The 57671-nt window shown below is 72.1% G+C and carries 46 protein-coding genes and 2 pseudogenes (1 of these 48 running past the window's edge); 29 read left to right on the top strand and 19 right to left on the bottom strand.

All coding sequences use genetic code 11. The features are described 5' to 3' along the window. Both DMB66_RS47905 and DMB66_RS47900 read left to right on the top strand, forming a co-directional pair. A protein-coding gene (locus tag DMB66_RS47905) for a TIGR03084 family metal-binding protein (protein WP_125810769.1) crosses the window boundary here: on the top strand, window positions 1-43 show its 3' end. 764 nt of this gene lie to the left of the window's left edge; 43 of the gene's 807 nt are visible here — the last part of the coding sequence; its start codon lies beyond the left edge, outside the window; its stop codon occupies window positions 41-43. 65 nt (window positions 44-108) lie between these two features. Continuing rightward, on the top strand, window positions 109-558 hold the full coding sequence (locus DMB66_RS47900) for an SCP2 sterol-binding domain-containing protein (protein WP_125810768.1): 450 nt from the start codon (window positions 109-111) through the stop codon (window positions 556-558). A gap of 1 nt (window position 559) precedes the next feature. Here the strand turns inward: DMB66_RS47900 and DMB66_RS47895 are convergent, their stop codons facing one another. After that, window positions 560-1186 (bottom strand): MerR family transcriptional regulator, encoded by a 627-nt coding sequence (locus DMB66_RS47895; RefSeq protein WP_125810767.1) that lies wholly within the window; start codon window positions 1184-1186, stop codon window positions 560-562. A gap of 243 nt (window positions 1187-1429) precedes the next feature. On the opposite strand from DMB66_RS47895, the gene DMB66_RS47890 reads away from it, so the two are divergent. Genes DMB66_RS47890 through DMB66_RS47875 form a run of 4 tightly spaced genes read left to right on the top strand, consistent with a single transcriptional unit; the run spans window position 1430 to window position 5668 of the window. After that, on the top strand, window positions 1430-2608 hold the full coding sequence (locus DMB66_RS47890) for an acyl-CoA dehydrogenase family protein (RefSeq protein WP_125810766.1): 1179 nt from the start codon (window positions 1430-1432) through the stop codon (window positions 2606-2608). Between the two features lie 29 nt (window positions 2609-2637). Then, window positions 2638-3096, top strand: a complete 459-nt coding sequence (locus DMB66_RS47885; protein ID WP_125810765.1) for an SgcJ/EcaC family oxidoreductase — start codon at window positions 2638-2640, stop codon at window positions 3094-3096. After that, window positions 3093-4520: an NAD(P)/FAD-dependent oxidoreductase gene (locus DMB66_RS47880; protein WP_233625351.1), complete on the top strand. Its 1428-nt coding sequence runs from the start codon at window positions 3093-3095 to the stop codon at window positions 4518-4520. The genes DMB66_RS47885 and DMB66_RS47880 overlap by 4 nt, the downstream gene beginning before the upstream one ends. Beyond that, window positions 4517-5668 (top strand): epoxide hydrolase family protein, encoded by a 1152-nt coding sequence (locus DMB66_RS47875; protein ID WP_125810764.1) that lies wholly within the window; start codon window positions 4517-4519, stop codon window positions 5666-5668. The genes DMB66_RS47880 and DMB66_RS47875 overlap by 4 nt, the downstream gene beginning before the upstream one ends. Before the next feature lie 19 nt (window positions 5669-5687). On the opposite strand, the gene DMB66_RS47870 is transcribed toward DMB66_RS47875, so the two are convergent. The 5 genes from DMB66_RS47870 to DMB66_RS47850 form a co-directional block, all read right to left on the bottom strand. Continuing rightward, on the bottom strand, window positions 5688-6434 hold the full coding sequence (locus DMB66_RS47870; protein WP_233625350.1) for a bifunctional 2-polyprenyl-6-hydroxyphenol methylase/3-demethylubiquinol 3-O-methyltransferase UbiG: 747 nt from the start codon (window positions 6432-6434) through the stop codon (window positions 5688-5690). Continuing rightward, a complete protein-coding gene (locus DMB66_RS47865; protein WP_125810763.1) occupies window positions 6431-7582 on the bottom strand; it encodes a DegT/DnrJ/EryC1/StrS aminotransferase family protein in 1152 nt (383 codons plus the stop codon). The genes DMB66_RS47870 and DMB66_RS47865 overlap by 4 nt, the downstream gene beginning before the upstream one ends. 1 nt (window position 7583) lies before the next feature. Beyond that, the gene (locus DMB66_RS47860) at window positions 7584-8912 is read right to left on the bottom strand and encodes a nucleotide disphospho-sugar-binding domain-containing protein (protein WP_125810762.1); all 1329 of its coding nucleotides are present in this window, start codon (window positions 8910-8912) and stop codon (window positions 7584-7586) included. 77 nt (window positions 8913-8989) lie between these two features. After that, a complete protein-coding gene (locus DMB66_RS47855) occupies window positions 8990-9361 on the bottom strand; it encodes a hypothetical protein (RefSeq protein WP_125810761.1) in 372 nt (123 codons plus the stop codon). Window positions 9362-9372: 11 nt separating this feature from the next. Continuing rightward, a complete protein-coding gene (locus DMB66_RS47850; RefSeq protein WP_125810760.1) occupies window positions 9373-11397 on the bottom strand; it encodes a peptidase S8 in 2025 nt (674 codons plus the stop codon). 186 nt (window positions 11398-11583) lie between these two features. On the opposite strand from DMB66_RS47850, the gene DMB66_RS47845 reads away from it, so the two are divergent. Beyond that, complete coding sequence (locus DMB66_RS47845) at window positions 11584-12828, top strand: class I SAM-dependent methyltransferase (protein ID WP_125810759.1); 1245 nt, start codon at window positions 11584-11586, stop codon at window positions 12826-12828. Window positions 12829-12885: 57 nt separating this feature from the next. On the opposite strand, the gene DMB66_RS47840 is transcribed toward DMB66_RS47845, so the two are convergent. Beyond that, entirely contained in the window at window positions 12886-14493 is a 1608-nt protein-coding gene (locus tag DMB66_RS47840) for an MFS transporter (protein ID WP_125810758.1), read from the bottom strand. Window positions 14494-14699: 206 nt separating this feature from the next. Here DMB66_RS47840 and DMB66_RS47835 point away from each other — a divergent pair, with 206 nt between their 5' ends. From DMB66_RS47835 to DMB66_RS47820, 4 genes are all read left to right on the top strand, one after another. Further along, the gene (locus DMB66_RS47835) at window positions 14700-17930 is read left to right on the top strand and encodes a BTAD domain-containing putative transcriptional regulator (protein ID WP_125810757.1); all 3231 of its coding nucleotides are present in this window, start codon (window positions 14700-14702) and stop codon (window positions 17928-17930) included. A 127-nt stretch (window positions 17931-18057) separates the two neighbouring features. Further along, entirely contained in the window at window positions 18058-19113 is a 1056-nt protein-coding gene (locus DMB66_RS47830) for a glucose-1-phosphate thymidylyltransferase (protein ID WP_125810756.1), read from the top strand. 147 nt (window positions 19114-19260) lie between these two features. Beyond that, on the top strand, window positions 19261-20010 hold the full coding sequence (locus tag DMB66_RS47825; protein WP_125810755.1) for a helix-turn-helix transcriptional regulator: 750 nt from the start codon (window positions 19261-19263) through the stop codon (window positions 20008-20010). Further along, window positions 20010-20540, top strand: a complete 531-nt coding sequence (locus DMB66_RS47820; protein WP_125810754.1) for an NUDIX domain-containing protein — start codon at window positions 20010-20012, stop codon at window positions 20538-20540. Before DMB66_RS47825 ends, DMB66_RS47820 begins: the two co-directional genes overlap by 1 nt. Window positions 20541-20601: 61 nt before the next feature. Here the strand turns inward: DMB66_RS47820 and DMB66_RS47815 are convergent, their stop codons facing one another. Further along, a complete protein-coding gene (locus DMB66_RS47815) occupies window positions 20602-21429 on the bottom strand; it encodes an amidohydrolase (protein WP_125810753.1) in 828 nt (275 codons plus the stop codon). Window positions 21430-21597: 168 nt separating this feature from the next. Then, window positions 21598-22053 (bottom strand): inner membrane protein YiaA, encoded by a 456-nt coding sequence (yiaA, locus tag DMB66_RS47810; protein WP_125810752.1) that lies wholly within the window; start codon window positions 22051-22053, stop codon window positions 21598-21600. A 358-nt stretch (window positions 22054-22411) separates the two neighbouring features. Between yiaA and DMB66_RS47805 the strand changes: the two genes are divergently transcribed. Next, window positions 22412-23389 (top strand): Gfo/Idh/MocA family protein, encoded by a 978-nt coding sequence (locus DMB66_RS47805; protein WP_125810751.1) that lies wholly within the window; start codon window positions 22412-22414, stop codon window positions 23387-23389. Between the two features lie 60 nt (window positions 23390-23449). On the opposite strand, the gene DMB66_RS63115 is transcribed toward DMB66_RS47805, so the two are convergent. Beyond that, entirely contained in the window at window positions 23450-23668 is a 219-nt protein-coding gene (locus DMB66_RS63115; protein ID WP_199753053.1) for a hypothetical protein, read from the bottom strand. Window positions 23669-24109: 441 nt separating this feature from the next. After that, entirely contained in the window at window positions 24110-24724 is a 615-nt protein-coding gene (locus tag DMB66_RS47795) for a hypothetical protein (RefSeq protein ID WP_125810750.1), read from the bottom strand. A 271-nt stretch (window positions 24725-24995) separates the two neighbouring features. Here DMB66_RS47795 and DMB66_RS47790 point away from each other — a divergent pair, with 271 nt between their 5' ends. After that, window positions 24996-25412: an STAS domain-containing protein gene (locus tag DMB66_RS47790; protein WP_125810749.1), complete on the top strand. Its 417-nt coding sequence runs from the start codon at window positions 24996-24998 to the stop codon at window positions 25410-25412. 80 nt (window positions 25413-25492) lie between these two features. Here the strand turns inward: DMB66_RS47790 and DMB66_RS47785 are convergent, their stop codons facing one another. The 4 genes and pseudogenes from DMB66_RS47785 to DMB66_RS47770 form a co-directional block, all read right to left on the bottom strand. Beyond that, window positions 25493-26188 carry a class I SAM-dependent methyltransferase gene (locus tag DMB66_RS47785; protein ID WP_125810748.1) on the bottom strand — a complete coding sequence of 232 codons (696 nt, stop codon included), beginning with the start codon at window positions 26186-26188 and terminating at the stop codon, window positions 25493-25495. Further along, complete coding sequence (locus DMB66_RS47780) at window positions 26185-26976, bottom strand: ABC transporter ATP-binding protein (protein ID WP_125810747.1); 792 nt, start codon at window positions 26974-26976, stop codon at window positions 26185-26187. The genes DMB66_RS47785 and DMB66_RS47780 overlap by 4 nt, the downstream gene beginning before the upstream one ends. After that, the gene (locus DMB66_RS47775) at window positions 26973-27959 is read right to left on the bottom strand and encodes an ABC transporter substrate-binding protein (protein ID WP_125810746.1); all 987 of its coding nucleotides are present in this window, start codon (window positions 27957-27959) and stop codon (window positions 26973-26975) included. The genes DMB66_RS47780 and DMB66_RS47775 overlap by 4 nt, the downstream gene beginning before the upstream one ends. 22 nt (window positions 27960-27981) lie before the next feature. Then, window positions 27982-28910, bottom strand: a pseudogene (locus tag DMB66_RS47770) (FecCD family ABC transporter permease). Window positions 28911-29240: 330 nt separating this feature from the next. On the opposite strand from DMB66_RS47770, the gene DMB66_RS47765 reads away from it, so the two are divergent. Further along, window positions 29241-30461 (top strand): SAM-dependent methyltransferase, encoded by a 1221-nt coding sequence (locus DMB66_RS47765; RefSeq protein WP_158647597.1) that lies wholly within the window; start codon window positions 29241-29243, stop codon window positions 30459-30461. Here DMB66_RS47765 and DMB66_RS47760 read toward each other — a convergent pair. Then, window positions 30426-30917 (bottom strand): SDR family NAD(P)-dependent oxidoreductase, encoded by a 492-nt coding sequence (locus DMB66_RS47760; protein ID WP_233625349.1) that lies wholly within the window; start codon window positions 30915-30917, stop codon window positions 30426-30428. The two genes, DMB66_RS47765 and DMB66_RS47760, sit on opposite strands and share 36 nt — an antisense overlap. Window positions 30918-30932: 15 nt before the next feature. Then, complete coding sequence (locus DMB66_RS47755; protein ID WP_125810744.1) at window positions 30933-31913, bottom strand: aldo/keto reductase; 981 nt, start codon at window positions 31911-31913, stop codon at window positions 30933-30935. Between the two features lie 123 nt (window positions 31914-32036). On the opposite strand from DMB66_RS47755, the gene DMB66_RS47750 reads away from it, so the two are divergent. The 3 genes from DMB66_RS47750 (at window position 32037) to DMB66_RS47740 (ending at window position 36545) form a co-directional block, all read left to right on the top strand. Beyond that, window positions 32037-32933, top strand: coding sequence for a helix-turn-helix domain-containing protein (locus DMB66_RS47750; protein ID WP_125810743.1), 897 nt, complete (start codon window positions 32037-32039; stop codon window positions 32931-32933). A 169-nt stretch (window positions 32934-33102) separates the two neighbouring features. Next, on the top strand, window positions 33103-35577 hold the full coding sequence (locus DMB66_RS47745; RefSeq protein WP_125810742.1) for a response regulator: 2475 nt from the start codon (window positions 33103-33105) through the stop codon (window positions 35575-35577). Window positions 35578-35669: 92 nt separating this feature from the next. Further along, window positions 35670-36545 carry an alpha/beta fold hydrolase gene (locus DMB66_RS47740; RefSeq protein WP_125810741.1) on the top strand — a complete coding sequence of 292 codons (876 nt, stop codon included), beginning with the start codon at window positions 35670-35672 and terminating at the stop codon, window positions 36543-36545. A 63-nt stretch (window positions 36546-36608) separates the two neighbouring features. On the opposite strand, the pseudogene DMB66_RS65435 reads toward DMB66_RS47740, so the two are convergent. Then, window positions 36609-37902, bottom strand: a pseudogene (locus tag DMB66_RS65435) (acetyl-CoA C-acetyltransferase). A gap of 51 nt (window positions 37903-37953) precedes the next feature. Here DMB66_RS65435 and DMB66_RS47730 point away from each other — a divergent pair. Both DMB66_RS47730 and DMB66_RS47725 read left to right on the top strand, forming a co-directional pair. After that, the gene (locus DMB66_RS47730) at window positions 37954-39282 is read left to right on the top strand and encodes a 3-oxoacyl-ACP reductase (RefSeq protein ID WP_125810740.1); all 1329 of its coding nucleotides are present in this window, start codon (window positions 37954-37956) and stop codon (window positions 39280-39282) included. A 5-nt stretch (window positions 39283-39287) separates the two neighbouring features. Beyond that, window positions 39288-40124, top strand: coding sequence for a MaoC/PaaZ C-terminal domain-containing protein (locus DMB66_RS47725; RefSeq protein WP_125810739.1), 837 nt, complete (start codon window positions 39288-39290; stop codon window positions 40122-40124). Window positions 40125-40134: 10 nt separating this feature from the next. Here the strand turns inward: DMB66_RS47725 and DMB66_RS47720 are convergent, their stop codons facing one another. After that, a complete protein-coding gene (locus tag DMB66_RS47720; protein WP_125810738.1) occupies window positions 40135-40764 on the bottom strand; it encodes a TetR/AcrR family transcriptional regulator in 630 nt (209 codons plus the stop codon). Between the two features lie 71 nt (window positions 40765-40835). On the opposite strand from DMB66_RS47720, the gene DMB66_RS47715 reads away from it, so the two are divergent. The 10 genes from DMB66_RS47715 to DMB66_RS47670 all read left to right on the top strand — a co-directional run. Then, the gene (locus DMB66_RS47715) at window positions 40836-42047 is read left to right on the top strand and encodes an acyl-CoA dehydrogenase family protein (protein WP_125810737.1); all 1212 of its coding nucleotides are present in this window, start codon (window positions 40836-40838) and stop codon (window positions 42045-42047) included. A 59-nt stretch (window positions 42048-42106) separates the two neighbouring features. Next, window positions 42107-43642 (top strand): AMP-binding protein, encoded by a 1536-nt coding sequence (locus tag DMB66_RS47710; protein ID WP_125810736.1) that lies wholly within the window; start codon window positions 42107-42109, stop codon window positions 43640-43642. 21 nt (window positions 43643-43663) lie between these two features. Beyond that, the gene (locus tag DMB66_RS47705; RefSeq protein WP_125810735.1) at window positions 43664-45457 is read left to right on the top strand and encodes a serine/threonine-protein kinase; all 1794 of its coding nucleotides are present in this window, start codon (window positions 43664-43666) and stop codon (window positions 45455-45457) included. A gap of 172 nt (window positions 45458-45629) precedes the next feature. Beyond that, window positions 45630-47612: a hypothetical protein gene (locus tag DMB66_RS47700; protein ID WP_125810734.1), complete on the top strand. Its 1983-nt coding sequence runs from the start codon at window positions 45630-45632 to the stop codon at window positions 47610-47612. Window positions 47613-47838: 226 nt separating this feature from the next. Beyond that, window positions 47839-49128, top strand: a complete 1290-nt coding sequence (locus tag DMB66_RS47695) for an ABC transporter substrate-binding protein (RefSeq protein WP_199753052.1) — start codon at window positions 47839-47841, stop codon at window positions 49126-49128. A gap of 61 nt (window positions 49129-49189) precedes the next feature. Continuing rightward, window positions 49190-50143 carry a carbohydrate ABC transporter permease gene (locus DMB66_RS47690; protein WP_125810732.1) on the top strand — a complete coding sequence of 318 codons (954 nt, stop codon included), beginning with the start codon at window positions 49190-49192 and terminating at the stop codon, window positions 50141-50143. Between the two features lies 1 nt (window position 50144). Beyond that, window positions 50145-51017, top strand: coding sequence for a carbohydrate ABC transporter permease (locus DMB66_RS47685; RefSeq protein WP_125810731.1), 873 nt, complete (start codon window positions 50145-50147; stop codon window positions 51015-51017). Between the two features lie 77 nt (window positions 51018-51094). Beyond that, the gene (locus DMB66_RS47680) at window positions 51095-52960 is read left to right on the top strand and encodes a phosphatase PAP2 family protein (RefSeq protein WP_125810730.1); all 1866 of its coding nucleotides are present in this window, start codon (window positions 51095-51097) and stop codon (window positions 52958-52960) included. Window positions 52961-52967: 7 nt separating this feature from the next. Then, window positions 52968-54182 (top strand): Gfo/Idh/MocA family protein, encoded by a 1215-nt coding sequence (locus tag DMB66_RS47675; protein WP_125810729.1) that lies wholly within the window; start codon window positions 52968-52970, stop codon window positions 54180-54182. 21 nt (window positions 54183-54203) lie between these two features. After that, on the top strand, window positions 54204-57671 hold a 3468-nt coding region (locus DMB66_RS47670), incomplete at its 3' end, for a glycoside hydrolase family 38 C-terminal domain-containing protein (protein WP_125810728.1).

Here is a 57671-nt window from a genome sequence, read left to right as displayed (position 1 = left end):
GGGCCGGCGTCCCGGCCAGTTCGCCGCCGCCGGCACCCGATAGCCCTCCGGCCGCCGACCGCCCGCCCGGCGGCCGGCGGTTCCACTTCTCCCCGCCAGGGAGCACTGATGACGTTCGAACAGGGATATCCGGCGACACTGGCCACCGAACAGTTCAGCCGGCTCATCAAGCAGTCCACCGCCGGCGAGCTGGCCGAGCTGATGAGCGGTGACCGCCGCCGGGTGATTCTCGACGAGGTCTTCCGGCGCATGCCCCAGGTGTTCCGCTCCGACCGGGCCGGAGAGCTGCGGGCGGTTGTGCACTGGCACATCGGCGACCGCCCGGACGGCGGCGCCGACCGGTACGAGCTGACCATCGCCGACGGTGGCTGCTCGGTGTCCGGGCAGCCGGATCGACCGCCGCAACTGACGCTGTCGATCGGCGCCGTGGACTTCCTGCGGATGGCCACCGGCAACACCCGGGCGGTCGTGCTCGCCATGACGGGCCGCCTGCGCAGCAGCGGCGACCTGGCGCTGGCCGCGAGAATGCCGCGGCTGCTCGACCCGCCCCGGGTGTGAGTCAGCCGCCGAACCGGTCGCGCGCGTGGTGCTCGTAGGCCATCCGCCGCATCGCGGTCATCATCACCTCGAACAGAATCGAGCGCACCGACGCCGCGGCGCGTTCGGCGGACGCGCCGTCCGGCGCCACCAGATCCAGCTCCGCCGGCACGTGCAGGTCGGCCGTCCGGGCGTACGCGAGGAAGAAGTCCACCTCGCACGTCGACCCGAGGTGTCTGAGCGTGGACAGCACCTCGACGAGCTGCTGACGTGACGGCGCGTCGCGGCTGACCGTCCAGCCCATCCGGTCGATCAGTTCGTCCGCGTCCGCACCCGCCGACTCGTGATGCGCGGCCAGGGCGGGCTGCGGCTCATAGGTGGTCACCGCGTGCTCGACCGCCCGGAACAGCTCGGGCAGCGGCAGCCGCTCATCGTCGATCGCGGTCAGCAGCGCCCGCACCGAGGAGAGGCTGAGCCGGGCGACCGCGGTGAGCGCGCGGATCAGGCGCAGCCGGCTCAGGTGGCGGCGGTCGTACGCCGCCTGGTTCCGCCCGGTTGGGCGGCCCGGCGGCAGCAGCCCCTCCCGAAGGTAGAACTTGACGGTGCCCACCGGAGTACCGGCCTGGCGGCTCAGGTCGGAGATGCGCATGCCCTGATTCTCCCGTCCTGGCGGAGAGGACCGTACGGAGCCGCCGGGGATCCAGGACACGCCTCTACTGTGGATGTCCTCGGAAGACGGTAGTCGAGAACAACTTCCGATGCAACACTCACTGTTACCAAACCATCACACAGCATCACCATTCGGTCCGAGCAACGTGGAAGATGCACCTCCGATCCGACGGTGGAACCGTTCAGGGCAGTGCCCTTGCCGGCAGACACCCCGGAGGACGATATGCCGACCACCGCTGTCCCGACCCGCGACGAGCTCGTCAGCCGCGCGTCGGAACTGGCACCGCTGCTGCGCAGTAACGCCGTCCAAGCCGAAACCGACAGACGGCTGACCGACGGGACGATCACCGCCCTGGCCGAGGCAGGACTGTTCCGGATGCGGGTGCCGCGACGCTACGGCGGCTACGAATCGGACACCCGGACCCTGCTCGACGTGGCGGCCGAGGTGAGCCGCGCCGACGGCGCGGCCGGCTGGACCGTCGCCGTCTACTCCATCCCCACCTGGATGGCGTGCACGTTCCCGGACACCGTCCAGGACGAGGTGTTCGCGACCCCCGACGTACGCGTCTGCGGCACGCTCAGCCCCACCGCGATGGCCACCCCGGCCGAGGGCGGCGTCGTCGTCGACGGCAAGTGGGGCTTCATCAGCGGCGCCCCGCACAGCCACTGGCAGGTGGTCATCGCCGTGCTCGCCCCGCCGGGCGAACCGTACCCGATCATGGCCCTGGTCCCGATGTCCGACCTGCTCACCGTCGACGACTGGCACACCTCGGGCCTCCGCGGCTCGGGCAGCGTCAGCACCGTCGCCAAGAACGTCTTCGTGCCGCAGCAGCGCATCCTGCCGCTGCCCGCGGTGCTGCAGGGCCAGTACGCCTCGGCAGCCAACGCCGACTCGCCGATCTACCGGGTCCCGTTGCTGCCGGTCGCGTCCGCCTCCTCGGCCGGCGCCGCCCTCGGCATGGCCAAGGGCGCCCGCGACGCGTTCCTCAAGCGCCTGCCGGAACGCAAGATCACCTACACCGCGTACGACAGTCAGCGCACCGCGCCGCTCACCCACCTGCAGGTCGCCGAGGCCACGCTGAAGATCGACGAAGCGGAGTTCCATGCCCGCCGGCTCACCGCCCTGGTCGACGCCAAGGGCACCGAGGGTTCGGGGTGGAAGCTCGAGGAACGGGTGCGGGCCCGCGCCGACCTGGGTGCCACCGTCCGCCTCGCCCGCGAGGCCACCGACATCCTCGCCGACGCCAGCGGCGGATCCTCGATCTACGACGACGTGCCGATCCAGCGCTTCCGCCGCGACCTGCAGGCGGTCAGCCTGCACGCGCTGATGCACCCCGACACCAACGACGAGCTGTACGGCCGCGTGCTGTGCGGTCTCGAGCCCAACACCCTCTACATCTGATCCCCACCCGACCGGAGAGGAACACGGACATGACCGCCAGTACCCCGACCGCCAGTACGCCGACCGCCACGGCCACCGCCGGCGACCAGGCCGCGGTGGCCGCCCTCACCCAGCGTGTCGTCGCCGCCTGGGCCTACCAGGATGCTGCCGCTTTCGCCGAGGTGTTCACCGACGACGCGACCATGGTCCTGCCCGGCGTGTACCGCAAGGGACGCGACCAGATCGAGCAGTACATGAGGGAGGCGTTCGCCGGGCCGTACAAGGGCACCCAGGTGACCGGCAAGCCCCTCGACATCCGCTTCTTCGGGCCCGGCTCCGGAGTGCTCACCACCTTCGGCGGCGTCCTGCGGCCCGGAGAGTCCGAGGTGTCCGACACCGGCGCCATCCGGGCCTGCTGGGTCGTCGTCAAGCAGGACGGCCGGTGGCGGCTCGCCGCGTACCAGAACAGCCCGGCACGAGTCCCGGGCCCGCGCGGCCCGCAGGGGTGAGCATGACCTCCGGTGTCGCCGTCGTCCTGGGCGGCAGCATGGCCGGGCTGCTCGCCGCGCGGGTCCTCGCCGAGACCTTCGACACCGTGCTGGTCGTCGATCGCGACGAGGTGCTGGGCGTCCGCGAGAGCCGGCGCGGCGCCGCGCACACCCGGCACGCGCACGGCCTGCACGCCCGCGGCCACCTGGTCATCGAGGACCTCTTCCCGGGCCTCACCACCGAACTCGCCGAAGCGGGCGTGCCCACCGGCGACCTGGGCGAGATGCGCTGGTACTTCAACGGCCGCCGGCTCAAGCCCGCACACACCGGCTTGATCTCGGTCACCGCGCCCCGGCCGGTGCTCGAGCACCACGTCCGCAACCGGGTCGCCGACCTGCCCAACGTACGGTTTCTGCAACGCCACGACGTGCTGAGTCTGGCCACCACCCCGGACCGCGGCCGGGTGACCGGGGTGCGGGTGCGCCCGCCGGCGCCCGCCGAGGCGCCGGTGACGCTCGACTGCGACCTGGTCGTGGACGCCACCGGCCGCGGTTCACGCACCCCGGCCTGGTTGGCCGAGCTGGGCTACGAGCGGCCGGCCGTCGACCGGGTGAAGGTCGGCATCGCCTACACGACCTGCCACTACCGCACCCGCCCGGAGTGGTTCGACGGTGTCCAGTCGATCAACCCGGTGGCGTCGCCGGCCCACCCGCGTGGGGCGTTCTTCGGCCAGGTCGGCCGGGATCTGTGCATCCTGTCGCTGACCGGGATCCTCGGCGACCACCCGCCCACCGACCCGCGGGGCTTCCTGGAGTTCGCCCGCACCCTGCCGGTGCCGGATGTCTACCGGGCGATCCGCGACGCCGAACCGCTCGACGCACCGGTGTCGTTCGGCTTCCCGGCCAGCACCCGCCGCCGCTACGAGCGGCTGCGCCGGTTCCCGGACGGTCTGCTGGTCATCGGCGACGCGGTGTGCAGCTTCAACCCCGTGTACGGCCAAGGGATGAGCGTCGCCGCGATCGAAGCCCTGGTCCTGCGCGAGCACCTCCGAGCCGGCCCGGCGCGGCCGCAGCGGTTCCTGACCGAGATCGCCCGGGTCATCGACGTGCCCTGGGAGATCTCGGCCGGCGGCGACCTGGACTTCCCCGCGGTCGAGGGCGAACGCACCCTGAAGGTCCGGATGGGCAACGCCTACCTCGCCCGTACTCAGTACGCCGCGACGAAGGACGCCGCGGTCACCGACCAGTACATGCGGGTCGCCGGACTGATGGACCCGCCGTCCGCCCTGATGCGCCCGACGATCATGGCCAGGGTGCTCCGGCACGCCCCGCTGCGGCCACGGCCGCCGGCATCCTGGCTCGACGGCCGGCCCGCCGCACCGCCGGAACATGTCCCGGCGGCGGCTTCGCAGCCCACGACATACCATCAGAAGGGTCGATTGTGATTCCGTTCCGCGTCGACATACCGGAAAGTGACCTGCAGGACCTGTGGAATCGGCTGTCCGCCACGCGATGGCCGCCGGACGAGAAGGGCGCCGGCTGGGAACGCGGCGTGCCCCAGGAATACCTGCGCGACCTCGTCGAGTACTGGCGAACGAAGTACGACTGGCGTGCCGCCGAGCGCCGGCTCAACCAGCACCCGCAGTTCAGCACCGAGATCGACGGCGCCCGGGTGCACTTCCTGCACGTCCGCTCCCCGGAGCCGGCTGCCCGGCCGCTGCTGCTGCTGCACGGCTGGCCCGGCTCGGTCGCCGAGTTCCTCGACGTCATCGGCCCGCTCACCGACCCGGTGGCACACGGTGGCGCCGCCGAGGACGCGTTCCATCTGGTCGTCCCGTCACTGCCCGGGCACGGCTTCTCCGGACCGGCCGGGCCGGGCTGGGACTACACCCGCATGGCGCGCGCGTTCGCCGAACTGATGGACCGGCTCGGCTACCCGGCGTTCCTGTCGCAGGGCGGCGACCACGGCGCGTTCATCTCGCTGGAGCTGGGCCGCCAGTTCCCGGAGCGGGTGCGCGGCGTGCATGTCAACATGCTGCTCACCGTGCCCAGCGGCGACCCCGCGGAGCTGGCCGCGCTCACCGAGGCGGACCTCGCCCGGCTCGGCAAGCTGGCGAGTTTCGACGCCGAGCTGTCCGGCTACATGAAACTGCAGGCCACCCGTCCCCGCACGATCGGCTATGCGCTCACCGACTCGCCGGTCGGCCAGCTCGCCTGGATCGTGGAGAAGTTCAGGGAGTGGACCGACTCGGCGCGGCAGCCGGAGGACGCCGTCGACCGCGACCTCATGCTGACCAACGTGATGATCTACTGGCTCACCGGAACCGCTGCCTCGTCCGCCCACGTCTTCTACGACGCGCGCGACTACATGCGGGCGGTGTTCACGCCCGGCGTCACGCCACCGGCGGTGCCGGTCCCGATCGGGGTGGCGGTGTTCCAGCCCGATTTCGCGCCGGTGCGGGCGCTGGCCGTGCGGGATCATCCGACGATCTCGCACTGGAGCGAGTTCCCGCACGGCGGGCATTTCGCGACGATGGAGCAGCCCGACGCGATCGTGGGCGACATCCGGGCGTTCGCGCGGTCGCTGGCCTGAGCCGGCGGGGCGGTCCCGGTCAGGCGGATGCTGCCGGGGCCACCCCGTCGCCGGCGATGCCCACGAACAATCCCCGGCCGGACTGCACATCCGGTAGGTACTCCACGGTGCAGCCGGCCCGGGCGAAGGCGTCTTCGTACTCGCCGCGTGCCCACAGCCCGAAGAGCTGCCGCTCCGAGAAGTGCCGGATTCCCGCGGCGCCGGCCACCACGTAGTGGCTCTCGACGCACGCGGCCCGGTCCAGCCTCTCGGTGCGTGACACCCGTGAGATCGTCCGGTCGGCGCCGCGGATGATGTCCGCGGCGACGTGCCCGTCGAGGAACCGCTCGGGGAAATACCACGGTTCCACGACGAGCACACCGGCCGGGTTCAGGTGCGCGGTCATCCGGGCGACCGCACGGCACATCGCCTCCACCGACGGCAGGTACGCCACGGCGGTGGACAGCGAGATCACCGCGTCGAAGCGACACCCCAGGGCGAGCTCGGCCATGTCGCCCACGTGCACGTCGACGCCGGGCAGCTTCGCCCGGGCCACACCGACCATGGCCTCCGACAGGTCGACGCCTGCCACCCGGTCGAACAGCCCGCGCAGAGCGCGCAGGTGCTCGCCGGTGCCGCAACCGACGTCGAGCAGCGACGACGCGGCGGGACGACGGGCCCGGATCAGCTGCGCCACGCCGGCTGCCTCGGCCGGGAAATCCTGGCCGCGGGTGCCGTAGACCAGGTCGTACACCTCGGCGAGGTCGGCGCCGAACACCTCGCTCACCCGGCCCGCGCCGGAACCAGCCGGCGTTCGACGGCCGTCCGCAGCGCCTCGGCGACCCGCCGGACCTCGGCGTCGGACAGGCTCTGGTGCGCCGGGAGCAGCAGGGTGGTGCGAGCCGCCTCGTCCGTGCCGGGCAGGTCGGCGCCGCCGAAGATCGGCACCCGGTGCAGCGGGGCGTACCGGAAGGTGGTGTAGATGTGCTGGCCGAGCAGTTCCTCGGCGACCGCGTCACGGACCGGCTCGGGCATCTGGACCGCGTAGAAGTAGTGAGACGTGGTGTGCCCGGCCGGCAGCGGCGCCGGCAACCGCAGGCCGCCGACGTCGTGCAGCAGGTCGTCGTAGGCCTGCGCGATCTGCCGGCGGCGCCGCACGAAGCCGGGCAGCCGGGCCAGTTGGACGCTGCCGATCGCGGCGGTCATGTCGTTGCCGATCAGCCGCCGGCCGGGCTCGTCGAGGTGCAGATCCCACCACCGGCGGGCGCCCTTGGCCGCTGTGGTGAAGGAACTGCGGTCCTGGAGCCCGTGGTAGGCGAGCCGGTTCGCGCGCCGGGCCAGGTCCGGGTCGCGGACGTACAGCATCCCGCCGTCACCGGTGGTGATGATCTTGCGGGAGTCGAAGCTCCACACGGCGAGGTCGCCGAACGAGCCCACCCGGCGCCCGTCGACCGTGGAGACCGGCGCACAGGCCGCGTCCTCGATCAGCGGGATGCCGCGGCGGCGGCACAGGTCCGCGATCGCCACGACGTCGCCGGGCGCGCCGCCGTAGTGCAGCAGCATGACGGCCTTCGTCCGAGGGCCGAGCACCCGCTCCACGTCGGACACCGTGGGGTTGAGCGTGCGCGGGTCGACGTCGCAGAACACCGGGCGGGCCCCGCCGGCGAGCACCGCGTTGGCATTGGCCACGAAGCCCTGCGACGGCACCACGACTTCGTCGCCCGGTCCCGGACCGAGCAGGTCGACGGCGAGAAACAGGCCGGACGTCGCCGAGTTGAGGAAGATCATCGACTCGGCGGGCACGCCGACGTGCGCCGCGAACTCCGCCTCGAACCGGGCCGACCGGGGGCCGTAACCGACCCAGTTCGAGGCGAACGTCTCCGCGATCGCCGCGAGTTCGGCCTGCCCGAGGTCGGGCTGGAAGACGTTGATCACGTCAGGCCACCCTCCGCTCGAGCCCGGCGACCACCTCGTGGGGATCGGGTGCCGCCAGGTAGTCGGCGCGCAGAGTGGCCGCACCGGCGGCATACGCCCGGTCGGTCAGCATCCGGGCCACCTGCTCCTGGATCGCCTGGGCCGACGGCCGGCCGATGTCGAGCACCTCACCGGCATGCCGGGCGGTCACGTGCCGGACGGTGACCGGGGACGCGGCGTGTTTGGTGGCACCCATGGCCTCGCCGTCCTCGGCCACCGCGTTGACGGCGGCCTCCGGCGAATCGGTGACGAGTTGCGGCACACCGGTCGCGGCCGCGGCCGCGAAGCTCGCGAACCCGCCGTGGTGGATCAGCGTCCGGCAGGTCGGCACGAGCTGGTTGAGCGGCAGGTAGTCGACCGCACGCACGTTGGGCGGCACCGAGTCCACCTGGGCGAGTTGCTTGGCGTTGAGCGTCGCCACCACCTCGACGTCCAGTTCCGACACCGCGTTCAGCAGGGCCGGGATGTGGTTCCAGCCGCCCTCCAGGTAGCGCCGCCACGACAGGCCCAGCGAGATGGCCACCCGCGGGCGCTCGGGGACCGGGTAGAGCCAGTCCGGCGACGGGGTCTGCTGCGAGTAGGGGATCCAGCGCACCGACTCCGTCGGGGTGTCCACCGCGAGCCGCATCGCCTCGGGGAGCGGGGTGATCGTGAACTGGCCGCGCAACAGCTCCGCGTCCAGCTCCACGCCGTGCCGCTCGGCCACCGGGGCCATGGTCTCCAGCATCGGGTCACGCGCGTCGGCGGCGGTCAGTTCGCCGGCCCGGCCGGCCATCAGGTCGATCGAGTACACCCAGTAGTCGGGGGCGGTGATGAAGCGGGCCTGTATGGCACCGGCGGCGCGGGCGGCGACCGCCGCGCCCGGGAAACAGGGATCCCACAGCACGAGGTCGGGCTTCCAGGCCCGCGCGAACTCGACCAGTTCGTCCATGACCGGCTGCGGCTGCGACGGCGACGCCCCGTACGGATGGAAGTCCCACATCGCCGGCAGCATGAACTGACTGAACGAGTCCCAGGCCTCCTGCTCGTCGGCGGCGATGCCGAGAGCCTCGGTGGTCTTGGCGACAGCGGCCCGCTCGGTCACGTACGGCCGCCCGGGGCCCATCGGCGTCGGCAACCGCGCCGCGTCGCCCAGCGGCACCGCGGTCAACCCCACCGCCGTGGTGGCGTCGGCGATGTCAGGATGCGCCGGTACGCACACCTCGTGCCCGGCGCTCTGCAACGACCAGGCCAGCGGCACGATCGGGTAGAGGTGGGACGGGTTCGGCCAGATCGGGAACATGATCCGCATCTCGGGTCTCCTTCGCTGATGAGACGAAACTCGCACGGTTTCCGCCGCGGGTGGGCTCGGTCGTCGGATCACGTCGGTCAGCAGCGGACGACGACCTGCGGGGTGCTGAGGTTGAACGCCATGTTCGGGTCGAACTGGACGGCGCTCCAGATTTGTTCGCCGCCGCCACGGCAGTGCCGGTCGATGCGGCCGGAGGTGCCGGGCATCAGCACGACCTCGGTGCTGGAGTGCCACGCCGAGCCGCGGCCGGCCTCGTGCCGGACGAGCCACAGCGTCGTCGGGGCGGCGCAGTCGTTGCGGGCCTCGGTCCAGACCCGGAACCCGTCGCGGGCCGGCGTGGCGGGCAGGGTGATGCAGGCGGCGGCCCCGCCTGCGGCGATCTTCGGCGCCGGCGCCGTGATGCCGCCGACGAGCAGCGCGATCGAGACCAGCGCGAGGGCGATCTTCATGGCAGGCCTCCTCAGCCGTGGAATCTCAGGGCGTCGTGGATGGTCTGGTCGACGGCGTTGCCGCGGTCGTCGGCGAACCGGGCGCGCAGGGCCAGGCTGTCAGCGCCGGCCGGCCGGCTGATCTCGGCGACGTAGCCGCGCGGCCCGCCGCTGCTGACCCGGGCGGGTTGCCAGGTCGCGCCGCCGTCGGCGGAGACGTCGACGGTCAGCCGGGCCGGGGCGCCGACCTCGGCCTCCGGCTGCGACTCCACCGACACCGGGACGCGCAGCACACCGGAGCCGGGCAACCGGTTCGTCTCGTCGACGGCGGGGAAGTAGCGCACCACCCACAGCGGCAGTGGCACCGGTGCGGCGCTCCCGGCTTCGGCAGTGAACGACCAGGTGACGTCGACCTTGCTGGACATCGGGAACATCGAGGCGCGTTCGGAGACATTGTGCACCCGGTACGCCGCCCGTCCCGGCGGCACGGTGACGGTGAGCTGACCGCCGGCCGAGCCGCCGAGCGACCTGCCGTCGCGGAACACCTCGGTCGACGCCCGGTCGGAACGGGAGCCGGCCCGGTGGTTCTCCTGGTCGGTGAAGAGCGGCGCGCCGAACCACAATCGGTCGCCGTGCACGGCGGCATGGTCGGGGCGGAACAGGTACGGCCCGAACACTCCGGCGTTCCAGCGGTCGGTGTAGTGGCGGCCGGCCGCGAACGCCCGGTAGTCGGAGCCCATCGCGGTGGAGTACACGTGCTCGCCGTTCAAGGTGATCTGCTCGCCGAACGAGCCGGACCACTGCGTGTCGCGGGTGTCCAGCAGGTGTGTGACGGTCGCCGGGAGGTCGTACGGCAGCAGCGCACCGGAGACCGCCGCGTAGCCGGTGGCCAGCCCGTACCAGCCCTTGGTGCCCTGCCGTCCGGGCCCCTGGGTGAGATGGCGCGACGTCAGCTGGGCCAGGTCGCGATCGGAGACGTCCCGGTCGAAGCCGGTGAAGAACCCACCGCCACGGGTGTTCAGCAGGTTGTAGGTGTACGGGGTGTTCCGGAAGTCGCCGCGCGGCCCGGGGCGGCCCCAGGTCGACGAGATGCCGGAGGTCATCTCGTCGGCGCCCACCGACGGTCCGAGCTGCGCGGTGAACAGTTTGCCGAACGTCGACGAGGTGAGCGACAACGAGTGCACCTTTCCGTCGCCGTAGTGCCGGTCGAATCCGAGGTCGACGAGGGCCGGCCGGGCGTCGCGGCGCTGCACCGTGGTGGTCACCGGCCGGGTTCTCCGCGCATCCACGGTGACCGTCAGGTCACTGTGGAGGGTCAGCGTCGGCTGCACCAGCCGGTGCCAGTTCGACTGCGCGTCGATGACGTCGCCGACCAGCGTGTACCGGCCGGCCGGCAGCTCGGCGGTGGCGACGCCGTCGCGCACGGTCAGATACTCGCGCAGCTCCGCGTCCAGGCCCAGCACCTGCGCCTCGGCGTCGGTGGCCGGCCGCCCGTCGCGTCCGATGTGCCGCACGGTCAGCGTGTGGGTCGGGGCCGGCGAACCGGCTTCGGGCGGCTGCGGCACGTCCAGTCGCAGGGCCGCGCCGGGCCCGCCGGTCAGCGAGGACGCCAGCCGTGGCCAGGACGCCGCGGCTGTCGACTTGGCCACGGCCGCGGCGGCGCCTCCGGGTAGGCGCACCGGCAGGTCCGTTCGGCTGGCGTCGTCGTACCCGGCGTCGGTCATCGCGGTGACGTCGAACAGACTCCGGTCCAGGCGGCCGGCGGCGACCAGCCCCCGGACGTCCTCGGGCACCACGTTCACCCGGCCGTCGACGCGGTCGGCGGCGAACCGCACGCCCTCCCGGCCCGGTGCCGGGTTGATCCGCACCCGCCCGGTGTCCGTGGACACACTCACCCGGTCACCGGTGACCAGCGTGACGTGCCGGTCACCGACGGAGGCCGCCGGGGCGTCCCGGGTGTCACTCGGTGGACCGTTCAGCGCCGCCAGGAAGCCCGAGGCGCCGACCAGGCCGGCGACCGAAATGACGGAGAGGGCAGAGGAACGACCCCGACGCATCGTGCTGACCTCCTGCTGACCGGGAACAACAATCCATGCGATCGTCGCCGCGTCCCGGACCGCGGCGCATCTTCCATATTGCGATCCACGGTGGATACCGGAACGGCATCTTGAAAGGTGCGGCGCCGAGCGGCGCGGAGGAACGCTGAAGCCACCTGCTGCCGATTTTCCGGAATGGTGATCGACATGACCGATGGCAACAACAAGGCCGGAACGTTCCCCTGCCGAATCTGCGGGGGAACGGTGAGGGAATGGTTCGACTTCGGTCCGCAGCCGATTTCGAACGCGTTCACGTCCGCCGATGACCCCGCGGCCCTGGTCCGCTATGACCTGGTCGTCGGCCTGTGCGACGGCTGCACGATGGTGCAGCAGCGCGAGGAATGCGCGCGGGAGGAGATGTTCCGGCCCGACTACCCTTACCGCGCATCCGGATCGGCGCTGATGTGCAAGTACTTCGAGGAAGTGGCCGAGCACCTGGTGAGCACCGAGCTGACCGGGCCCGACCCGTTCCTGGTGGAGATCGGCAGCAACGACGGCGTCATGCTGCGCACCGTCCGCTCGGCCGGGATCCGGCATCTCGGCGTCGACCCGTCCCGTGACGCCGCCGAGGTGGCCGCGGCCGAAGGGGTACGGGTCCGGGTGGATTTCTTCGAGGAGTCCACGGCCGCGTCGATCCGCGCCGACGAGGGCGCCGCGGACGTCATCTTCTCCGCGAACACGATCAGCCACATCTCGTACATCGACTCGATCCTGCGCGGGGTGGCCACTCTGCTCGCCCCGCGCGGCGTCTTCGTCTTCGAGGACCGCTACCTGGGCGACATCGTCGAGCGCTCCTGTTTCGACCAGCTCTACGACGAGCACTTCTACCTGTTCGCCGCGCGGTCCGTGCAGGCGATGCTGGCGCGGTTCGGCCTGGAACTCGTCGATGTCGAGCACCGGGACGTGCACGGTGGCACGGTCCGCTACACGGTCGCGCTGGCCGGCGCACGCACCCCCACCCCGGCGGTGGCCACCATGCTCGAGCGGGAACGCCGCCAGGGACTGGCCGAGTTCGCCACCTACGAGGCTTTCGCCACCCGGATCGACACCATCCGCGACGAGCTCGTCGCGCTGCTGACCCGGCTGCACGACGAGGGCAAGCGCGTGGTCGGCTACGGCGCCACGTCCAAGAGCGCCACCGTCACGAACTACTGCGGGATCGGACCCGAGCTCGTGCCGTTCGTCTGCGACTCCACCGCGGCCAAGCAGGGCCGCCTGGCACCCGGCTCCGGCATCCCGGTCCGGCCGCAGGAGGTCTTCAGCGACCCGTACCCCGCATACGCGCTGCTGTTCGCGTGGAACCACGCCGACGAGATCATGACCAAGGAGCACACCTTCGCCGAACGGGGTGGCCGGTGGATCCAGTACGTCCCCACCGTGCACATCTCCTGACTCCGGACGGCAGGAACCGGGGCGACCATCGGTCGCCCCGGTTCCTGCCGTCCGGAGTCACCTCCGCGCGGCGGCGTCCTCCTGCACGCCCGCCCGGGAATCCGGACCGGCTTCGGCGTCTGGCTCCGCACCGCCCGCCGGGGCGACCTCGCGCAGCAGCACCACGGCCAGGATCGCGTAGAGGACCATGGCCACGGCGGCCACCACGGCGACCACGTGCAGGCTGCCGGCGAACGCGTCGCGCGCGGCGTCGAGCAGCTGGGTGCCCAGGTCGGCGGGAACGGAGGTGGCTGCGTCGGCCGCCGCGGGCAGGCTGTCGCGGGCGCCCTCCGCGGCGGTGCCGGGGACTCCGGACGGGACCGCGTCGGTCATCCGGGACTGGTAGACGGCGGTGCTGAGGCTGCCGAGGACCGCGACACCGAAGGCGATGCCCAGCTCACCGTTGGTCTCCGACAACGCGGACGCGGCGCCGGCCTTCTCCGGCGGTGCCGACCCCACGACGAGCTGGGTGCTGAGCACCCCCAGCGGGCTGGTGCCCGCGAACGCGATCGCGTACCCGGCGACGAGCACCGGAATTCCGCCGGGGCTGTTCGCCTGGGTCAGCAGCAGCAGGCCCACGGTGGTGACGAGCAGACCGCCCGCGATGACGAACGCCGGATTGATCCTGGCCGCCAGACCCGGCGCGGCCATGTTGCCGATGATCGCCAGCACGAAGGACGGCACCAGCCACAGCCCGGCGGCCAGCGGCGACAGCCCCGCCACCTGCTGCAGGTAGATCGACACCAGCAGGGTGATGCCGCCCATCGTGGCCGACGCCAGCAGCGCGACGCCGAGCGCGGCCCGCAGCGCCCGGTTGCGGAACAGGCCGAGATCCAGCAGCGGGTGCTCGAGCCGGCGCTGGCGAACGACGAACGCCACCCCGAAGGCGATACCGGCCAGGAGCGCCACGATGGCCTTCGCACCGACACCCTCGGCGGCGATGGTCTTCACGCTGTAAACCACCGGCAGCAGCGTGGCCAGCGACAGCAGCGCGCTGAGCAGGTCCAGCCGGCCCGCCTCCGGCGCCTTGTACTCCGGCAGCAGGACCGGGCCGAGGATCAACAGCGGCAGCATGACCGGCAGCCCGATGAGGAACACCGAGCCCCACCAGAACGAGCCGAGCAACGCGCCGCCGACCACCGGGCCGATCGCCATGCCGCCCATGAAGCAGCTCATCCAGACGCCGATCGCGAGACCCTGCTGCTTCGGGTCCTTGAACATGTTGCTGATCAGCGCCAGCAGCGACGGCATCAGCGTGGCACCCGAGACGCCCAGCAGCGCACGCGCCGCGATGAGCATCTCGGGACTGGACGCGTAGGCCGCCGCCACCGACGCCGCCCCGAAGCAGGCCGCGCCGATCAGCAGCAGCTTGCGCCGCCCGATCCGGTCACCGAGCGTGCCCCAGGTGAGAAGGAACCCGGCGATCATGAAGCCGTAGATGTCCACGATCCACAACTGTTCGGTGCTGGTCGCACCGAGCGCGGCGCTCAGATGGGGTAGCGCCAGATTCAGCACGCTGATGTCGAGGGAGAGCAGGAGGGTGGGCAGGGCCAGCACGACCAGGCCGATCCATTCCCGCCGGCCGGCGCGCGGCGGCGCCTCCCCGGCCGTGACGTTCGCGTTCATAGTCGTCCTTTCGTTGCTCCGGTTGGTACCCCCGCGTCGGCACTCGTACGGGTGTGTCCCGCGCTCTGTGTCCTTCCGTGCCCGGCCGCGCCCGCGTCACACCCCAGCCTGGGCTCCGGCGCTGTCGGACCGTTGTCGGTGCGCTGTCGGCAGTGCGCCGGGGTGTCCTGGTTTCGCAGGTCACGCCGTCGCGCTACGGTTACCGGGTGTATTTCCGGATACTCGGCCCGCTGGAGGTACGGACCAGCCGGGGCACACCGGTTCCCGTACCCGAGATGAAGGTCCGGGTGCTGCTGGCCGATCTGCTGGCCCACCAGGGACGGCCGGTTCCGATCGACACGCTCGTCGCCGACCTGTGGGGTGACGAGACCCCGCGGAATCCGGTCAGCGCCCTGCAGCTGAAGGTGTCCCGGCTACGCCGCGTCCTCGATGACGCCGAACCCGGCGCGCGGGCCACCGTGGTCTCCCAGCCGCCCGGCTACCTGCTCCGCGCCGAGCCCGGCACGACCGACACCGCGGTCTTCGCCGACCTGACCGAGCGGGCGAGGGCTGCCGACGACCCCCGAAGCCGCGCCGGCCTGCTCGCCGAGGCCCTGAGCCTGTGGCGCGGGCCGGCGCTCGCCGACTTCGCCACCTGGGAGTTCGCCCGGCCGGTCACCGCCCGGCTGGAGGAGCAGCGACTGACCACCCTCGAACTGCACGCCGACGCACGGCTGCGACTGGGCGAGGGCGAGGCACTCGTCGCCGAGCTCGGTGACCTCGTCGCGCAGCACCCGTACCGGGAAGGCCTGCGGGCCCTGCACATGCGCGCCCTCTACGCCGCCGGACGGCAGAGCGAGGCTCTCGCCGCCTACCGTGAGTTGCACGCCCGCCTCGCCGGCGAGCTCGGCGTCGAGCCGGGCCCGGACGTCGTCGAGCTGCACCGGTCGATGCTGCGGCAGGACCCCGCCCTGGCTCCTGCGCCGGCACGCCATGCCAGCAACCTGTCCAACCCCCTCACCGACCTGCTCGGCCGCGGTGACGCCGCCGCCGAGGTCACCACCCGGATGGCGACCGAACGCCTGCTCACCCTGGTCGGGCCGGGTGGCGTCGGCAAGACCCGGCTGGCCGTGCACGTCGCCCGGGAACGGCTCGCGTCCTACCCCGACGGTGTGTGGATGGTCGAGCTCGCCCCGCTGGGTCGGGCCGGCGCCTCCGACGGCATCGGCGCGGTCACCACCGCGATCGGCACCGTCCTGGGCCTCCGCGAGACCGTCGCGGGCGGGCGCCCCCTGGACCCCGTCGCTCACCTGGCCCAGGCCATCGACGGCAAGCGCATGCTGCTCGTGCTGGACAACTGCGAGCATCTCATCGACGCCGTGGCCACCGTGGCACGGGCATTGCTCACCGCCTGTCCCCATCTGTGGATCCTCGCCACCAGCAGGGAAACCCTCGGCGTGGCCGGCGAGACCCTGTGGCCGGTCCCGCCGCTGGGCCTGCCGCCGGTCGGCGAGACCGACCCCGGCGTGCTGCTGCGGTACGGTGCCGTCCAGCTCTTCGTGGCCCGGGTCGCCGCCACCATCCCCGGCTTCCACCTCGACGCCGGCAACGCCGCCGACGTCGCCGTCCTCTGCCGCCGGCTCGACGGCATCGCCCTCGCCCTGGAACTTGCTGCCACCAAGGTGCGCGCGCTGGGCGTCAAGGCCATGGTGGAACGACTCGACGACCGGTTCCGCCTGCTCGCCGCCGGCCACCGGGGCACCTCACCGCGCCAGCAGACCCTCCGCGGCATGATCGACTGGAGCTGGGACCTGCTCGGCGAGCCGGACCGACTTGTGCTGCGCCGGCTCGCGTTGCACGCCGACGGTTGCACCCTCGAGGCCGCCGAGGCCACCTGCTCAGGCGGCGAGGGCGATGTCCTCGACCCGCTCACCCGGCTGGTCGACCGGTGCATGGTGTTCACCAGCGACAGTCCCGCCGGTCCGCGCTACCGGCTGATGGAATCGGTCGCCGAGTACTGCCTCGGCCGCATCCGCGAGGAGGACGACCTCGACGCTGCCCGCCGCCGCTACCTCGACTACTACCGCGGCCTCGCCGAACGCGCCGACGGCCACCTGCACGGCGCCGACCAGGAACATTGGCTCGCCCTCCTCGACGCCGAGAGCGCCAACCTGCGCGCGGCCCACGAGCACGCGGTGCGGGACGGCCTCGTCGACGACGCGCTGGGCCTGGCCAACGCGCTCACCTGGTATTGGTTCCTGCGCGGACGGCTGCGGGACGGACTGGACCGGCTCGACGCCGCACTGGCCATGCCCGGCCCGATGATGACCGCGGCCCGCGCCCGCGCCGCGGTGTGGCGGGCCGGCTTCGCCATAGTCGCCGGCGAGCACGCCGAAGCCATCGACGCCGGCGGCAAAGCCCTCGAACTGTACGAAGGGCTCGGCGACCCGCTCGGCTACGCCCGGGCCCAGTGGTTCCTCGGCTTCGTGCAGGCCGACTTCGGCGACCTCGCCACCAGCGCCGACCTGGTGCGCCACGCTCTCGACGACTTCCGCCGCTGCGACGACCGGTGGGGCGAGGCCGCCGCCCTCAGCACGCTCGCCAAGGATGGCATGGTCCGCGGCGACCTCACCGCCCTGCGGGAGCACGGCGAACGCAGCGCCGCCCTCTTCCGCGACCTCGGCGACCGGTGGGGTGAGCTGCAGGCCACCGATTCCCTGGCCACCCTCGCCGAGATCCGCGGCGACCACGAGCGGGCCGCCCGGATGCACCGCGACGGCCTGCGCATCGCCGAACGCCTCGGCCTGTGGCCGGAGGCCTCCAGCCGGCTGTCCTGGCTCGGCCGCATCGCGATGCTGCGCGGCGACTACTCCGAGGCTCGCGACCTTCACGAACGCGCCCGCCTGCTCGCCGTCGAACAGGGCTGGAAACCGGGCGAGGTCTTCGCCGAGATGGGACTGGGCATCACCGCCCGCCGGGCCGGCCGCCGCGACGACGCGCGGCGGCACCTGCACGCCGTGCTGGGCTGGCTGCCCCGCCGCGACTACGACCGCGCCCACACCCTGCCGCTCGCCCTCGTCCTGCCCGAGTTGGGTTTCCTCGCCGAACAGGACGGCGACGCCGCGGCCGCGCAGGCCCTGCATCTGGAAGCCCTGAGCGTGGCCCGCCACCTGCGCGACGATCCGCGCGGCGCGGTGCTCGCCGTGGAGGGCCTCGCCGCCGCACAGGCCCTCGCCGGCCGTCACCGCCTCGCCGCCCGACTGCTCGGCTCGGCCGCCGCCCGCCGCGCCCAGGCCCCGGCGCCGCTGTCGGCCGCCGAGCAGGCCGATGTCGACCGCGTGGCCGCGGCCGCCACCGCCGCCCTCGGCGCAGCGGAGTTCGCCGCCGAGCACGAGCGCGGCGCGCCGATGACCGCCGACGACTGCATCGACCTGGTGCTGGAGAGCCGCGCATTCTGAGAGAAACACCGTCGCGGGACGCCGGTACCATGGGATTTGCCATTCAATTCCGTCGCATTTCATCTCCGTCGCATTTCATCCGAGTCGGACTCCGTCCGGCAATTCCGCCTCGACCGGAGCGAGAAAGATGAAGGCACTGGTACTTTCCGGGGGCTCGGGAACACGACTACGACCCCTCAGCCATTCGCTTCCCAAACAATTGCTGCCGATCGCCGGAAGGCCCATCCTGGAGCACGCCCTGGACGGTATCCGGCGGCTTGGGATCACCGACATCGGCATCATCGTCGGCACGCCCGGCTCCGAGATCGAGGACGCCATCGGCTCCGGCGCGCGGTTCGGCGCGCGGATCACGTACGTCGTCCAGGACGAGCCCGCCGGCCTGGCCCACGCCGTCCGCGTCGCCCGGCCGTTCCTGGGCGACGACGACTTCGTCATGTACCTCGGCGACAACGTGCTGGCCGGCGGCCTCGACGAGATCGCCGGCGACTTCGCCCGCTGGCGGCCCGCCGCCCAGCTCGCCGCCTACCGGGTCCCCGACCCGTGGAATTTCGGCGTTGTCGAACTCGACGCCGACCATCGGGTCGTCCGACTCTGCGAGAAGCCCGCCGAACCGCGCAGCGACCTGGCCCTCATCGGGGTCTACTTCTTCACCGCCGCCGTCCACCGGGCGGTCGACGCGATCCGGCCCAGCGCCCGCGGCGAACTGGAGATCACCGACGCGGTGCAGTGGATGCTCGACCGCGGCGACCCGGTCCGGGTCAGGGAGCACACCGGCTACTGGCGGGACGCCGGGAAACCGGAGGACGTGCTCGAGTGCAACCGGCAGTTGCTCGGCGAACTGCCGTCCCGGATCGTCGGTACGGTCGACGCGGCCAGCCGGCTCGGCTCGCGGGTCGTGGTGGAGCCCGGCGCCCGGGTGCTGCGCTGCTCCGTCGAAGGACCCGCCATCATCGGGGCGGGCAGCGTCGTCGAGGACAGCTGGATCGGGCCGTACACGGCCATCGGACGCGACTGCACCGTCCGCGACAGCCGGGTCACCGACTCCATCCTGCTCGACCACGTCACCGTCGTCGGCGTCCACGGCTTGCACGGCTCCCTGGTCGGCCGGCGCGCCCAGGTCGCCGGCGCCGCCCAGCACCGGCTGCTGGTCGGCGACGACACCTCCATCGAGGTAGCCGCCTGAAGATGCCGGCACCACCGTAATGGAAAGCAGTGCTTGCCACTTCTCCGCAATTCTCGATATCTCCGCCGCTCGGCGCTCCGGCTAGTCTCGGCAATCAGTACGTGTCGATGAAACCGCTCCTACCCCACGTGGAAAGAGGGGAACACGATGCACAACAGCACCGAGAAGGCCGTCGAACGAGCGATCGACACCATGCGTATCGACATGTCGCAGCAACTGACCGTCGACGACATGGCCCGGGCCGCGATGTTCAGCAAGTTCCATTTCACGAGGGTCTTCCAGCGCGTCACCGGGGTCTCCCCCGGCCGATTCCTCTCGGCGATGCGACTCCAGGCCGCCAAGCGTCTGCTCGTCACCACCTCACTGAACGTCACCGACATCAGCATGCAGGTCGGTTACAACAGCGTCGGCACGTTCAGCACCCGCTTCTCCAAGAGCGTCGGCCTCTCCCCCACCGAGTTCCGCCGCACCGGCGGCTACGCGCCCCGGATTCCCACCAGCGCTCCGCCCACACCCGGCCGGACCCGTATCGCGGGCGGGATCTCCGCACCCGCGATATCCGACCGCCACACCATCTTCCTCGGGCTCTTCCCCCAGCCCATCCCGGAAGGCGCTCCGATCCGCTGCGCGGTGCTGCCCGAACCGGGCACCTTCCGCTTCGACGACGTCCCCGACGGCACCTGGTATCTGCTCTGCCATGCCATGGCCGGCGACGCCCTCGCCCTCGAACAGGATGACATCATGTGCGCCACTGTCGGCCCGATCCATAGCGACGGCAAGGGCGACGTGCTGCGCAACGTACCGCTCAAACGGGTCTCCAAGGCCGACCCGCCGGTGTTGCTCGCCCTCCTGGACACCCGCAAGGCCGCTCTTGACCGCCTCGCCGCGAGCGCCTGATGCGTTGGACCGTGCACAGCGAACGAAGCCTCTACCAGGACCGGTGGGTGCATCTCCGCAGCGCCGACGTGGAGCTGCCGAACGGCGATCGCCTGGACCACCGGCTGATCCACACCGCGGCGCCCGGCGCCGGCCTGCTTGTGATCGACGACGGCAGGGCCCTGCTCATCTGGCGGCACCGGTTCATCACCGACACCTACGGGTGGGAGATTCCCACCGGCATGATCGAGCCCGGCGAGGAACCGGCAGCGGCAGCGGTGCGGGAGGCCGAGGAGGAGACCGGCTGGCGTGCTGTCGGGCCGGTCGAACCGCTGCTGTACACCCAGCCGTTTCCCGGGCTGATGGCCTGCGAGGACCACTTGTTCCGCGCGGCCGGGGCCACCTACCTCGGACCGCCGGCGGACGACTTCGAGAGTGACAGAGTGGACTGGGTCCCGTTGGCCGAGGTGCCGACGCTGATCAGGAAGCGGCACATCAGTGCCGGAAGCACCCTCAACGCCCTGCTCTTGGTCCTCGCGCTCCGGAACTGACCCGGAACGGCGGTCGGGTGTCCCCGCCCCCGGCCGTCAACCGAGCTCGCGGCGGTGATCGTCACCTGAGCTCCAGGTGGTAGGTGCGGACGGCGTTGGTGCCGAACACGTCGGGCCGGACGCCGCCGAGCAGGTCGGCCAGGACGTCCTTGATCTGGGTGTAGCTGCCGGCCACCTCCAGGACCGGCCAGTCCGAGCCGAACATGAGCCGGCCGGTGCCGAACAGGTCGACCGCGGTGGCGACGTACGGCGCGAGGTCGGCGGGCGTCCACGCCGCCCAGTCCGCCTCGGCGACCAGCCCGGAGAGCTTGGCCACGACGTTCGGCAGCGCGGCGACCGGCGTGATCAGCTCACGCCACCGGTCCAGCGCGCCGGCCGCGATCGCCGGCTTGCCCAGATGGTCGAGGACGAACGTGGACCCCGGGAGCGCGGCGGCGGCGCGGGCCAGCGACGGCAACTGGGCGGCACGGATCACGACCTCGTTGACCAGCCCGGCCGCCGCGACCGCCGCCAGCCCGGCCCGCACGTCGGCACGGTCCAGGTGCCCGTCGTCGTAGGCCTGGACCTGGTCGCGGATGCCGACCAGCAGGTCGCCGCCGGGGCCGGCCCGGTGCGCGGCGATCGTGTCGGCCAGCGCGGGGTCGGTCAGCGCGGCCCAGCCGACCACGCCGGCGATCTCCGGGGTGTCCCGGGCGATCCGCAGGAACTCGGTGGTCTCACCGTCATCGCCGCGGCCCGCCTCGACGAGGATCGTGCGGTCGACGCCGGCGCCGCGGATCGCCGCGCGCAGGTCGGCGACGGTGTAGTCGCGCCGGATCCGGGCCAGGGCGGGGTCCTGCAACCACGCGTAGCCGGCCGTCCACAGATGCTGGTGGGCGTCGATGATCATCGGCTGTGTGTCGCCGCCACCGGAGCTCCTCTCACCTTCGTAGATCCTATCGGAACTCCCCTGGACGTGTACGTCTCCGGGACGCTGCGCGCCGCGGTCCTCGAGCACCCCGCTCTCCCCGGGCCCGGAGAGCGCCACCTCGTTGCCTTCGACGAGTGACCGACCAGGTCACCCACCCATCGGGTACGGCAGGGGCGTCGGCGCGGGGTGCACGGGCATCCGGTCCTGCATGGCGTCCCGCACGTTCTTCTGCACCGCGACCGCGGCGAACAGCGTCATGGCGAACGCGAGACCGTAGAAGCCCTTCTCGCTGAGCAGCATCCCGCTGTTCCACAGGCCGACCACGAGCATCACCACCGCGGTACCGACCACCGACCACGACAGCCCCAGGTACAACGCCGACACCGGCAGCCCCTCGGCCCGGTCCCGCACCGACTTCTGCAGGGACACGGCGGCGAACAGGCCCAGGACGATGACCGCGGCGAAGAAGCCCTTCTCGCTCTTGGTCATCTCGGCGTTCCACAGCCCCACCGCGAACGAGACGATGCCGAGAACCAGCGCCGCCCAGGAGGCGCCGACGAAAGCGGCGGTGGGCTTGACCGAGGACGACGGGTGGTTCGCCATGACCTTCTCCAGAGGGGTTGAGCTGCGCGGACACCATGCCGGCGCGGTAGAGACAGCCTGCACCCCCGCGCACCGATCACCGTGAGTAGCGATACTCACCCGCGCTGGGTAATGCCGTCTGGCCGGCGGCACCGTGTTGATCTTGCCGCGTCCGGTGCCGCGCGTCGTGAGGGCGTGCGGGTGGCGCTTAGCGCTGTTCTTGCTCGGTTTCGGTGTCGGGTTGTTTCGGTGTCTGATTGCCCATCACCGTCGGAGATTCATGGAAATACGTCATGCCTGGTTGACGGTCGGGCTCGACAGATGTTGCATCCACCACGTCAGGCGCGATATCCGTACGCTGCCGGCAAGGAGGCCAGTCATGAGAATCGGTGTGCTCGGTGCCGCCCGGATCACCCCGACCGCGTTGATCAGGCCGGCCCGGATGCTCGACGGCGTCGAGGTTGCCGCCGTCGCCGCCCGGGACCGCCGCCGGGCCGAGGCGTTCGCCGCCCGCTGGGGCGTGCCCGCCGTGCACGACTCGTACGCCGATCTGCTGGCCGACCCGTCGCTGGACGCCGTCTACGTTCCGCTGCCCAACGGCCTGCACGCGCGATGGACCCAAGCCGCCGTCGAGGCCGGCAAGCACGTGCTGTGCGAGAAACCGTTCACCGCGAACGCGACACAGGCACGCCAGGTGGCGGCCGCCGCCGAGGCCTCCGGCCTGGTGGTCATGGAGGCGTTCCACTACCGCTACCATCCGGTCGCCCGGCGGATGGCCGAGCTGGTCCACGGCGGCGACCTGGGCCGCATCCAGCGGGTGGAGACGGCGATGTGCTTCCCGCTGCCCGTCTTCTCCGACATCCGGTACGACTTCGGCCTCGCCGGCGGCGCGCTGATGGACGCCGGCTGCTACGCCGTGCATTGCCTGCGCCTGCTCACCGCCGGCGAGCCGACCGTGACCACCGCGAAGGCCCTGACCCTCAAGCGGGACCGCCGCGTCGACCGGGCGATGACCGCACAGTTCAGCCTCCCCGGCGGCGCGACCGGGCACATCCACGCCTCGATGTGGTCCTCGACCCTGCTGCGCGCCCGGGCGAAGGTCGTCGGCGACCGCGGCACGATGACCGTCACCAACCCCATCGCACCGCAATACTGGTCCCGCTTCACCGTGGACATCGGCGGCCGGCGCCGGCGCGAGCACTTCGACAGCCAAACCACCTACGTCCACCAACTGCGCGCCTTCGCCGCCGCCGTCCGGGGGGAACCCACCAACCTCACCCCACCGTCGGACTCGATCGCCACCATGTCGCTCATCGACGACATCTACACCGCGGCCGTTCTCCCCCTGCGCACCTGACCGCGGGAAGCCACCCGGCCGGCACGTTCGAGGGCCCGCGCCCCGACGCCGACGTCAAACTCAGCGGGACCATGCGCCCCGGCGGGCGGCATCCCGGACGAAGTCGGTGAAGTCGCGCGGTGCCCGACCGAGGACCTGCCGTACGTCGTCGGTCATCGTGCCGAGACCACCGGACCGGACGACGGCGTACAGGTCGATGCTCAGCTGGATCCACTGCTCGGGCACTCCCTGAGCACGCTGCTCCTCGGCCCCGGTCACCAGAATCGTCTCGTCGCTCATACCTCCCAGCGAACCAGCCGCCGGTTGCCACCACCATGTCGTGCGCACTCGCGGCCATATCGATTCGTCCAGCCCCGGCAGCCCCGCCAGGACCGCCGTGTTCCCGTCGTTGAGGCGGCGGTTCTCCGCGTAGGTCCGGGCCCGGATCCGGACCAGCGCCGCCGCCAGGGGTACGCCGGGCCGGAGGCCGCCGCCTTGCACAGCCGCTGGCGCGCCCCCACGACGCCGTCCGGGGGCTGCCGCCGCGGCGGGCTGGCGTGGTGGTGAGGTGGTCGATCCAGAAGCGTGCCGGAAGACGTCCACGCGGCTTCGGGAGATCCGTTCGCTCGCGGAAGCCGGTCTCAGTTCATGAGGCGAGAGCCGGTCTCAGTTCATGAAGCGGGAGCCGGTCTCAGTTCATGAAGCGGAAGCCGGTCTCAGTTCATGAAGCGGAAGCCGGTCTCAGTTCATGAACAGGTGCGGGGCGAGCGCGACGGCGATGAATCGGATCGATCGCCCGGCGAGGCAGACGACACCGAACGTGGCGGCCGACATGGGGGTGCCGGCGGCGTAGACACTGGTCACCAGCAGGGGCGGGATGCCGAGGAGCGCGCTCAGGAAGACGGTCGGCGCCGCGACGACGGGTCGGTCCAGCAGGATGATCAGCCGTTTGGACGCGGCGCTCACGGACCGGGCGGCGGCCCTCGACCAGCGCCCGAGCGCCGGTGGCACGGCGCGGCTCAAAGCCGCGGTCATCCGTTCGCGGGCCACCGCGACGCGCCGCCGAGTGCGCGCCCAGGCGCGGCCCAGCCGCGAACCCTCGGCCGGCCCGGCTCCGGTCGGACCGGTGCGCTGTCGCAGAGATCGCCTGAGCCGGCTCGACCGGATGACGCCGCGCGCGGCCAGGAAGGTCACCAGCTTGCCGGCCGTCTGGCCCAGCCCGGCCGCGATGCCCAGGGCCACCGGATCGGCGCCGGTCGTCGTGATCGCTGCGACCAGGTAAGCCTCGATCGGTATGGCCGGAACGACCGCGGACAGGGCCGCGACCGCGGCGGTGGTCACGACGGCCGCGATCATCTGATCCGCGGATCCCGGGCGTCGCCCTGACGCTCATCGCGACCCATAGTGCACCATGCCCCTCAGCTGAGCCGTCTTCCGGCACACCCCACCGTGAAGTCCCTGACGGGGACGTTTGGCGAGTAGTGTGTGGGTTGCTACCGCATCGACGTGCGCACTTTGTCGAGCCTGCGACGCCCGCGATCCTCGGGTTGCCGCATACCCGGCCACGGGTCCAGACCCTGCCCGCCCATCACTTGTTCCTGTGAAGAACCGTTGGGCTGGAGGAATCATGTTCACCACACTCTCGCTGGTGACCCCGTCGGCACCGCTGAGCATAGCTACGAGTTGCCCGTCGCCGGGCACCGTCCGGGTCGCCGCGGTCGGCGATATCGACCTGTCGACCGCCGACGTGCTGCGCATCGGGCTCCTCGACGCCTTGTCCACGCTGCGACCCCGCCGCATCGAGGTTGATCTCGCCGGCGTCACGTTCCTGGACTGTGCCGGACTCACCGTCCTCGTGGTCCTGGGCCGGGCCGCCGCCCGCGACGGATGCCGCCTGCGGATCACGAACCCGCGACCCATCGTGCGCCGGGTCCTGGACCTGACCGGGCTGCTCGACGGTCTCACCGCGGGGTTCCGCCAGGCGCCGCTCCCGACGGCTACCGCGGACATGACCGCGTCGGCCGGCACCCTGGTCGCCGTCTGACCCGAGCCGCCACCGCGACTCACCCCACGACGATGTGCGGCCGGCCGCCACCGGCCACCACGGCGAGCTGACCGGCGGCGTCACGCCCGGCCGGTGATCAGGAACTGCATCTGGACCTCGTGGCCCGGGGCGACGCCGTGCTCGCGGTCCAGCTCGTGGATCGAGGTCAGCGGGGTGACCGTGACCGCCTTGAGGCCCGCGGCGTCGAGCACCTTCGCGGTCTGGTCGATGGATGTGGCGGCGGCCAGCGGCAGCGCGGCCCGGACCTCGTCGTCGTAGTGGCCGGCGAAGTCCTCCGGCGCGTTGTCCAGGCCCGCCGGGAACCAGGTGCTGTCCACGACGGCGACCGTGCCGCCGGGCCGCAGCAGCCGGATCCAGTTCGCCACCGCGGTCTCCGGCTCGCGCAGGGTCCACATCACATAGCGGCCGGTCACCGCGTCGAAGCTGCCGTCCGGCAGGCCGGGCGAGACCGCGTCGCCGAGCCGGAAGTCCGGCCCGTTCGCGACGGTGGCGGCGTGCCCGCGAGCCCGTTCCAGCATGCCCTCGGACAGGTCGATGCCGGTGACGCGGTGGCCGAGCCCGGCGAGGACCATGGCGACCTGGCCGCTGCCGGTGCCGACGTCGAGCACGTCGAGCGGGGCCGGCGGCAGGGCCGCGGCCCAGATGCCCGCCCAGGCCCGGGCGTCGGCGTCGGCCCGGTCGGGACGCTGCTGGTAGTCGTCGTACGCGGGCGCGCGGCCGGTCCAGTACCGGTTGATGCGGTCCTGCGGAATCATGCGGCACACTCCTCGTCGGTCGGGTGCGACAGGTCGATCGGGTGAAACAACAGGTGCGGGCTGCCCTCGATGTCGAGGCGCCGGATGCCGATGCCGTACACGGGTTCGAGGATTCTCGGGTCCAGCACCTCGCCGGCCGGGCCGGCCGCGACCACCCCGCCGCCGCCGAGCAGCACCAGGTCGTCGCAGTAGCGGGCGGCGAGGTTGAGGTCGTGCAGCACCACCACGGCGCAGGTGCCCAGGCCACGGACCAGGCGCAGGATCTCGTGCTGGTAGCGGATGTCCAGGTGGTTGGTGGGCTCGTCGAGCAGCAGGTGGGTGGCCTGCTGGGCGAGGGCCCGGGCGATCAGCACCCGCTGGCGTTCGCCGCCGGACAGCCCGCCGAACGTCCGCGCGGCCAGGTGGGTGGCGCCGACCCGGGCCAGGCAGCGGGCGGTGACCTCGTGGTCGTCGCGGCCGGTGCGCTGGAACGTCGACAGGTGCGGGCCGCGGCCGAGCAGCACCATCTCGGCCACCGTCAGCGCGGTCTCGCCGCCGCTCTCCTGCACCACCACGGCCATCCGCCGGGCCGCCTCGCGCGCGCTCAGGGTCGAGAGTGGATCGCCGTCGACGGCGACCCGGCCGGTGGGACTCTTCAGCGCGCCGTACAGCAGCCGCAGCAGGGTGGTCTTGCCGCTGCCGTTCGGCCCGATCAGCCCGAGGACCCGGCCGGGTTCGGCGGTGATGCTCACGCCGTCGATCACGGGGTTGGCGCCGTACCGCCAGCCGACCCCGGTCGCCTCGATCACGCCCCGGCCTTGAAGCGCCGCACGATCCGCTCCAGGCCGTCGATCGACAGCGGCGACGGCGGCTCGGTGAAGTTGAACAGCTGCGTCATCACGTTGCCGCCGGCGACGGCCTTGAGCTTCGCCGCGCCGGGCAGCCCGGTCAGCGCGGCCTCGACGGCCTGCGGGTCGCCGTCGCCGTGCAGCAGGATCAGCACGTCGGGGTCGCGGCCGAGCAGTTCCTCCAGGGTGACCTCGAAGACCCGCTTCCGGCTGTCGGCGAACACGTTCGTGAAGCCCGCGGCCGCCAGCTGCGGGTGCGCCATGCTCGCCGAACCGTAGGCGTAGGTGGCCCCGCCGCCGACCGTCGGGTACAACACCGCGGCGGTGCGCTCGGAGGCCGTACCCGTCTCGCTCTTGATCTTTGTCATGCGCTCCTTGAGCGCGGTGACCGCGGTCTCGGCCGCGGCCGGGCGACCGAAAACCTTCCCGTACGTCCGCAGCTGCGCGTAGATGTCGTCGAAGGCCGGAACCGCGGTGCTGTCCGGGCACAACGCCGGCTCCTCGAGCAGCGGGATGTCCACGCTGGAGAGAGTGTCGCGGGAGAGGTTGTCGACCTCGCCGAGCACCAGTTCGGGCTGCTGGCCGATCACGACCTCCTTGGAGATCTGGAGGTGACCGCTGGTGTCGGTCTTGTCCGTGAGCAGCGGGATCCTCGCCAGCTCGGCGAGGGTGGCGGCTTCGTAGTACTCCTTCGGATACTGCCCGGCCCGCGCGGTGACCCGGTCCATGACACCGAGGGAGTGCAGGTACGGCACGGCCGCGCTCTTGAGCAGCACAACCCGCTGCGGCGCGCTGTCGAAGGTGACCTCCACGCCGCAGTTGGTGACCTTGACCGGATAGCCGTTCCCGGCGGCCTCCGGTTCGTCACCGGACGAGGAGGCGGCGCCGCAGGCGGCGGCGAGCATGATCGTGGCGGAGGCGGCGACCAGGCGGATTGCCCTCATCGGATTCCTTTCATGGCGGCGCTCAGCCGCCGGCGGCGTGCAGACGGCGGATCAGGATCAGCAGGAAGGGCGCGCCGAGCAGGGCGGTGATGATGCCGATCGGGATCTCCTGCGGCGCCAGCAGGACCCGGGCGATCACGTCGGCCCAGACCAGCAGGATCGCGCCGAGCAGGGCCGAGACCGGCACGACGCGCACGTGCGGGGCGCCGACGATCCGGCGGGCGAGGTGCGGCACGACGAGGCCGACGAAGCCGATGCTGCCGGAGGCGGAGACCAACACCCCCACGCAGAGCGAGACCACCACGAGCAGCCGCATCCGGAACCGGTCCGGCGACACCCCCAGCGTGTGCGCGGTCTCGTCGCCGATGGCGAGGGCGTCCAGCCGTCGCCCGGTGACGGTGAGATAGCCGGTGGTGCCTCCGATCACGACCGCGGCCACCGCCAGCAGCAGGTCCCAGCGGGCCAGGCCGAGCGACCCGAGCAGCCAGAACATCACCGACCGGGAGCCCTCGGCGGAACCGGCGGCGAAGATCAGGAAGCTGGTGGCGGCGTACAGCGCGTAGCCGACCGCGACGCCCGCCAGCAGCAGCCGGACCGAGGTCACCCGGCCCCGCTGCGCGCGATCAGGAAGACCAGCAGGGACGCGGCGAGCGCGCCCAGGAAGGCGCTGGTGGAGAGCGCGTACTGGCCGAATCCGGCGCCCGCGCCGAAGAGGATCGCCGCCGCGGCGCCGCTGGAGGCCCCGGAGTTGATGCCCAACAGGTACGGGTCGGCCAGCACGTTGCGCACCATCGCCTGCAACGCCACACCGCACACGGCCAGGCCGGCGCCGACCAGCATGCCGAGCAGCACGCGCGGCAGCCGGACCTGCCAGACGATCGCCTCCTGCGGCGGGCTCCAGGTCACCGCCGCGGGCAGGCCGGCGAGCTGATGGCCGATGATCCGCGCCACCGTCGCCGGGCCGATCCCGATCGCACCCGTGCCGACGGCGATCAGCCCGGTCACGACCAGGCCGGTGGTCAGCGCCACCAGCCAGAGCACGGTGCGGCGCCGGCGCGCACCGACCCCGAGAACCTGACTCGCCGACACTCATGCCCTACTTTTGCTGTTGCCAAGAACATGCAACAAGCTATCAGCAAGGTCGGGCGCGCCCTCCGCCCCGCCCCACACCGGAGCGGACGTGCGCGGGGCGCATACTGGCGGCGCTGGTATTTCCGCAGCACCTGAGCCGTTGATGCCGACACGACAGAGACGGGCTCGCAGATGTCAGATTTCACCACCATGGCCGACCTCATCCGGGACTGCGTGCATCGCCAGGAGTTCCAGCGCGCCGTCCTCAGCGGGACCGCGCACGGCGCGCAGAACCCGTGGCGCCGGGTCGTCATCCGGAAGGTGGCGCTGCGAGACGCGGTGCAGACCCAAGTCACCTGGCACACCGACAAGACCGCGGTGACCCGCAACTATCCGGGCGCCGAAGCGGTCGCCCGGGAACTGGTCGACGTACCGTTCCGCAACGCCCACATCGAGCTGCGATCGGCCACCATCGAGGCGCGCATCGCCAAACGCGGCAAGCTGTTCGTCTCCCAGCGCGCCGAGGCCAACACCGCGGCGCTGGCGCACGACCGCCAACGCGATCGCCCCGTTCCCCCGGACGCCGCCTTCCTGGACGTCCTCGGCGTCAGCCACGACGGCGCGGTCAAACCGACCGGGCAGCGCAAGTACCGGCAGATCAACGAGTTCATCCGGATCCTGGGCAGCACCCTGAGCACCGGTCCGGCGCTGACCGGACCGCTACGGATACTGGACCTCGGCTGCGGCAACGCCTACCTGACCTTCGCCACCGCGCACCACCTGCGCGAGAGCGGCGTCGCCTGCACCGTCGTCGGAGTCGACCGGGACGTCGAAACCACCGCCCGGAACAACGAGCGCGCGCACCGGCTCGGCTGGCAGGACCACCTGACCTTCACCTCCTCGCTGATCGAGCACTACGTGCCGGCCGACGCACCGGACCTGGTCATCTCCCTGCACGCCTGCGACACCGCCACCGACGACGTGCTCGCGCTCGCCGTGGACCGCGATGCGACGCACGTGCTCGCCTCGCCGTGCTGCCACCACGACCTGCAGCGACAGCTACGACCGCGGACGATGCCCGCCGGCTTTCGTGACCTCGCCCGCGACGGCATCCTCAAGGAACAGCTGGGTGACGTGCTGACCGACGCGCTCCGGGCGTCGTTGTTGCGGATGGTCGGCTACCAGGTCGACGTCTTCGCCTTCGTCCCGGTCGAGCACACGCCCCGCAACAACCTCATCCGTGCCACCAGGATCCCCGGCCGGGACACCGCGGACGCCGAAGCCTCGGTCCGCGCGCTGGCCGCGATGTTCAACGTCCGGCCGCGACTGGCCGAACTGCTCGCGCACCGCATTCCCGCTGACCTGTTCGCGGATCGCGACCGACGCGGCCGGGACCTACCAGGGGACGACGCCGTCGTCGTTGAAGAATGAGCCGCTGGGCCCGCCGTCGGGCAGGGTGGCGAGCCGGATCGCGGTGGCCGCGGCTTCCCGGGGCGGCCGCCCCTGCCCGCCGGTGAAGTCGGTCGCGACCAGGCCCGGGCAGGCGGCGTTGATGAGGATCCCCGTGCCGGTGAACTGTCGTGCATAGTGCACGGTGACGGCGTTGAGGTACGACTTCGTCGGCGAGTAGGCCGCCATGATCGGGCCGACCTCGACGGCCGGGTCCGCCTGCCAGGTCACCGACCCGACGCTGCTGGAGATGTTGACGATGCGCGGCGACGCCGAGCGCCGCACGAACGGCAGCATCGCGTTGGTCACCCGGATCACACCGTAGACGTTGGTCTCCACGACCTCGCGGACGACGTCGAGGTCGAGCGTGGTGGGATCCTGCGCCCATCCCGGTCCCACCTCCCCCGAGATGCCGGCGTTGTTGACGAGGGCGTCCACCGTCCCCGCCGGTGGTCAGCGGTCGATGCTGGCCATGCTCGCCTCGTCGTGGCGGTCGCCCGAGGCCGGCGTGAGGTTGTTCAAGCGGTCGAGCTGCGCGGTGCTGAGTTCGATGCCGTCGGCTGCGGTGTTCTCCTCGACGCGGGAGACCCGCCGGGTGCCGGGGATGGGGGCGATGTCGTCGCCGCGGGTCAGCAGCCACGCCAGGGCGGTCTGGGCCGGGGTGGCTTCGATCTCGGCGCCGATGGCCTGCACCTCGTCGACGATGCGCAGGTTGCGCCGGAAGTTCTCGCCGGTGAAGCGCGGGTTGGACTTGCGCCAGTCGTCGTCGGCGAAGTCGTCGACGGTGCGGATCTGCCCGGTCAGCAGGCCGTGGCCGAGCGGGGAGTAGGGCACGAACCCGATACCGAGTGCGCGCAGCAGGGGGAGGATCTCCGCCTCGACATCGCGGGTCCAGAGAGAGTATTCGGTCTGCAACGCGGCCACCGGATGCACCGCGTGTGCCCGCCGGATCGTTTCCGGGGCGGCCTCGGACAGCCCGATGTGGCGCACCTTGCCCTCGGCGACCAGCTCGGCCAGCGCGCCGGCAGTCTCCTCGATGGGCGTGTTCGGGTCGACGCGGTGCTGGTAGTAGAGGTCGATGTGGTCGGTGCCGAGCCGGTTGAGCGAGCCTTCGACAGCGGCCCTGACGTTGGCGGGGCTGCTGTCGATGACGCCCGGGCCGCCGCCGGAGTGGGAGACGAGACCGAACTTCGTCGCCACGACGACGTCGTCGCGGCGGCCCTTGATGGCCTCGCCGACGATCTCCTCGCTGTGGAAGGGGCCGTAGATCTCGGCGGTGTCGATGTGGGTGACCCCGAGGTCCAGCGCCCGGTGGATGGTGCGGATCGACTCGGCGTCGTCGAGCGCCCGGCCCGTGGTGTAGACGCCGGCCATGGTCATGGCGCCCAGCCCGATGCGGGAAACAGCGAGCCCGCCCAGTGATACGTGCTTCATCGGATACTCCTTGTCCTGGTGGCAGTACCAGGTAACCGGCCGCCGCGAGCCTGGAGAAGTCGCTGCTGGACGGTGTACCGGCAGCCCACCCCTCGTACCGGAGATCCCGCCTAGCCTGGACGGGTGGACAACCGTGACCAGGTCAAGGCCTTCCTCAGCTCACGCCGCGCCAAGATCACGCCCGAGCGGGCCGGCCTGCACGGCCCCAGCCGCAACCGGCGGGTGCCCGGGCTGCGCCGCAGCGAGGTCGCCGACCTGGCCGGCGTCAGCGTCGAGTACTACGCCCAGCTCGAACGCGGCAATCTCAGCGGCGTCTCCGACAGCGTGCTGGACGCCCTGGCCCGGGCCCTGCAACTGGACGAGGCCGAGCGGGCACACCTGGCCGAACTCGCCCGCGCTGCCGGCCCGGCCGCCCGCACCCGCCGCCGCAAGCCGCCCGCCCAGCAGGTCCGGCCCGCCGTTCAGCGCATCCTCGACGGGATGACCGAGGTGCCGGCCTTGGTCAACAACGGGCGCCTCGACGTCGTCGCCGCCAACTCCCTGGCCCGGGCGCTGTTCGCGCCGATGTTCGACGACCCCTCGGGGCCCGCCGGCCGGCCGGCGAACCACGCCCGGTTCAACTTCCTCGACCCTCGCGCCCGCGACTTCTGGCTCGACTGGGAGACAACAGCCGACGACAGCGTCGCCATCCTGCGCGCCGCCGCCGGCCGCGACCCCTACGACAAGGCACTGACCGACCTCGTCGGGGAGCTGTGCACCCGCAGCGACGACTTCCGCGCCCGCTGGGCAGCCCACGACGTCCGCCTGCACCGCACCGGGCTCAAACACATCCACCACCCCGTCGTCGGCGACCTGCACCTGGCCTACGAGGTCATGGAGCTGCCCGCCGACCCCGGGCTGACCCTGACCGGCTTCAGCGCCGAGGCGGGCTCCCCCAGCGACGACGCCCTGAGACTGCTCGCCAGCTGGGCCGCCACCCACCGCCCGGCCGACGCCCTGGCGACACCGGACCAGCCGTGAACCGCAACCAGCACCCGGGCTGCTCGTGGTAGGTCTTTTGCTGATGGTTGCGACCAGCTCCTCGGGTCCTTTTTATCCGAGATTATGGCCATAGGCCTATGTTGTTAGGGTGAGATTTTCTCGGTTGGGGGACCCGAGGGCCGGTCGCGGACCGGGGTCTCCCCGGGCGATGCAGGTGGGTGCGCTGGCGGTGCTGGGCGCTCTCGTGCCGCTTGTCGTCCTGGCGACGCTGACGCTGACCAAGTCCGAGGCGGCGGTGCGGCACGAGGTCGCGGCCCGGCTGCGGCTGACGACCGCGCTGTCGAGCGCGTTGATCGCGGAGCAGGTCGGCTCGATCGTTTCCCTGATCGAAGGCGCCGCGAGGCGGCCGCAGCTGGTCCAGGCTCTCGCGGACGGCCGCCCCGACCGGTTCGACCAAGCGGAGATCGACCAGCAACTGCAGGCTCTCCAGGAGTACCGCCACGGGCGGACGACGCCCGGCCTGCTCGACCTCGACGGCATCCTGCGGGGCATACCGGACGCCCCGGAGCTGCTCGGCCGGGATTTCAGCAGCCGGGGCTACTTCAAGGGCGTTGTCACCACGGGCGGCACCTATGTCTCGGAAGCGTTCGTGTCGGCTGTGCGGGCGCGCCCGTTCGTGGTGTCGATCGCGACGTATGTCCGGGCCCCGGCCCCGGCCGGGCAGTCCCTCGGGCCGCCCCTCGGGCTGCTCGCCGCCAGCGTCGAGCTCGGCGAGGTCCAGGAGATCGTCGACGACGTCGCCGCGGTGCAGGGCGTGAATCTGTGGATCGCGGACCAGCGGGGCCGCCTGGTGGCGGCGCCCGGCGGTCGCCCCACGGCACTGGTGCCGGTGGCCGGCGCGCCCATCGATGCCGTCGCGACGGCGCCGGTCGGCCGGCTCGTCGGCGTCGACGACGGCGGCAGGCGACTGCTGGCCGTACGCCAGCAGGTCGTCCCGCTCGGCTGGACGGTGTTCGCGGCCGTGCCACGAGACCAGGCGTACGCGGGAGCCACCGCGATCCGGACCACGGTCCTCGCGATCGCGTTCCCGCTGGGCGTCATGGTGTGCGCCGGGATCTTCCTGCTGCTCCGGACGCAGCGGCGCCAGTGGCGAGCCGAAGCCCAGGTCGCGCTCGCTCGCGACGAAGCACGCGACGCCTCCCGCCAGAAGTCGGAGTTCCTGGCCAACATGAGCCACGAGCTGCGGACGCCGCTCAACGCCATCCTCGGATTCAGCGAGCTGATGGCCGGCGAGAAGGCCGACGGGGACAACCGCTCCGTGCCGAGCGATTGGATCGACCACATCCGCACCGGCGGGCGGCATCTGCTCGTGCTGATCAACGACGTGCTGGACCTGTCGAAGGTCGAGGCCGGCCGCATCGAGTTGTTCCCCGAGCCGCTGGAGCTCTCTGCCGCCATCGACGAGGCCGTCGCCGCACTCGGCCCGCTGCTGAGCGAGCGGGCACTGCGGGTGACGACGACAGTCCCTCCGCTGACCATTCCGACCGACCGGGTCAGGTTCCGGCAGATCCTCAACAACCTGCTGTCCAACGCCATCAAGTTCAGTCCCACCGGCGGCCAGATCTTCATCAACGCACACCGCGCCGGCGACCAGGTCCACGTGTCCGTCACCGACACCGGTCCGGGCATCAGCCTGGCCGACCAGGCCCGCGTCTTCATCGAGTTCGCCCAGGTCGGTGACGTCAAACTGCGTGCCGGTGGCACCGGACTGGGTCTGCCGCTCGCGCGCCGCCTGGCCCAGGCACACGGCGGGGACATCACGTGTGAGTCCGAACCCGGCCACGGCGCCCGCTTCACCCTCACCCTGCCCGCCGCACCGCACGCCCAGCCCGGCACCCCACCGGATCCGGCGGCCGCCGCGTATCCCACCGGAGGGATCCTGGTGATCGAGGACGACACCGCGGCGTCGCTGCTGCTGCGCGCCCACCTCGAACGCGCCGGCTACCTCGTCACCGTCGCCGCCACCGGCGAGGACGGGCTGGCCGCGGCCCGCTCCTGCCAGCCGGACCTCGTCCTGCTCGATCTCACTCATCCCGGCATCGAGGGCCGCCTGGTGCTGCAACAGCTCAAGGACGACCCGCAACTGCGCCACATCCCGGTGGCCCTGATCAACGTCGACGAGGACCGGGAAGTCGGCGTGGCACTCGGCGCCGTCGACTACTTCGTCAAGCCGGTCCAGCACGACGCGCTGCTGGGGTGGCTGGTCCACCACAGCTTCATCCCGCCGCTGGACGACCACACCGTCAACGTCCTGGTCATCGACGACGACCCCGCGACCCTCGCCGTGGTCACGCGGACGCTGCAGCGCCAGGGCGTCCGGGTGATCGAGGCCGTCAACGGAACCGACGGACTCCGCCTGGCCCGGGCACACACCTTCGACCTGATCATCTGCGACCTCCTCATGCCCGGCATCGACGGCTTCACCGTCATCGCGGCGCTCCACGACGACCCCGCCACCCGCGACGTCCCGGTCCTGGTCCTGACCTCCCAGGACCTCACCCAGCACGACCGCAACCGGCTGGCGGGCAAGACCCTGGCCGTCATCGCCAAGGGCGGCGAGACACCGGCCGATCTCCAGCACTGGATACACCGCCTCACCGACATCACGGCGGTCCCGCACTGATCCCCGAAGGATCACGCACCGACCGCTCGGCCGCACAGCTATGCCGTTTCGGCGGCGCCCGCGCCCCCCACCGTCCCGATTAGACTCCCGTGATGACGCTCTCCTATGACGACTGGCTCGCCGGCGGCCGCCGCGTCCGGTTGCCCCGGCTCGGCCACGCCGTGTTCGTCCGGCTGGACGGGCCCGCCGACGGACCGGTCGTGACGCTGCTGCACGGCTTCCCCACCTCGTCGTACGACTGGGCCGGCGTCGTGCCGGCACTGACCGCGGCCGGCCGCCGGGTGCTCAGCCTCGACTTCCTCGGCTTCGGCGAGTCCGACAAGCCGTCCCGCCACCGGTACGCGATCACGGAGCAGACCGACCTCGTCGAAGAGGTATGGCAGCTCGAGGGGATCGACCGGTCGTCGGTCGTGGCGCACAACTACGCGGTGTGCGTGGCGCAGGAGTTGCTCAGCCGGGCCGGTGACGGGCCGGCGGCGGTGACCGTCGACCGGGTCGTGTTCCTCAACGGCGGCGTCTACCCCGACCTGCACCAGCCGCTGCGGGTCCAGCGACTGCTCCGGTCCCCGGCCGGCCCGCTGCTCGCCCGCGTGCTCTCCGAACGGGTCCTCGCGCGGAGCCTCGCGACGATCTGCGCCCAGCCGCTCGAGCCGACCGTGGTGCACGACCTGTGGCGGGCCGTCTCCGGCCGGAACGGAAAGGCGACATACCACCGCCTCCTGCACTACATCGACGACCGCAAGATCTCCGGCGAGCGCTGGGTGTCGGCGATGGAGTCCGCCGACGTGCCACTCTCCTTCGTCTGGGGGCCCCAGGATCCGGTGTCCGGCGGGCACGTGCTGACCCGGCTCCGGGAGCGCCTGCCCGGCGCGGGCTTCGCGGTATTCGACGACGTCGGCCACTACCCACAACTGGAAGCCCCCGAGCGGGTCGGCCCAGCCCTGGCCGGCCTGCTCGGCGATCGCTAGTCCGTCGAGGTCGGTGGCCGGCTGTCTCGCTCTCGAGTGGTCCCGCGAACCGGCGGAGCGAGGTCAGCGCTCCAGGATCGCGACCAGGCCCTGGCCGCCAGCCGCACAGATGGAGATCAGGCCGCGGCCCGAGCCCTTCTCGGCGAGCAGCTTGGCCAGATTGGCCACGATCCGGCCGCCGGTAGCGGCGAACGGATGGCCGGCGGCCAGCGACGATCCGTTGACGTTGAGCCTGGCCCGGTCGATCGGGCCGAGCGGGGCGTCCAGGCCGAGCCGCTCCTTGGCGAACTCCGGCGACTCCCAGGCCGCCAGGGTGGCCAGCACCTGCGCGGCGAACGCCTCGTGGATCTCGTAGTAGTCGAAATCCTGCAGGGTCAGGCCGCGGCGGGCCAGCATCCGGGGCACCGCGTACGCCGGCGCCATCAGCAGGCCCTCGTCGCCGTGCACGAAGTCGACCGCGGCGGCCTCGCAGTCGGTGAAGTAGGCCAGCACCGGCAGCGAGTGTGCCTGCGCCCATTCCTCGGACGCCAGCAGCACGGTGGACGCTCCGTCGGTCAGCGGCGACGAGTTGCCCGCCGTCATCGTCGCGTGGCCCGCCTCCGGGCCGCGGGCGCCGAAGACCGGCTTGAGCGCGGCGAGCCGGTCCAGGCTGGTGTCGGGGCGCAGGTTCTCGTCGCGGTTCAACCCCAGATACGGCGTGACCAGATCGTCGAAGAAGCCCCCGGTCGTACGCGGCGGCGAGGCGCTGGTGCGAGGCCAGCGCCAGGGCGTCCTGCGACTCGCGGTCGATCTCCCAGCGCCGGGCGGTGACCGCGGCGTGCTCGCCCATCGACAGGCCGGTGCGCGGCTCGGCGTTGCGGGGAATCTCCGGGCGGAAGGCCTGCTGGGGGCGGAGCTTGGCGGCGGCCTTGAGCCGGGCGCCGAGGGTGCGGGCCCGGTTGAGCTCCAGCAGCGCCCGCCGCATGTCCTCGTTGAGCTGCAGCGGCGCGTCCGAGGTGGTGTCCACCCCGGCGGCGATGCCGACCTCCAGCTGGCCCAGCGCGATCTTGTTGGCGACCGCGATGACCGTTTCCAGCCCGGTGCCGCAGGCCTGCTGGATGTCGTACGCCGGGGTGCGGGGGTCCAGGCGGGAACCGAGGACGACCTCCCGGGTGAGGTTGAAGTCGCGCGAGTGCTTGAGCACCGCGCCGGCGACCACCTCGCCGACCCGCTGCCCGGCCAGCCCGTACCGGGCGATCAGCCCGTCCAGGGCGGCGGTCAGCATGTCCTGGTTGCCGGCGTGGGCGTAGCGGCTGCCGGACCGGGCGAACGGGATCCGGTTGCCGCCGAGGACGGCGACGCGGCGCGGGGTCTGCACGGCAGGTCCTCCAGGAGTTGTCAGTAATCTACTGGCGAGTAGGTTACTCGCATGGGTGACAGATACGCGAGCTTCGCAAATTCCGATCTTGGCCGAACCGTCGTGCGGCGGCTGGGGCTGCCCGATCCGCCCCGCTTGCGGCGCCATGACCCGAGTGCGCCACTCACGCCCGGGCCGGTGCTGCTGGGCGCGGCATCCGGCGGGCGGCTGGCCTGCCCGGTCCGCGAACTGCTCGGCCGGACCGGCGTCGACGTGAGCGGCGCCGCCGAGGACGGCGCCCGCTACGGCGCGCTGATCTTCGACGCCACCGGGATCGTCGACTCGGCCGGGCTGCGGGCGCTCTACGACTTCTTCCACCCGGTGGCCCGCTCGGTGCTCGGCTCCGGCCGGGTGATCGTGCTGGGCACCGCGCCCGAGGCGTGCGGCTCGCCGCGGGAGGCGACCGCCCAGCGCGCGCTGGAGGGGCTGGTCCGCAGCATCGGCAAGGAGTTCGGCCGGGGCATCACCGCCCAGCTCGGCTACGTGGCGCCCGGCGGCGAGGAGGCCCTCGAGTCGACGCTGCGCTTCCTGCTCAGCGGCCGTTCGGCGTACGTGTCGGGCCAGGTGATCCGGGTCGGCGCCGGCGCGGTGACCGCGCCCGCCGACTGGGCCCGGCCGCTGGCCGGCAAGGTCGCCCTGATCACGGGCGCGGCGCGCGGCATCGGCGCGGCGACCGCGCGGGTGCTCGCCCGCGACGGCGCCGAGGTGATCGCGCTGGACGTGCCCGCCGCCGGCGACGATCTCGCCGGCGTGGCCAACGAGGTGCGCGGCCGGGCGCTGCAACTCGACCTGACCGCGCCGGACGCCCCCGAGCGCCTGGCCGCCTACCTGACGGGTGGGGTCGACGTGGTGGTGCACAACGCGGGGATCACCCGCGACAAGACGCTCGCCCGGATGGACGCCGCGCGGTGGGACTCGGTGCTCGACGTGAACCTGTCCAGCCAGGAGCGGATCAACGACGTCCTGGTGGAGCGCGGGCTGATCGGCGACGGCGGCCGGATCGTCGGCGTCTCCTCGATCGCGGGCATCGCCGGCAACCGCGGGCAGGCCAACTACGCCACGTCCAAGGCCGGCGTGATCGGCCTGGTGCGGTCGGGCGCCCCGGTGCTGGCCGACCGCGGCATCACGATCAACGCGGTCGCGCCGGGCTTCATCGAGACCGCGATGACCGCCCGGATGCCGGTCCTGCTGCGCGAGGCCGGCCGCCGGATGAACAGCATGGCGCAGGGCGGCCTGCCGGTCGACGTGGCGGAGACCGTCGCCTGGTTCGCCTCGCCCGGCTCAGGCACGGTCTCCGGCAATGTGGTCCGGGTCTGCGGCCAGAGCCTGCTGGGAGCGTGAGACCCATGGTTGTCGTCGATCTCACCGAGAGCCAGGGCATCTCGTACGCCCGGATCGCGCTCGGTTCGCTGCCCCGTCGCCGGGGCACCGGGCTGCCCGACCGGGAGGTGGTCCGCCGGGCGGCGGCCGTGGACCGCGAGCACCTCGCCCGCTACGACCGGGTGTGCGGCTTCCGGCTCACCGACGCGCTGCCGGCCACCTATCCGCACGTGCTGGCCGCCCCGCTCGCGATGCGGTTGATGTCCGGCGCGGACTTCCCGTTCCCGCTCGCCGGGCTGGTGCACGTCGCCAACCGGATCACGGTGCGCCGGCCGATCGACGCCGGGAGCCGGCTGGACCTGTCGGTGCACGCGGCCGACCTGCGACCACACCACCGCGGACAGCAGTTCGACGTCGTCAGCACGGCGACTGTCGACGGCGAGGAGGCCTGGCGCGGCGTGTCCACGTACCTCCGGAGGGAAGGTCAGGTCGGGCGGCGCGATCAGGGCGACCAGCCGCCCGGGCCGGCCGCTGTCGCGCTCTGGCGGGTCCCGGCCCGGGTGGGTCCCGACTACGCCGCCGTCTCCGGCGACCACAACCCGATACACACCTCGCGGCTGGGCGCGCGCCTGTTCGGCTTCCCCCGCCCGATCGCGCACGGGATGTGGAGCAAGGCGCGCTGCCTGGCCGCCCTGGAGGGGCGGCTGCCGGCGGCGTACACCGTGGACGTCGCGTTCAAGCTGCCGATCCTGCTGCCGGCGACGGCCGGCTTCGCCGCGGCGCGGACGGCCGGCGGCTGGGACTTCACCGTGCGCTCGGCGGGCTCGGGCCGCCCCCACCTGGCCGGGTCGGTCACCGGGTAGTGCGGGGTGGTCAGGGCTTCCAGACATCGCCGCGGAGCAGCTGGGCGGCGCCCAGCCAGGCGACGTTCATCAGCCGGCCGGCGGTCTGGTCCGGATCGGCCTCCGGGTGGTCGGCCAGCCAGTCGGCGAGCGATTCCCCGGCGCCGACCAGGGCGTAGGCGCTGACCTCCAGGTCGGTGCCGTGGGCCTGGCGGCCCTCGGCCCGCACGGCCCGGTCGAGCATGCCCGCGACCACGTCGACGATGCGCCGGCGCATGGCGGCCAGCTCGGTGGCGAACGGCTCCTGCCCGCGCGCCTGCCGGTAGAGCACCGCCCAGCCGTCGCGGTGCGCGCCGACGAAGGTGAAAAACGCCCGCAGGCCCGCCCACAGCTGCTCGTTCAGGCCGAGGGCGGGGTCGACCACGGCGGAGATCGCCTCCATCAGCCGGGCGGCCTCCCGGTGCAGACAGGCGACGAACAGCTCTTCCTTGGTGCCCAGGTAGGCGTACACCATGGGTTTGGAGACGCCCGCGACCTCGGCGATCTCGTCCATCGAGGCGGCGTGGAAGCCGCGCCGGGAGAAGACCCGCACCGCGGCGTCGAGCACCTGCTGCTCGCGGACGGGGCGGGGCAGCCGTTTGAAGGTGCGAGCGGTCGACACCCTTGTCAGCGTACTCAACTCCCCCGTAAGTTAACGCACGAGTAGGTTTCACTATGGGAGGCTGATCCGCCTTGGAGTTCTGGCTTGATCTGAACGAGGAGCAGCGCGACCTGCGCGAGTGGGTGCACGGCTTCGCCGAGGGCGTCGTCCGCCCGGCCGCCTCGGAGTGGGACGAGCGCGAAGAGATGCCGTGGCCGGTGATCCAGGAAGCGGCGAAGATCGGCCTCTACGGCTTCGAGTTCCTGATCAACACGTGGTCCGACCCGACCGGCCTGTCACTGCCGCTGACGAACGAGGAGCTCTTCTGGGGCGACGGCGGCATCGGCATGGCGATCTCCGGCACGGCGCTCGCGGTCGCCGCGATCTATGGCTCCGGCACCCCCGAGCAGCTGGTCGAGTGGGTTCCGCAGTGCTTCGGCGACACCGCCGACCCGAAGGTCGGCGCGTTCTGCACCACCGAGCCGGAGGCCGGCTCGGACGTCGGCGCGATGCGCACCCGGGCGGTCTACGACGAGGCCAAGGACGAGTGGGTCCTCAACGGGCAGAAGGCGTACGCCACCAACGGCGGCATCGCCGAGATCCACGTGGTCACCGCCTCGATCGACCCGGAACTCGGCGCCCGCGGCCAGGCCGCCTTCATCGTCCCGCCCGGCACGCCGGGCCTGGTCGGCACCAGGAAACTCAAGAAACTCGGCCTGCGGGCCTCGCACACCGCCGACGTCTTCCTCGATGACGTACGGGTGCCCGGCAGCTGCCTGCTCGGCGGCAAGGAGGCGCTCGATGAGCGGCTGGCCCGGGCCCGCACGGGGCAGCGGGCGACCAGGCAGGCCGCCATGCGCACGTTCGAGCTGTCCCGCCCGGCGGTCGGCGCCCAGGCGATCGGCATCGCGCGGGCCGCCTACGAGTATTCGCTCGAATACGCCAAGACCCGGGTGCAGTTCGGCCGGCCGATCATCGAGAATCAGGCGATCGCGTTCGCCCTCGCCGACATGCGGACCGAGATCGACGCCGCCCGGCTGCTGGTCTGGCGGGCCGCCTGGATGGGCCGCAACGAGCGGCCGTTCACCGCCGGCGAGGGCTCGATGTCCAAGCTGAAGGCCGGCGAGGTGGCCGTCGCCACGACCGAGAAGGCGGTGCAGATCCTCGGCGGCGCCGGCTACCTGCGCGATCATCCGGTCGAGCGGATGTACCGGGACGCCAAGATCTACACCATCTTCGAGGGTACGTCCGAGATCCAGCGACTGGTCATCTCCCGGGCGATCTCCGGCATGCCGATCCGCTGAACCCGCCCCGTGGCTGAACCGCTCCGTGGCTGAACCCCGCTCCGTGGAGGTGCACCGGCATGGCCGTCCCGTTTCTCGTCGCCACCCTGGCCCGGCGCGGACTGCTCCGCCCCGGCCCGCCGGCCGACGTGATCAGGCAGTTCGCCGCCCTGCACCGGTGGGGCTTCGGCCTCGCCGGCGAGCTCCGGCAGGCCGCCGCCCGCGACCCCGGCCGGGTCGCCGTCATCGACGAGCAGCGCGCGCTGACCTACCGCGAGCTGCTCGATCGGGCCGAACGCCTGGCCCGCGCGCTGCGCGCCGACCTCGGCGTCGAGCCCGGCGACCGGGTCGGGCTGCTCTGCCGCAACTCCGCCGGCATGATCGAGACCCTGGTCGCGGTGACCTCGCTCGGCGCCGACGCGGTGCTGGTCAACACCGGGCTGTCCGGGCACCAGCTCGCCGCCGTGGCCCGGGAGCAGCGCCTCCGGACGGTCATCCACGACGACGAGTTCGAGCTGCCGGAGGGTCTCGAGGGCATCGGCGAGGCGCGGCGGGAAGAGCTGATCGGTGCGGCCCCACCCGGTGAGCTGACCCCGCCGGGGCGCGCCGGCCGGACGATCGTGCTGACCTCCGGCACCACCGGCGTGCCCAAGGGGGCCATGCGGCGGACGCCGGGCGGCTTCGGCCCGCTGTGCTCGATGATCGACCGGATCCCGCTGCGGGCCGGCGAGCGCGTGCTGATCGCCGCGCCGCTGTTCCACACCTGGGGCTACGCCGGACTGCAGATAGCGCTGGCGCTGCGGGCCACCATCGTGCTGCGCCGCCGTTTCGAGCCGGCCACCGCGCTGGCCGCGCTGGTGGACGAGAAGTGCACCGCGATGGTCGCCGTACCGGTGATGCTGCAGCAGCTGATGGAGCTGGCGCCGGACGGGCCCCGGCCGCCGCTGCGGGTGGTCGCCGTCAGCGGATCCGCCCTGCCCGGCGGGCTGGCCACCCGCTTCATGGACCGGTACGGCGACGTCCTCTACAACGTGTACGGCTCCACCGAGGTCTCCTGGGCGTCCATCGCCACCCCGGCCGACCTGCGGGCCGCGCCGAACACGGCGGGCCGGCCGCCGCACGGCACCCGGGCCGAGGTGCTCGACGAGGCCGGGCGCCCGCTGCCCGCCGGGGCGGTCGGGCGGCTGTTCGTCGGCAACGAGATGCTCTTCGAGGGCTACACCAACGGCGCTTCCCGGGAACGGCGTGACGGCCTGCTGGCCACCGGCGACCTCGGCCACGTCGACGCGGCCGGGCGGGTCTTCGTCGACGGCCGCGAGGACGACATGATCGTGTCCGGCGGCGAGAACGTCTTCCCCGCCGAGGTGGAGAACCTGCTCGCCGATCTCCCCCAGGTCCGCGAGGTGGCGGTGGTCGGCGTGCCCGATACCGAATACGGCCAGCGACTGGCCGCGTACCTGGTGCTGCATCCCGGCGAGATCCTCGGCCTGGAGGCGGTCCGCGACCACGTGCGCGGCCACCTGGCCCGCTTCTGCGTACCGCGCGACGTGATGTTCCTGCCGTCCCTGCCGCGTAACGCGACCGGCAAAGTGCTGACCCGCGACCTGCCCCGCTGAGCCGGCGGGTACCTTGTTGCGGTGCTTTCTGCGGGAGTCGTACTCAGCGGCCGATATCAGCTGAACGAGCGGGTTGCCGCCGGCGGGATGGGCGAGGTCTGGCGCTGCACCGACGTGCTGCTCCGCCGCGAGGTCGCGGTCAAGGTGCTGCTGCCGTCGCTGATCTCCGACGCGGAGTTCATCGCCCGGTTCCGCACTGAGGCGCGGATGATGGCCGCCCTCCGGCACCAGGGCATCGTCCAGGTGTACGACTACGGCGAGGAGGCGGAGGTCGGCGGCGACCGGCTGGACTACCTCGTCATGGAATACATCGAGGGCGCGCCGCTGTCTCAGTGGATCAAGTCGATGGGCCGGCTCGGCGTCGCGGAGACCCTCTCCGTGGTGACGCAGGCCGCGCAGGCGCTGCACGTCGCGCACAGCGCGGGCATCGTGCACCGCGACGTCAAGCCGAGCAACCTGCTGGTCCGCCCGGACGGCGTCATCGTCCTGGTCGACTTCGGCGTGGCCCGGTCCGCCGACGTCACCGGTCTCACCGGCACCAACGTAGTCCTGGGCACCGCGCACTACATGGCACCCGAGCAGGCCACCGGCCAGCCCGTGTCGGCGGAGACGGACATCTACGCGCTCGGCGCGGTCGCGTACTGCTGCCTGACCGGCCGGCCGCCGTTCATCGGCGACAACCCCCTGCACGTGGTGGCCCAGCATCTGCAGGGCGAGCCGCCCGCCCTGCCGCCGGAGATCCCGGCGCCGGTGGCGGCGCTGGTGGCCCGGGCCCTGGCGAAGGATCCCGCCGGGCGGTATCCGAGCGCCGCGGTCTTCGCCGAGGCCGCCCGCGCCGCGCAGAGCAGCCCGCCGGCCGGGAGCGCGCCCATGGCGAGCGCGCCTGCCGCCAGCGCGTCGGTCGGCAACCCGCCGGTCGGAAACCCGCCTGCCGCCAGCCCGCCTGCTGCCAGCGCTCCGGTCGGCAACCCGCCCGTTGGCAACCCGCCCGTTGGCAACCAGCCGCCCGGCGGCGGCGCGGGCGTTGCGCACGGCGCCTTCGACGCTGGCTATGGCCCCTTCGCCAACTCGCCGCGGATCGTGCCGACGCCCCCGAACAACCGTCGCCGCAAACTCGTGCTCGCCGGCGTGGCGGGCGCGGTCGTGATCGGGCTGGCCTCGACGGCCGTCGGGTTCGCGTTCACGTCCGCGGAGGCGCAGTCGTCGGACCGGCCGGCGGCGGCCCCCTCGGTCGGGGCCGCCCCGCTCAGCCCCGGTTCCGGTCCGGTTCCTGGGCCCGGTTCCGGCACCGGGACCGAGGCCGGCGAGCCGGCGGCGAGTGCCGCGACCCGGACCGCCAAACCGGCCAAGACCAGCGCCAAACCCACCGGGCCGGCCGCCACGGGGACGACCCCGCCGGCCGGCGGGCCGACCGCGCCCGGCAGTTCCGGTCCGGCCGCGACCGCCACCAAGACCACCGAGGCGGCCACCCAGAAGAATCCGTACACCGCGGCCCAGGCCTGCGGCAGCGGATACCAGGTCATCGACTCGGCGACGCTGAGCGGCTCCGGCGGGGCTTCGCCGGGCAAGGTCTATCTGCTCTACCACAGCGGCACCGGCGCCAACTGCACGGTGACCCTCAAGTCCACCGCCGTCGGCACCGCGACAACGGCCTCGGCATATCTGGAGGTGAAGGGCAGCGCCCGCGCTACCGACAGCGGCTCGTTCAAGTACTACGCCGGGCCGGTGCGGGCCAAGGCCGCCGGAGTCTGCGTCAAGTGGGGCGGCTCGACCGGCGGGGCCAGCTACAACAGCCCGTTCGAGCACTGCGACTGAGCCCCGCGGCCACCGTCAAGCCGCGGGATAGGGTGTCAGGAAAGGGCTTTCCTGCCCGCGGGCGAGAGGTAGATGGGGTGCTCCACATGGTGATGCGGCCGAGGCTCTGCCGCGGTCCGGCCGGGGCGGTCCCCGCCCGCGGCGCGGTTCGACACCTTTCCCGGCACGCCCGGTGACCGCGCCGGTCGACGCCGCGTTCGTCGAACAGGTACGCGCCGCGCTGGACGAGCAGATCCGCCAGATCACCGAGGAGGCGGGCGGCGACACCTGGCAACACCTGGCGCATCGCTCGCTGGCCGCGCGGATCAAGGCTCTCGTGGCGGCCTGGTGCGGCGCCGGTGGCTCCGCGTACGGTGGCGCCGCCGACCTGCTCGATCACGCCGTCAACCTCGCCGGCCGGCTCCAGCGACTCCGGGAGCCGAGCGGGCTCTTCTCGGGCGGCGACAACGTCGACTCCCCACCCGACTCGGCCTTCAGCGTCAACGATCTCGCCGACGCCGCACTGATGCTGCGCCGAGCCGACGCGGCAATAGCCCCGCCGCGAAACGACGCCGCGATCCCGCCGCGCCGGGCGGACAACGCGGCGACGGACGACCGCGCAGCGGCGGACCCGGCAGCGAGCAACGGCGCGGCGCACAACAACGCGATGGCGGACAACGACGCGGCGCAGAACGGCGCAGCGGCGGACACGGCAGCGAGCAACCACGCGATGCACCACGGCCCAATGGCGGACAACGCCGCGGTGCACGACGGCCCAATTGCGGACCCGGCTGCGGCCGGCGCCGCGGTCCGGCGCCTCGCCGCCGTGCTCGATGACCTGCTGGCGGCGGCCGGCCCGGCCCTCGTCAAGGGTGGCGTGCACACCCCGAACCACCGTTGGGAGCTCTCCGCCGCCCTGGCCCGGCTGCACCGGCTCGCGCCGCGGCCGGCGCTGGCGGACCGGGTCGGCCAGTGGCTGGCCGAGGGGGTGGACATCGACGACGGGCTGTACTCCGAGCGTAGCGCCAACTACGCCGCCCACGTGTCCAACCCGTCGCTGCTCACCATCGCCGAGGTCTTCGACCGCCCGGAGCTCGTGGACGCCGTCGAGCGGAATCTCGCGGCGACGCTCGACCTGCTCCTGCCGGACGGATCCGTGGAGACCGTGCTGTCCCGCCGGCAGGACCAGCGGTGGCCGATTCCGCTGGCCGCCTACCTGCTGCCGCTGCGCCGGGTCGCGCTGCTGCGCGGGCGTGGCGACCTGGCCTGGGCCGCCGGGCTGGCGCTGGCGCAGGGCGTCGCCTCGCCCACGGACGCGGCCACCCACCTGCTGCTCGATCCCGGCATCGCGCGGCCGCTGCCGGAGCCCGTCGCGCCCGGGAGCCGGCGGCAGCGCGTCTTCGGCCGGGCGGGCCTGCTCGTGGATCACCAGCCGGCCGTGAGCACGGTGGTGTTCGGCGGCTCGGACTACGCCCGGCACGGCCGGGTGCGGTCGGGGCTGGCGAACTCCCCCACGTTCCTGCGCGTCTTCGCCGGGGCGGCCGTGCTGGAGAGCGTGCGCCTGTCGCGCACCTTCTTCGGCCTGGGCCCGTTCCGCAGCGACGGGTTGGCCGTGCGGCACGGGCCTGGCGGGGAGACGCTCGCGACGCTGACCGAGACCGTGGCGGCCGCCTATTATCAGCCGCTGGCGGCGGCCGACCGGGCCGGCGACGGGTCCTACCCGCTCGGCGACGAGGGCCGGTTCAGCGCCGCGATGGACTTCGGCCGGCGCCCGCGCGACGAGGTGGCGCTGTCCACCACGGTCCGGGCCGTGCTCGGCGGGGACGGCGTCCGGCTCACCGTCGACGTCTCCGGGGCGACCGTGGACTGGGCGCTGGAGCTGGCGTTCCGGTCCGGTGGGACGCTGACCGGCGCGCGTGCGCTCGGCGGGCAGCGGTGGCAGCTCGAAGGGCCGGCCACCGCTCGCTACCGGATGGGCGAGGATCAACTCAGCGTAACCGTTTCCGAGGCGACGGACGGTCGAGGCGGACCCCTGCGGGCCGCCGCGGCGAATCCGGCTTATCATCCCGGCGAGGAATATGACTTCCTTGGCGGCACAGATGCCGCGACGGGAATGCTTCTCTACGTTTCCGGCCAGGCTCCGGCCCGCGTGTTGATAGACATTCGTAAATGCTAACCCGCCCGCGGCCCACCGGCCCGACGTTTAAGGAACCATACAAATAGCCCCTGAGCGGTGACTTCGCTGGCCAGGAAGCGGTTAACGCTTCGTGATCATGGCAACCGCACAGGATCACGATTAGGCCATGAAATGTTTCTGCGGGGTGTCGACTTCATTGACGCGGTAAGCGCTTTCCTCTAACGTCCGTCGCCACGGGGCCTACGATCTTTCCAAGGAGATGAGCATGGCGATTTCGGCGACGGTCCGGAGGGGACGTTTGCGGTGGCTGTCCGTGGGCGTCATAGCGGCCCTCACCCTGGGTGCCTGTAGCTCGGGCGATTCCGACGACAGCGCGGGCGCCAAGAGCATCACGTTCTGGTACTCCACGTCGGCCCAGGATCAGGGCTACATCGACCTGGCGAAGGACTTCCAGGCGAAGACGGGCATCTCCGTGGAGATCGTGAACCTGCCCAACGACGGATACCAGGACAAGCTGAAGCAGGCGGCGCAGGCCAACGCGCTGCCGGACACCGCCAGCGTGCCGTCCCTGGACACCATCTGGGTCAACCAGCTCCAGGACCTGAGCGCCACCGCGAACAACGCGACCAACAACATCAACAAGGACCTGGTCACCGCCCAGGACAGCAAGGTCCTCGCGATCCCGTCCGACGTCACGGCGGCCGGCCTCTACATCAACAAGAGCCTGTTCGACAAGGCCAAGGTGACCTACCCGACCGACCCCGCCAACACCTGGACCTGGGACGAGTTCCTCGCCGCGGCCGCCAAGGTCCGCGCCGCCACCAAGGCCAAGTACGACCTCGTCTACGACCGCTCGCCCGCCCGGATCCGGCCGTGGATCTACACCCACGGCGGCAAGGGCTTCCAGCTCGGCGCGGACGGCAAGTTCGCGACGCCGGACGCCGCCACGGTGCAGGCGATCGACGCGTTCTCCAAGCTCAACAACGACGTGATCATGCCGAAGTCGGTCTGGGGCGCGGGCGCCGACCCGAACGCGCTGTTCAAGAGCGGCCAGGTCGTCGCGTACTTCTCGGGCGTCTGGCAGGTCGCCGACTTCGCCGACGGCATCACGAACTTCGAGTGGGCCTCCGCCCCGACCCCGGCGCAGCCGGTGCACGCCACCGACATCAACCTCGGCGGCAAGGTGGTCGCGTTCAGCAACAAGGGCAAGGCCGACGCGGCCAAGCAGTGGGTCGACTTCATCTTCCAGCGGGACAACTACACCAAGCTGGCCCAGGCCAACGGCTACCTGCCGATCGAGAAGGGCCTCACGCTGACCTACCCGTTCAAGAAGCAGGCCGCCTTGGACGCGTTCGCCCTCTACGTCAAGGAGATGGAGCTCGCCGACCCGATCTCCGCCTCCGGGCAGGCGAACCAGACGAAGCTGCTGCTGGCCGGCAAGTCCGTCGACGATGCCCTGGTCAAGGACGAGATGGGCAAGCTCGTCAACGGCCAGCAGGACACCCAGAAGACTGTCGACAACATCGTTGCGGGTCTGAACCAGCAGATCGGCTAGGACCATGACGGGTGGGCCCGCCGGCGACGGCGGGCCCACACGGCTGGAGGGAGGACAGAGCATGGTCGACAGCATCCAGGCCCAGCCGCGGAGCGCCCCCGCCGACGGCGAGCCGGCGCCCACGAGATCGCGATGGTGGCCGAAGCGGAAGCTCAACAGCTATACGGCAGCACCGCTGCTGATGATCTCCATCAACCTCGTGCTCTTCCTGCTCTTCTTCATCTGGCCGGCCGTCATCGGCCTGAACTACTCGTTCACCAGCTACACCGGCGTGGGCACCGCGCCCTACGTGGGGCTGGACAACTACGAGCGCCTGGTGAACGATTCGGCGTTCTACGCGGCGCTGTGGCGCACCCTGATCTACACGGGCGCCGTCGTCCCGCTGACCTTCGTCGCCTCGCTGGGCACCGCCTACCTGCTGGTCAGCCAGCACAGCAAGGGCAAGACGGTGACCCGGGTGATCTTCTTCATGCCCTGGCTGATCTCCCCGATCATCGCCGGTGTCATCTGGCGGTGGCTGTTCGGCGAGAACTTCGGCCTGGTCAACTTCGTGCTCACCGAGCTCGGCGGCAAGGCGCTGCCCTGGCAGTCCAACGCCAACCTCTCGCTGATCGTCGTGGTCATCGCGGCGACCTGGATGGGCACCGCGTTCAACATGCTGCTGTTCGTCGCGGCCCTCAAGAACGTGCCCACGTCGTACTACGAGGCCGCCGACCTGGACGGTGCCAACGCCTGGCAGAAGTTCCGCCGCATCACCCTGCCGGCGATCGCGCCGACGTCCTTCATCGTCGTGCTGCTGAGCACCCTGCACACCATGAAGGAGTACGGGCTGATCTTCGCGATCAACGCGGGCGGCCCCGGCACCGAGAACAACCTGATCGTCCAGTACATCTACACGACCGGCTTCCGGAAGGCCCAGATCGGCTACGCGAGCGCCGCGTCCTTCGTGCTCCTGCTGATCCTCGTGATCATCGCCGTCGTGCAGCTGCTGGCCAGCCGCCGGAAGGGGTCCTGAGATGGCCGTCGCCAGCAAGCCTCCCGCACTGCGCCGCCGCAAGGCCGGCAAGAAGGGCGACGTGCCCAGGTCGATCGGCACGAGCTCGATCATGTGGCTCCTGGCCGTCGTCTACGGCCTCCCGCTCGTCTGGTTCCTGCTGAGCTCGTTCAAGCCCGCCGGCGACCTCTTCTCGTACCCGCTCACGGTTTTCCCGAAGCACTGGACGGTGTCCGGCTACACCCAGGCCTGGACGAAGTTCGACGTCGCCCAGTATTTCGTCAACACGCTGATCGTGGCGGTCTCGGCGACCCTGCTGACGATCGTGGCCAGCGCCGCCGCCGGTTACGCCCTGGCGAAGTACAACAGCTGGTGGCTCAAGATCTTCGCCGGCTGCATCCTGCTGACCACGATGCTGCCGGGCGAGACCATCCTCGCGCCGCTGTTCGTCGTCATCCGCAACATCGGCCTCTACAACAGCCTCGCCGGTGTCGTGGTCCCCGCCGTGATCACCGCGACCGGCACGTTCATGTTCCGGCAGTTCTTCGTCACCGTGCCGAACGACCTGCTCGAGGCCGCCCGCATCGACGGCTCCAGCGAGCTGTCGACCTTCATCCGCATCATGCTCCCGCTGGCCCGGCCGATCATCCTGACCCTGGCGATCTTCTCGTTCCAGTGGCGCTGGAACGACTTCCTCTGGCCCCTGATCATCCTCAACGACCCGAAGCAGTTCACCCTGCAGATCGGCGTCGCGAGCATCGTCGGCGCGCAGAACGTCAACTGGTCGGTCCTGCTGGGCGCCTCCGTGCTGTCCATGCTCCCGTTGATCGCCATTTACCTGGTCTTCCAGAAGTACGTGATGAGCGCTGATATCAACGCAGGGCTGAAGGACTGAGCTCCGCACCAGCACAGCTCCGCACCAGCACAGCTCCGCACCACCCCCTCCCCACCGGTCAAAGAAAGATTCCCCTCATGAGCCTGAGCCGCCGTACGCTCCTGCGCGCCTCCGCCACCGCCTCCGCCGGGCTGATCGGCGGCCCGGCGATCCTCTCCTGGATGTCCAGCCCCGCGGTCGCCGCCGAGGTCAAGGCCTTCGTCGACGACTACAAGACCAACCTCACCGCCAACTTGACCGTCGACACCAACGGCGCGGTGCGCATCCTCTCCGGCTTCCAGGAGCTGTGGCAGACCGGAACGGCCTGGAACACCGGGACCGTGCTGGCACCCGCGGTGCTGCGCGCGAACGTGCGCTTCTGCGAGTCCCGCACCGCGACCCGCACCGACGCCGAGGCGGCCCGCTCGTTCATCGTCGACCGTCAGCACCAGAGCTACTCCGTCATCACCGGGCTCGGCGTGCTCGCGGACGTCTACAAGGCCGGCGCGCTCGCGGTCACCGGCATCACCTCCGCACCGGCCGGCACCCCGGCCACCACCATCAGCGACGCCGTGCCGGCGGGCGCCCCGGCCGGATCGGCGATCGGCGCCGGCTCACCCACCTCCGCCCTGGGCGCGGTCGTGAACCTGGTGAACACGGTGCGCGGCAACTTCTCCTCCAGCAACCCCAGCAAGTTCGCGTACCAGTACCCGCGTCCGTGGCGGATGACCGCCAACAGCGAGGTGATCGACACCGGGACCGTCGACGCGCTGGGCTTCCCGGTCTACCAGTCCGAGGTCGTCGTCGCGCCCCAACTGCTGCGCCAGCGCAGCCTCAACCCCGCCGAGGACGGCGGCTTCCCCAGCGGGCACACCAACGCGGTCCACCTCGCCGCGCTCGCCTACGCGTACGCCGTGCCGGAGCGCTTCCAGGAACTGGTCGCCTGCGCCTTCGACCTCGCCGACACCCGGATCACGGCCGGCATGCACTCGCCGGTGGACGTGGTCAGCGGCCGCATCCTGGCCACCGCGCTCACCGCCGCGATCCTGAACGACCCGGCGAACGCGCAGCTCAAGGCCGACGCCCGGGCACAGGCCGCGGCCTACCTGCAGGCCAAGACCGGCACCACCGCCGATACCTTGTTCGCCTACGCGCACAGCGGCGACAGCACCGTCGACCCGTACGCCGATCGCGCGGCCAACGCCCGCGCGGTCCACCCGCGGCTGACCTACATCCTGCCCCGCGAGGGCCGCGACGTGGCTCTGACCGTACCGAAGGGTGCGGAGGTGCTGCTGGAGACCCGCCAGCCGTACCTGACCGCGGAGCAGCGCCGCGCGGTGCTGCGCAGCACCGCGCTGCCCGCCGGCTACGCCCTGCTGGACGGGCCCGAGGGCTGGGGCCGGCTCGACCTGTTCACCGCGGCCGACGGCTACGGCGCGTTCGAGAGCACCGTCGACGTCACGCTCCACGCGGCCGCCGGCGGCTTCGGTGCGGCCGACACCTGGCGCAACGACATCGACGGCCGGGGCGGGCTCGTCCTGCGCGGCACCGGCACGCTCGGCCTGACCGGCGCCAACCGGTTCCGCGGCGGCGTCCGGGTGCTGGGCGGCACGCTGGTCGCCGGCTCGAAGTCCGCCCTCGGCAGCGGCGACGTCGAGGTCCAGAACGGCACGCTGCGGGTGACCCGCGGCGTATCGGTGTGCGGCGGCTACCTCCAGCGCGGCGGGGTGCTCGCGGCCACGCTGTCGCGCGGTGCCACGGCGCTGACCGTCGACGGCCCGGCCGAGATCGGCAAGGACAGCACCCTGGAACTGACCGTCGGCGCCGGCTGCGACCTGGTGCCGGTGCTGCGCGCCCGCAAGCTGACCGGCCGTTTCGCCGCCATCACGGTGCGCACCCCCGGATACCGCGTCGAGCCGGTCTACACCAGGACCGGCCTGTCCGTCAGGGTCCGCCGCGGCTGACGATCGGATGAGCCCGCGACACTCCGGCCGGCCCAGCGTCGGTAAGCCCAGCTTCGGCAAGCCCAGCTTCGGCAAGCCCAGCGAAGGCAGGCCCAGCGTCCTGCTGGTCGGCGCACATGGCTACGGCCGCGGTCACCTGGACCGCCTGGCCCGGCTGCACAGCGCCGGACGGATCAGGCTGGCCGGAGTGGCCGACCCGCGCCCGCTCGACCCCGAGCAGCGCGCCCTGGCCGGCGACGCGGCGTACGGCCCCGACGCGGCGGCCCTCATCGCCGCCACCGAGCCGGGCGTGGTCGTCATCGCCACCCCCGTGCACACGCACGTCGACCTGGCCGAGGCGGCGCTGCGCGCGGGAGCGCACGTACTGCTGGAGAAGCCGCCGGCGCCCACCCTGGAAGGCCTCGGCCGGTTGCTCGCCGCCCAGCGCGCCACCGGCCGGGCCTGCCAGGTCGGGTTCCAGGCGCTCGGCTCCGGTGCCGTCACCGAGCTGTCCCGGCAGATCGGCGCGGGCCGGTACGGCCGGATCACCGGCATCGGCGTCACCGGACTCTGGTGGCGCGACGAGGAGTACTGGGGGCGGGCGGGATGGGCCGGCCGGCGCCGGCTGGACGGCCGGGCGGTCAACGACGGCGCGCTGACCAATCCGTTCGCGCACGGGGTCGCGCTGGCGTTGCGGCTCGACGGCTCCGGCGGCGACGAGCCGGTCCGCGAGGTCGTCCTGGACACCTACCGGACCCGCGCGGCGGAGGCGCACGACACCGCGAGCGCCCGCATCGTCACCGCCCGCGGCACCCCGGTCACCGTGGCGGTGACGCTCTGCGCGCGGCCACCCGCCGAACCCACCGTGACCGTGTACGGCAGCCTCGGCACCGCCGTGCTCCACTACACGCTGGACCGGCTCAGCACCCCCGACGGCACCGGCGAGTATCCACGCGCGGACCTGCTGGAGAACCTGCTCGACCACGTCGCCGACCCCGCCGTGCCGTTGCTCGTCCCGCTCGCCGAGACGCTGGCGTTCACCCAGGTCGCCGAGGCCGTGCACGAGAGCCCGGCACCGGTCGAGGTCGCCCAGCGGTCGCTGACCGGCCTGCCCGAGCTCACCCGCCGGGCCGCGGCGATCGGCCGGCTCTATCACGAACTCGACGCGGACTGGGCCCGCGCCGAGCCGTTCACCTGGACCCCGCTCACCCAGACCCCGCTCCCCCAGACCCCGTTCGCCTAGACCCCTGCTAAGGACCGGCGCATGCTGATCAGTCAGATCGAGGCCACCGACCTGTTCCTCGGGCCGGCCGGCGCTCCCCGCCAGGTCGTCCGGGTCACCCTCACTGCCGGTCAGGCGAGTCCTCCGGTACGGGTACGCGTCGAGGGCCCCTCCGTGCGTACCCCGGAACCGGCCGTCACCGAGGCACTCGCCGCCGGCGAGCAACGGGTCGTGGAGGTCGGCGTGCTGATCGCCGCCCCGGCGAGCGAGGGTTCCCCGCACCGGGTCACGGCCGTGGCCGACGGCCCGGCCGGGCGGGTCACCGCCGAGGGCGAGGTACGCGCGGCGGCCACCGGCTGGACGATGTGGATGGTCTCGCACTTCCACTACGACCCGGTCTGGTGGAACACCCAGCGCGGCTTCACCGAGGTGTGGCAGGACCTGCCCGACGTGCCCGGGGTGGACCGGCTGCGCCCGCCGTTCGTGCGGACCGCGTTCGACCTGGTCCGCGCGCACCTCGACGCGGCCCGCCGGGACCCGGACTACCAGTTCGTGCTCGCCGAGATCGACTATCTCAAGCCCTACTGGGACGTCTTCGTCGCCGACCGCGCGGACCTGCGCCGGATGGTGCGGGACGGCCGCGTCGAGCTCGTCGGCGGGATGTACAACGAGCCCAACACCAACCTGACCCATCCGGAGTCGACGATCCGCAACGCCGTGTACGGCGTCGGCTACCAGCGTGACGTCCTCGGCGGCGACCCGCGTACCGCCTGGATGCTCGACGTCTTCGGCCACGACCCGGCCTTCCCCGGCCTGATGGCCGACGCCGGGCTCACCTCGAGCGCCTGGGCGCGCGGCCCCTTCCACCACGTCGGCGCCAAGCGGCACACCGGCGACATCACCCGCATGCAGTTCCCCAGCGAGTTCGAGTGGATCTCGCCCACCGGGCGCGGCCTGCTCACCGCCTACATGGCCAACCACTACGTGGCGGGTTGGGACGTCGAGCGCAAGGAGACCCTCGGTGAGGCGATGACCGAGGCGTACGCCCAGTACCGGGAGCTGCGCAAGGTCGCCGCCACCCGCAACGTGCTGCTGCCGGTCGGCCACGACCACAACATCCCGTCCCGCTGGTGCACCGAGATCCACCGCGAATGGCCGCGGCGGTACGAGTGGCCGAAGTTCCGGATGGGGGTGCCCCGGGACTTCTTCGCCGCGGTCCGCGCCGAGTTGTCCGGCCGCGGCCCGGCGCACGACCCGGCGGGCCGGGTGGTCTCGCCGCAGACCCGCGACATGAACCCGGTCTACCCCGGCAAGGACGTGTCCTACATCGACACCAAGCAGGCCCAGCGCGCGGTGGAGACGCTGGTCCTGGACACCGAGCGGCTGGCCACCCTCGCCGCGCTGCTCGGCGACCGTTACCCGAGCGAGGCCCTGGACAAGGCGTGGCGGCTGCTCGCCTACGGCGCCCACCACGACGCCGTCACCGGCACCGAGTCCGACCAGGTCTACCTGGACCTGGTCGCCGGCTGGCAGGAGGCGCACAGCCTGGCCGGCGCCGCCCGCCGGGACGCCGTCGCCCACCTCGCGGGCGAGGCCGACACCAGCGGCGACGGGCAGGCCCTGCTGGTGAGCAACTCGATGTCCTGGGCGCGCGACGGCCGCACCCGGGTGCGGCTCGACTATCCGGCGCCCGGGCCCCGGGACCTCCAGATCCGCGACGACGACGGCGCGGAGGTGCCCGCCGTGGCCGACGGGGTCCGGCGCCACGCCGACGGCACGCTGGCCGAGGTCGAGGTGTCCTTCCTGGCCGCCGACGTGCCGGCGCTGGGATACCGGGTGTTCCGCGCCGTGCCGGCCGGGCCACCGCGGCGGCCCGTCGCCGGCTGGGCCACGCGGCCCGGCGCGACCGCGATCGACAACGACGCCTTCGCGATCGAGGCGGACCCGGAACGCGGCGGCGCCCTCAGCCGCATCGTCGACCGCCGCACCGGCCGGGACCTGCTGCGGCCGGGCGGGCTCGGCGGGGAACTGACCGTGCAGGAGGAGTACGACGGACATCACGTCTGGGGGGAAGGGCCCTGGCACCTGCTGCCCAAGGGGCCGGGCGCCGGCTTCGCGGACCGGCCGGCCGAGGTACGGGTCGAGCACAGCCCGCTGGGCAGCCGGCTGACCAGTGTCGCCGCGCTCGGCGGGCTCCGGGTCACCCGCGAGGTGCTGCTCGCCGAGGGCGCCGACCGGATCGACTTCCGCACCCACGTCGACGGCTCGATCGGCCAGGACCGGCTGCTGCGCGTACGGTTCGACGTCGACCTGCCCGGCGCCCTGCCCGTGTCCGAGGTGGGTTTCGCGGCCATCGGGCGCCCGTTCGGGTTCCCCGACGTCGACACGGCCGAGTCGCTGTGGACGCTCGACAACCCGGCGCACACCTGGGCCGGGCTCTCGTCGACCGCCCGGATCGTCGTGCACGACCCGGACGGCGGCCGGCACGGGTACGCCATCGGCGTCGCCGAGGTGATCGCGGCCGACGACGAGGCACACCGCGACCGGATCCGCACGCTGCTCGCCACCCTGGTCGGCCAGGGCGTCACCGCCACCCGCACCCACCCGGACGGGCCGCGGTACGGCGCGCTCGACGTCGACTCGAACCTGCCCGACATCCGCATCGTGGTGGGCACGCGCAACGCGTTCGCCGACGCGGTCCTCGGCGCGTGCGACGACGGCTACCGCAGGACGCTGGCCGAGACCGGCCGGGTGCTGGTGCCGGCGGCCCGGCCACGTGCCGCGGTCTGGATCCCCGACGCCGACCTGCGTGCCCCACGAGACCTGCCGGTGCTCATCGTTGCCGACTCCGACACCGACGCTTTGATCGCCGATCTCGCCGACGCGACGATCGACGTCCATCAGCCGGGGGCGCTCGTCGGGGGCGAGGACACCCTCACCGACTACTCGGTGGCCCTGGTCAACCACGGCACCCCCGGCTTCGTGGCGCAGCCCGACGGCACGCTGTACCTGTCGCTGATGCGAGCCTGCAGCGGCTGGCCGAGCGGGGTGTGGATCGACGGACCGCGCCGCACCACGCCGGACGGCGCCGGATTCGCCCTGCAACACTGGAGCCACACCTTCCGCTACAGCCTGGTGGCGGGGCCGGGAGACTGGCGCCGGGCCGGCTTCGTCCGCGCCGGGCAGGAGCTCAACCACCCGGTGCGAACCGATGTGGTCGCCGCCGGGCCCGGGCCGCTGCCGCCCCGGGCGAGCCTGGGGTCGGTGCGACCGGAGCGGGTCATCCTCGCCGCGCTGAAGCCGCGCGGAAACCCCCTGGCGGCCGGGCTGTCCGGCGAGGTCGATCCCGCCGACGGCGTGACCGTACGGCTCTACGAGTCCAGCGGCACGCCCGCGCTCGCCAGGGTCAGCCTGCTCGGCGGGCTGCGCGACCCGGCGCTCGCCTCCGTGCTGGAGGAGCCCGCTTCGGCCCAGACCGCTTCCGCCCAGACCGCTTCGGCCCAGCCGCTC

The sequence above is a fragment of the Actinoplanes sp. ATCC 53533 genome (genome assembly GCF_003947245.1).
Note: the sequence above shows the minus strand (reverse complement) of the source record. Positions and strands in the feature narration are given on the sequence as shown.

Coding starts and splice junctions, on each gene's coding strand:
- yiaA (WP_125810752.1), bottom strand. CDS start 22,053: ATGGCGAACCACCCGTCGTCCTCGGTCAAGCCCACCGCCGCTTTCGTC.
- DMB66_RS47790 (WP_125810749.1), top strand. CDS start 24,996: ATGTTCACCACACTCTCGCTGGTGACCCCGTCGGCACCGCTGAGCATA.
- DMB66_RS47830 (WP_125810756.1), top strand. CDS start 18,058: ATGAAGGCACTGGTACTTTCCGGGGGCTCGGGAACACGACTACGACCC.
- DMB66_RS47755 (WP_125810744.1), bottom strand. CDS start 31,913: ATGAAGCACGTATCACTGGGCGGGCTCGCTGTTTCCCGCATCGGGCTG.
- DMB66_RS47900 (WP_125810768.1), top strand. CDS start 109: ATGACGTTCGAACAGGGATATCCGGCGACACTGGCCACCGAACAGTTC.
- DMB66_RS47680 (WP_125810730.1), top strand. CDS start 51,095: ATGAGCCTGAGCCGCCGTACGCTCCTGCGCGCCTCCGCCACCGCCTCC.
- DMB66_RS47860 (WP_125810762.1), bottom strand. CDS start 8,912: ATGCGGATCATGTTCCCGATCTGGCCGAACCCGTCCCACCTCTACCCG.
- DMB66_RS47730 (WP_125810740.1), top strand. CDS start 37,954: ATGGGTGACAGATACGCGAGCTTCGCAAATTCCGATCTTGGCCGAACC.
- DMB66_RS47895 (WP_125810767.1), bottom strand. CDS start 1,186: ATGCGCATCTCCGACCTGAGCCGCCAGGCCGGTACTCCGGTGGGCACC.
- DMB66_RS47820 (WP_125810754.1), top strand. CDS start 20,010: ATGCGTTGGACCGTGCACAGCGAACGAAGCCTCTACCAGGACCGGTGG.
- DMB66_RS47675 (WP_125810729.1), top strand. CDS start 52,968: ATGAGCCCGCGACACTCCGGCCGGCCCAGCGTCGGTAAGCCCAGCTTC.
- DMB66_RS47855 (WP_125810761.1), bottom strand. CDS start 9,361: ATGAAGATCGCCCTCGCGCTGGTCTCGATCGCGCTGCTCGTCGGCGGC.
- DMB66_RS47885 (WP_125810765.1), top strand. CDS start 2,638: ATGACCGCCAGTACCCCGACCGCCAGTACGCCGACCGCCACGGCCACC.
- DMB66_RS47795 (WP_125810750.1), bottom strand. CDS start 24,724: ATGATCGCGGCCGTCGTGACCACCGCCGCGGTCGCGGCCCTGTCCGCG.
- DMB66_RS47745 (WP_125810742.1), top strand. CDS start 33,103: ATGCAGGTGGGTGCGCTGGCGGTGCTGGGCGCTCTCGTGCCGCTTGTC.
- DMB66_RS47805 (WP_125810751.1), top strand. CDS start 22,412: ATGAGAATCGGTGTGCTCGGTGCCGCCCGGATCACCCCGACCGCGTTG.
- DMB66_RS47685 (WP_125810731.1), top strand. CDS start 50,145: ATGGCCGTCGCCAGCAAGCCTCCCGCACTGCGCCGCCGCAAGGCCGGC.
- DMB66_RS47690 (WP_125810732.1), top strand. CDS start 49,190: ATGGTCGACAGCATCCAGGCCCAGCCGCGGAGCGCCCCCGCCGACGGC.
- DMB66_RS47840 (WP_125810758.1), bottom strand. CDS start 14,493: ATGAACGCGAACGTCACGGCCGGGGAGGCGCCGCCGCGCGCCGGCCGG.
- DMB66_RS63115 (WP_199753053.1), bottom strand. CDS start 23,668: ATGAGCGACGAGACGATTCTGGTGACCGGGGCCGAGGAGCAGCGTGCT.
- DMB66_RS47775 (WP_125810746.1), bottom strand. CDS start 27,959: ATGAGGGCAATCCGCCTGGTCGCCGCCTCCGCCACGATCATGCTCGCC.
- DMB66_RS47845 (WP_125810759.1), top strand. CDS start 11,584: ATGACCGATGGCAACAACAAGGCCGGAACGTTCCCCTGCCGAATCTGC.
- DMB66_RS47710 (WP_125810736.1), top strand. CDS start 42,107: ATGGCCGTCCCGTTTCTCGTCGCCACCCTGGCCCGGCGCGGACTGCTC.
- DMB66_RS47740 (WP_125810741.1), top strand. CDS start 35,670: ATGACGCTCTCCTATGACGACTGGCTCGCCGGCGGCCGCCGCGTCCGG.
- DMB66_RS47815 (WP_125810753.1), bottom strand. CDS start 21,429: ATGATCATCGACGCCCACCAGCATCTGTGGACGGCCGGCTACGCGTGG.
- DMB66_RS47695 (WP_199753052.1), top strand. CDS start 47,839: ATGGCGATTTCGGCGACGGTCCGGAGGGGACGTTTGCGGTGGCTGTCC.
- DMB66_RS47725 (WP_125810739.1), top strand. CDS start 39,288: ATGGTTGTCGTCGATCTCACCGAGAGCCAGGGCATCTCGTACGCCCGG.
- DMB66_RS47785 (WP_125810748.1), bottom strand. CDS start 26,188: ATGATTCCGCAGGACCGCATCAACCGGTACTGGACCGGCCGCGCGCCC.
- DMB66_RS47825 (WP_125810755.1), top strand. CDS start 19,261: ATGCACAACAGCACCGAGAAGGCCGTCGAACGAGCGATCGACACCATG.
- DMB66_RS47850 (WP_125810760.1), bottom strand. CDS start 11,397: ATGCGTCGGGGTCGTTCCTCTGCCCTCTCCGTCATTTCGGTCGCCGGC.
- DMB66_RS47765 (WP_158647597.1), top strand. CDS start 29,241: ATGGCCGACCTCATCCGGGACTGCGTGCATCGCCAGGAGTTCCAGCGC.
- DMB66_RS47890 (WP_125810766.1), top strand. CDS start 1,430: ATGCCGACCACCGCTGTCCCGACCCGCGACGAGCTCGTCAGCCGCGCG.